Below are 46,352 nucleotides of genomic sequence, written 5' to 3'. Positions count from 1 at the left end.
AACCCCAGATCAACTCAAAGCAGAGAATTTTTCAACTCCCCTTCGCTACAAACGACAATTCACATTTGTGATGACTGTGCATTGCAGCGTGGGAGAAGTATACGTCGGGTTTTCCCTCAAAAAGCACTCCATGACACTTTTTTGTCGAGGTCGCTCTAAACAACCTTCGCAAGAGGGCGCTTCATAATTCTTCCATGGCATTGATTACTCTGATGAACGCCCAGCTGGCGTTCGGGCATGTAGCGCTGTTGGACCATGCCACGTTCGCGCTGGAATCCAATGAGCGCGTGGGACTGATTGGGCGCAATGGTGCGGGGAAGTCGTCACTTCTGAAAATTCTGGGCGGCTTGGCCCATGCAGATGACGGCACCCTGAGTGTCCAGCAGGGCCTGCGCATTACCTATGTGGCCCAAGAGCCTGATCTACAGCCTGAGGACACCGTCTTCCAATCCGCCGCCCGCGGGTTGGGCGAAGCGATCGCGCTGCGGGAACAATACCTGGGGGGCGCCACAGGCCTTGATTTGGATGCATTGCAGTCTCAGATCGAGGCTTATGACGCCTGGAACTGGGAGCAACGGGTAGAGGAAACTTTGCACCGCCTGCACCTTGCCCCGGAGGCCATCGTGGGCACCCTCTCGGGAGGGACACGCAAGCGAGTCGCGCTGGCGCAAGCCCTGGTGGCCCGCCCAGACGTGCTGCTGCTGGACGAGCCCACCAACCACCTAGACCTCGATTCCATAGAGTGGCTCGAAGAACTGCTACTCGACTTCAAGGGTGGCATCGTCACGATCACCCACGACCGTGCGTTCCTCGACCGGATCGCCACGCGCATCGTGGAGCTCGACCGAGGTCAGTTGCGCTCCTATCCCGGCAACTTTGCGCAGTACGTGGCGCAAAAGGAAGAGCAGTTGGCGCAAGAGGCCGTCATTAATGCACGGGCGGACAAGCTGCTGGCGCAGGAGGAGGTCTGGATCCGCAAGGGCGTGGAGGCGCGCCGCACGCGCAGCCAGAGCCGCATCAGTCGACTGGAGACCCTGCGCGCCAATCGCGCCGCGCGCCGTGACGCGGTTGGCAGCGTCAAGATGGACATCGCCTCGGGCAGCCAGAACAGCTACCAGGGGAAGATCATCGCCGAGCTGGCGCACGTAACCAAAACCTTTGGCGACAAAACCATCGTGCGGGACTTCAGCGCCACCATCCTGCGGGGCGACAAGGTGGGTTTGATCGGTCCCAACGGTGCGGGGAAAACCACCCTGCTCAAGCTCATCCTGGGTGAACTGGAGCCTGACAGCGGTACGGTACGCCGCGGCGCCAACCTGCAGGTCGCGTATTTCGACCAGATGCGCCACAGTATCGACATGGATGCCACGCTGGAGGACTTCATCAGTCCTGGCAGCGAGTGGATCGAGATCGGCACGCAGCGCAAGCATGTGAAGAGCTACCTCGGCGATTTCCTGTTCTCCCCCGCCCGGGCGAACTCCCCCGTGCGCTCCCTGTCCGGCGGCGAGCGCAACCGCCTGCTGCTGGCACGGCTGTTTGCGCGGCCCGCCAACGTGCTGGTGCTGGACGAGCCCACCAACGACCTGGACATTGACACCCTCGAGCTGCTGGAAGAGCTGCTACAGGATTACGACGGCACGGTGTTCGTGGTGAGCCACGACCGCACCTTCTTGGACAACGTGGTCACCAGCACCCTTGCGTTCGAGGGGAATGGCCTGTGGCGGGAGTATGAGGGCGGCGTGCAGGACTGGCTGGCCCAGTCGAACCGCAGCCGTTCACTCGCGGGCGGACCGGCGGTTCCTGAGAAAAATACGAGCAAAAACGAGCAAAAACGCCCGCCAGATAAGCGCGAGCAGCTACAAAAAAAGAAGCTTAGCTACAAGGAGCAGCGTGAACTGGAGCAGCTACCTGCCCAGATCGACGCACTGGAGGCCGAGCAAAGGGCGATCCGCGATGAATTGGCGGACGGCAGCCTGTACAGCCGAGACGGCGCGCGGGCGACGGCGCTGCATACGCGTGACGGAGAGATCGAAGATCTGTTAATGCAGGCGCTGGAGCGCTGGTCCGCGCTCTCGTCCTGACGAGGCCGGTCAGATGCGGTGGTGCAACCGGTCGGTGGAGCCGCGCAGGCGCGCAATCAGCGCCTGTGCGATCTGCGACAGCGGCAGCACCTCGTCGGCCGCCCCATGGGCGATGGCCTCGCGCGGCATGCCGAAGACGATGCAACTGGCTTCGTCCTGCACGTAGTTGTAGCTGCCTGCGTCGCGCATCTCACGCATGGCAGCAGCGCCATCCCCGCCCATGCCGGTGAGCATGATGCCGTAGGCATTGCGCCCCACCACGGCGGCTGCCGACTTGAACAGCACCTCCACCGAAGGCTTGTGCCGGTTGACCGGCGGGCTGTCATCCACCACCGCTACATAGTTGGCGCCGCTGCGTGCCAGGTAGAACTGCCGCCCCCCCGGCGCAATATAGACATGGCCGGGCAGAATCCGCTCGCCGTTCACCGCCTCTTTGACCGTGATCTGGCACAGGCTGTTGAGCCGCGCGGCAAAACTGGTGGTGAACCCTGGCGGCATATGCTGGGTGATCACGATGGCCGGAGAGTCGGCCGGCATATGGATCAGGACCTCGCGGATGGCCTCGGTGCCGCCGGTCGACGCGCCAATGCAAATCACCTTTTCGGTAGAGACGCGCCCCAGCAGCGCCGACGCCGCGGGAGCGGGAGCCGGCGCGGTAGCGGCACCTGCATCGGGGTGGACAATGGCGGCGGCGCTGCGCGCGGGGGCGCGCCGCACATGGGCCACGGCCGCAACGCGGATCTTGTCCACGATCTGAGCCGCCAATTCGTTCAGTCCGCTGGACAGCCCCACGCGCGGCTTGGCGACGAAATCCACGGCCCCCAGTTCGAGCGCCCGCATGGTCACTTCGGCGCCGCGCTCGGTCAGGGTCGAGATCATCACCACGGGCATCGGCCGCAGGCGCATCAAGCGCCCCAGGAAGTCGATGCCGTCCATGCGCGGCATCTCCACATCGAGCGTGATCACGTCGGGATTTTTCTCACGGATCATCTCGCGCGCGATCAGCGGGTCGTTGGCCGTGCCGATGCACTCCATGTCGCTCTGGCGGTTGATGATCTCCGACAGCAGGCTGCGCACCAATGCCGAATCGTCCACCACGATCACCCTGATCTTGCCGCTCATGCCTTTCAAATCCTTGCTGTGTTGTTAGTGCCGCCGATCAGAACAGATCCACGGAGCCTCCGCTGGTGGCGCGCGCCACGGTAGCCGCGTTGCCCCGCACCACTTCCTGCTCCAGCGTTTCTGGATGGGCATGCGCCAGGCGCTTGACCATCACCTTGCCCGTCACCGGAAAGAACACCACTTTGCGCGGATAGATGTCGAGCACGTCCTCCGACACCACCGGAATGCGCTCCGTGGCCAGATAGTCTTGCACAAAGCGGGTGTTGCGCTCGCCCACGTTGAGCGTGGTGAAGTTGTGCATCACCTGGGCACCGCCGAAGATCTTGGCCTGCAGCGTCTCGCGGCGAGCGCCCAGCTTCATCATCTCATTGATGAGCAGTTCCATGGCGTAGGAACCATACCGGCCCGACGCATCGGCGCTGTCCCCCTCGGGCAGCATGAAGTGGTTCATGCCTCCCACGCGCATGCGGCTGTCCCACAGGCAGGCGGCAATGCACGATCCCAGCACCGTCATGATGGCCAGGCTGTCGTGCGAGACAAAAAACTCGCCTGGCAAGACCTTCACCGCGTTGTGCTGGAAATGGTGATCGAAAAAGAAAAACGATGCCTCACCCGGCCTGCGCGGACAGGCCTTGAGCTCCTGCAGCGTCATGGCAGGCGCGGTGCCTGCCGGGGCATTCATAGGCAGAGGCGTGATGCGGGGCGTGCGCCGGCGCTCCAGCCCCCCGCCCGGCAAGGCAGAGGGCCGTGGATCAGCTCCGGGTGTGATGCTCATGGATTCGCCAGCGCCTCGCGGTAGGTCAAAAATGCCCGCATCAGATGCGTTCGTACACCGTCTTGCCTCGCAAGGCAAAAAGGTCGCGCGAATCGCTGAAGTTCTCGGCATGCCCCACGAACAGCATGCCGCCAGGCTTGAGCACACGGTAGATGCGCTCCAGCACCCGTCGCTGGGTGGGGCCGTCAAAATAAATCATCACGTTGCGGCAAAAGACTACGTCGAAGGGCTCGCGGAACGGCCAGTCGTCGCGGATCAGGTTCACGCTCAGGAACTCGATGGGTTTGCGCAACTCGGGGCGCACACGCGCCAGCCCGGCGTTGCCGCCCTTGCCGCGCAGAAAGAAGCGCTGCAGGCGCTCTTGGCTCAAGCCCTTCAGACCGTCGAGGCGATAGACCCCGCGGGCGGCCGTGGCCAGCACCCGCGAATCGATGTCGCTGGCCATCAGCTTGAAAGACGCGTTGTTGCCCAGGGTTTCCAGGACCGTCATCGCGATCGAGTAAGGTTCTTCGCCGGTCGATGCCGCATTGCACCAGATGTTCCATGGCCCGGCAGAGCGCATGCGCAGCAGCGACGCCAGGATCTCGAAATGGTGTTGCTCGCGAAAGAACGCCGTGAGGTTGGTGGTCAGGGCGTTCACAAACTCTTGCCACTCCGGCCCGTCGTGGCCTTCCAGCCAGCTCAGGTACTCATGAAAGCTGTCGTACCCGGTATCGCGCAAGCGGCGCGACAGGCGGCTGTACACCATGGCGTGCTTGCCATCATGCAGGCTGATGCCGGCGCGCTGGTAGATCAGGGACTGCACCCGCGCGAAGTCCTGATGGGTCCAGGCGAACTCGCGCCCTTCGCCACTCTCGGCCACGGGAGCAGCAGCCCCCGCAGCGGGGCGGGCCGGGCGCCGTGGCGCGGCGGTGGGGCTGGCGGTCAGGCTCATGGCGCGCTCGTCAACGTGTGTATAGCGGGAAGGCTGCGGCTCGCCGCATCAGTCCCCGGCCATGGCAAGGCCCATGTCCATGCCGGCCATGAGTTTTTCGATGTCCAGCAGGATGAGCATGCGGTCGCCCACCGAGCCAAGCCCGCGGATGCACTGCGCGTCGATGGAGCTCTCGATGTCCGGGGCCGTGCGAACCTGTTCGGGCGTCAGCTCCATCACGTCGCTCACGGAATCCACCACGATGCCCACCACCCGCTCGCGCAGGTTCAGGATGATGACGACCGTGAAGCTGTTGTACTCGGCCTGCGCACAGTTGAAGCGCAGCCGCATGTCCACGATCGGCACGATGGTGCCTCGCAGGTTGGTCACCCCTTTGATGAAAGCCGGCGCATGGGCGATGCGCGTGGGGTTTTCATAGCCGCGGATTTCCTGCACCTTGAGGATGTCGATGCCGTATTCCTCCTGGCCCAAGCGGAACGTCAGGTATTCCCTCGCGCCCGCAGCCGTGGTCTCTGCGCCCTTGTCCACCAGACTCATGCCCTCACTCCTCGTCGTTCAGCGTTTCGCAATTCAGTGGCGCGCACGGCGCACCAGGGCAGCCGTGTCCAGAATCAAGGCCACGGTGCCATCCCCCAGAATGGTGGCGCCCGACACGTTGGGCACCTTGCGGTAGTTGGTCTCCAGGTTCTTCACCACCACCTGATGCTGCCCCAGCAGTTCGTCAACCAGCACGGCCACGCGGCTGCCATCGGCCTCCACCACCACCATGATGCTGCTGGTGGAATTCGCGTCGGGGCGCGGCACCTGGAAGATCTTCTCCAGCGCCACCACGGGCATGTATTCGTCGCGCACCTTCACCAGCTGGGAGCCCTGGGCCACGGTGTTCACTTCGCCACCGTTGACCTGGAACGACTCCACCACTGACGACAGCGGCAGGATGTACACCTCGTCGCTCACGCCCACCGACATGCCGTCCATGATGGCCAGCGTCAGCGGCAGGCGCACGGACACACGCATGCCGTAGCCCTCAGCGGAATCAATCTCCACCGAACCGCCCAGCGCGGTGATGTTGCGCTTGACGACGTCCATGCCCACGCCGCGGCCCGAGACATCGGTCACCACATCCGCCGTCGAGAAGCCGGGCGCGAAGATCAGGTTCCAGACCTCGCTGTCGGGCATGGCGTCGGAAACATCCAGCCCACGCTCGCGCGCCTTCTTAAGGATCTTCTCGCGCGACATGCCCTTGCCGTCGTCGCGCACCTCGATCACGATGGAGCCCCCCTGGTGCGATGCCGACAGCGTGATGGTGCCGTGTTCTGGCTTGCCCGCAGCCAGGCGGTCGGCGGGCATCTCGATGCCGTGGTCGCAGCTGTTGCGCACCAGGTGGGTCAGCGGGTCGGTGATCTTCTCGACCAGGCTCTTGTCCAGTTCGGTCGCCTCGCCGTGGGTGACGAAATCCACCTTCTTGCCCAGCTTGCCCGCCAAGTCACGCAGCATGCGCGGGAATCGGTTGAACACGATCGACATGGGAATCATGCGGATCGACATCACGGATTCCTGCAGGTCGCGCGTGTTGCGGTCCAGGTCGGCCAGGCCTGCCAGCAGTTGCTGGTAGACGCCCGCATCCAGGCCACGGCTGTTCTGCGCCAGCATGGCCTGGGTGATGACCAGTTCGCCCACCAGGTTGATGAGCTGATCCACCTTGCTCACCGCCACGCGGATGGTGGACGATTCCATGGAGGCCTGCGCGCCGCCCTTGGCCTCGGCGGAGGCGGCACGCGCGGCGGGCCGCTCAGCAGCACTGGCCGGTGCGGCGGCAGGAGCGGCCTCGACAGGCACGCCCGGCGCGCCGGCAAAGAAGCCGTACGGCTCGGCCAGGGCCGCAGCGGATGGCTCCAGCGGCTCATGGGCCTCTTGCGCGGCAGGCGCCGCGGAGGTCGCCGCGTCGTGGATGGCCACCTGCTCCTTCGCCACATGGAATGCGAACAGGTCCAGCAGATCCTCGTCCGTGGACGTGGTCTGCACTGCGAACCGGCGCATGCCGGGGCGGTCTTCCGGCAGATCGTTGATGCTGCCCAAGCCCGGGATGTCGCGGAACAGGTCCTTGATGGCATCGGCCAATGTCACCTGGGCGAGTGGACCGATGTGGATCTCCAGCGAGCGAGCGCCGCCGGGGACCGCCGCAGCGGGCACCACCGGCGCCACCACGGGCGTTGGCGCAGGTGCCGCAGCAACCACAGGCGCTGGAGCGGGCACCGCTGCGGCGGGCGCTGCCGCAGGCACGGCGCCGGCCGCCAGTTCGCTGATGCGGCGCACGAGATCATGCGTGGAAACCGCCTCACCCTGCCCGCCCGCCTGATGGCGTGCCAGCAGGCTGCGCGAGGCGTCCGCCGACTCCAGCAGCACGTCCACCATCTGCGGGATCAGCTGGAGTTCGTGGCGGCGCAGCCGGTCCAGCAGCGATTCCATCTGATGCGTGAGTTCCGCCACATCCGAAAAACCGAAGGTGGCCGAGCCGCCCTTGATGGAATGCGCGCAGCGGAAGATGCCGTTCAGCTCTTCGTCGTTGGCGGCATCCACGTCCAGGTCCAGCAGCATCTGCTCCATCTGGTCCAGGTTCTCGCCGGCCTCTTCGAAGAAGATCTGATAGAACTGGCTGAGGTCAAAGTCCGCGCCTGCGCCCTCTTGGTAGGTATCCGCCATGGTCCCGAGTTCCTGTGTGCTACGTCGTAGGTGTTGGTGTGGCCGGCGCGATCAGCGGATGACCTTTTGGATCACTTCGATGAGGCGCGTGGGGTCGAACGGCTTGACCAGCCAGCCGGTGGCGCCCGCGCTGCGGCCGGCCTGCTTCATCTGGTCGCTGGATTCCGTCGTGAGGATGAGGATGGGAATGCTCTTGAAGCGCGGATGCTCGCGCAGCTTGCGCGTGAGGCCGATGCCGTCCAGGCGCGGCATGTTCTGGTCGGCCAGCACCAGATGGATGTCGTGGGTCTCGGCCTTTTCCAGCGCGTCCTGGCCATCCACCGCTTCCACCACGTGGTACCCCGCTCCGGTGAGCGTGAAGGAAACCATTTTCCGCATGGACGGAGAATCATCGACCGCAAGAATGGACTGCATGTAAAGCTCCAACGACTTTTGATTTGAATAAGGTTAATGGGTTGGGAGATACGGGAACCGCGCCTGGATCAGAACAGCTCGATCGAGCCGGCCTCCATCTCGCTTTGCGTGACAGGGTTGGGCCGATCGGGCACCACACCCTCCAGCGGCGCGGCGTCCTCCCCCTCTTCTTGTCCCATGGTCTCGGCCGCCAGGCGAAAGGCGCATCCCTGCAACACCTTGGTAGTGTGGATGATGAGCTGGGTCGCCATGTCGTGAAACTGCAACTCCGTCACTGCACTGCGCAAGGCGGTGCGCAAATCGGCCAACTCTGCCGACGCGCCGATGAGCTCATCCGTCAGCGAGGCGTTGGCCTCGCCGAAACGCGCGAGCAGGTTCTCGGTGGCGTGGTTGAGCAGCCCTTCCAGCCGGTGCAGGTCGTGCATGGCCATCAGCAGGGAATCCTGCAACTCGGCCGCCACCATGACGGGCACCTGCACGGCAGGCCCATCTGGCGTATTTAGCGTAGATTGCATCGTTTCTCCATAGCTGCTGGCGCACAGCCGGCGGCACCATCGTCCGGGGCCCAATCCTGTCGCCTGTGCTGCAGCATTACGGCATCCGTTGTACCGCGCCACAGGCTGGAATGACCGTTTCGGGCCCAATTTGTTCCAATATGTATCCTATGATACCCACTCCCACCGATCTTGAGGCCCCGAAAAGACCCGTGCGAGTGCTGCATCTCGAGGACTCAACCGCCGACCACGCGCTGGTGCGGCTGACGCTGCGGCGCGCCGGGCTGTCCCATGAGATCCACCAAGTGGACTCCCTGGAGGCCTTCACCGGGTGGCTGGAGCGGGAATCGTTCGACGTGATCCTGGCGGACTACCGCCTGCCCGGCTTCACGGCGCTGGATGCCTGGCGCATCGTGGACCAATGCCCGGGGCACCCGCCCTTCGTGCTGTTGTCCGGCGCGATCGGCGAGGCTGCGGCGGTGGACGCCATGCGGCTGGGCTTTGCCGACTACCTGCTCAAGGACGACATGGCGCGCCTGCCGCATGTGCTGGCGCGAGCGATGGAGGTCGCGCAGGCCCGCCGCGCGCGCGAGGAGGCCGCGGCCGAGTTGGCCGAGTCCCGGCAGCAGTTGGCCGACCTGGCCGAGCACCTGCAGACCTCCATCGAGGAAGAACGCGCCGCCATCGCGCGCGAGATCCATGACGACATCGGCGGCGCGCTGGCCGCGGTGAAATTCGACCTGGCCTGGATCGGCCGCCACGCCGGTGAGGACGGCCTGCGCGAACACGCCGGCACCGCCAGCGAGATGCTGCAGCACGCCATCGACGCGGCACAGCGCCTCATGATGAACCTGCGACCGCCCGTGCTGGACCAGGGCCTCGTGGCCGCCGTGCGCTGGCTGGCCGAGACCTTCGAGCGCCGCACGCGCATCCCCGTGCGCGTCACCGCCAGCCGCGAGGCGCTGGACGTGCCGCCCGCGCTGCAACTGGTGGCCTACCGCACCGCGCAAGAGGCGCTGACCAACGTGCAAAAGCACGCGCAGGCCGGCCAGGTGCGCATCGATCTGTCGGACCACGAGGACGTGCTGACGCTGGAGGTGACCGACGACGGCCGCGGCATGGCGCCCGAGATGCGCAAGAAGCCCCGCTCCTTCGGCCTGCAGGGCCTGCAGGAGCGCGCGCGGCGCGCGGGCGGCTGGATGGACATCAGCAGCCGGCCGGGCCATGGCACGTCGGTGATCATGACCGTGCCGCTAACATCGCCCGCAGGCGAAGCAGGAGATGTGCAGTGATCCAGGTGGTGCTATGCGATGACCATGCCGTGCTGCGGCGCGGCATACGCGACACGCTGACCGAGTCGCCCGATATCCACGTGACCGGCGAGGCCGGCAGTTATCCCGAGTTGCGCGAGGTGCTGCGCACGGCCGCCTGCGACGTGCTGCTGCTGGACCTGAACCTGCCCGGGCGCAGCGGCCTGGAGGTGATGGCCAGCGTAAAGGAGACGCACCCGGACATCAAGGTGCTGATCGTCTCGATGTATCCCGAGGACCAGTACGCGCTGCGCTGCCTGAAGGCCGGCGCGCACGGCTACGCCAACAAGGCGGGTGACCCGGTGCAGCTCATCGCCGCGGTGCAGACCATCGTGCAGGGGCGCAAGTACCTCACGCCCGAGGTGGCGCAGTTGCTGGCCGACAGCCTGGCGCAGCCCACGCTTGAGCTGCCGCATGAATCGCTGTCGGAGCGCGAGCTGCAGACGCTGGTGAAGATCGCCTCGGGCAAGCGCCTGTCGGACATCGCCGAGGAGCTGATGCTCAGCCCCAAGACCGTGAGCGTGTACCGCGCGCGGGTGCTGGAAAAGCTCAAGCTGGCCAACAACGCGGAGCTGACGGTGTACGCGATCCGCAATCGGTTGGTATGAAAACAATAGCTGCCACCGCTTGATGCACATGCATTTCAATATGTTTTGATATTGAGAATGGCTTGTAGCAAGCGCTGGCAGCTCTCTTTTTTGACCGGCTAACGCGGCGCGGCGAACAGGTCGATGGACTGCTGCAGCAGCGCCAGCATGGGCTGCTCCAGCATCGGCAGCGTGGCCGTGATGCCCAGCATGCCCACGGTGAGCGTGACCGGGAAGCCCACGGCATAGATGTTCATCTGCGGCGCCACGCGCGAGATGATGCCCAGGGTCAGGTTCACGAACAGCAGCAGCGCAATCATGGGCAACGCGATCCACAAAGCGCTGGAGAACAGCGACGCACCCAGCTCGTGCAGCCGCATCTGCCCGATGGCCTGCAGAAAGTTGCCGCCCACGGGGAAGCTGTCGAAACTCTTGACCACGGCCATCAACACCATCAGGTGGCCGTTGATCACCACGAACAGCAGCATGGAGATGTTGCCGAAGAAGCGCGCCACCGCGCTCACCTGCGCATTGCTCGCGGGGTCGAAGAAGGAAGCGAAGTTCAGGCCCATCTGCAGGCCGATGATTTCGCCGGCCAGCTCCACGGCCGCGAACACCAGACGCACAGCGAAGCCCATCGCCAGGCCAATCCCCACCTGCTGCACCACCGCGCCCGCAGCCTCGCGGCTGTTTAGGCTGATGACCGGCTGCTCGGGCAGCACTGCCTGCGCGCACACCGCCACCAAAAAGGCCAGCCCGATGCGCGTGCGCACCGGGATCACGCGCATCGAGAACACCGGCGCCGACGTGAACAGCGCCAGCACGCGCAGGAACGGCCACAGCACCGGCGACAGCCAGGCCATGATCTGCGCCTCGGTGAAGGTGATCAAGATGCCTACCCGACGACGGACGGAATGGCCTCGATCGTGCGGCGCAGGAAGTCCACCAGCGTGGTCAGCATCCACGGCCCGGCGATCGCGAACACCACCACGGCCGCGATCAGCTTGGGCACGAAGGCCAGCGTGGCCTCGTGGATCTGCGTCACGGCCTGGAAGATGCTCACCAGTAGGCCCACGGCCATCACCACGCCCAGCACCGGCATGGAGATCATCAGCAGCAGGGTGAGCGCGTCACGGCCCATGGTGAGCACGAACTGGGAGGTCATGCGGAATCCTTCACGTCGCGAAGCTCGCGGCCAGCGAGCCGATGAGCAGGTTCCAGCCATCGGCCAGCACGAACAGCATGAGCTTGAACGGCAGCGCCACCAGCACCGGCGACAGCATCATCATGCCCAGCGACATGAGCACGCTGGAGACCACCATGTCGATGATCAGGAACGGAATGAAGATCATGAAGCCGATCTGGAAGGCCGACTTCAGCTCGCTGGTCACGAAGGCCGGCACCAGCACGCGCAGCGGCGCAGTCTCGGCCGTCACGCCCTCGTCCAGCTTGGCCAGGCGTGCGAACAGCGCGAAGTCGGACTGCCGCGTCTGCTTGAGCATGAAGCCGCGCATGGGCGCCTCTGCCCTCTGGATGGCCTGCTCGAAGGTGATGGCGTTGGTGGTGTAGGGCACGTAGGCCTCCTGGTACACCTTGTCCAGCGTGGGCCCCATGACGAACAGCGTGAGGAACAGCGACAGGCCGATGATGACCTGGTTGGGCGGCGCGGACTGCGTGCCGATGGCCTGGCGCAGCAGCGACAGCACGATCACGATGCGCGTGAAGCCCGTCATCATGAGCAGCACGGCCGGCAGGAACGACAGCGCCGTGAAGAACAGCAGCGTCTGGATGGGCACCGAGTAGCTCGTGCCGCCCGGCCCCGAGCCGATCACCAGCGGCAGCGCGCCCGCGGGCTGCTGCTGCGCCCAGGCGGCGCCCGCCAGCAGCAGGCCTGCCGCACCGGCCGCAATGCCGCGCACGGCCTTATGCATGGCCGTCTCCGCCCGCATGCGCCGGCTGTACGGTCTGCGCGCGCGCGGCCGCCATCTCGGCGGCAAACGAAGGCGCTGGCGCCGACCCCGGCGCTGCAGCCGCCGGCAGTACATGCAGGCAGTTGATCTGCTGCGCGGTCACGCCCAGTACCAGCAGCGTGCGCTGCTGCGGCGGGCCGACCTCCACGGTCACCACGCGCTGCTGCGGCCCCACGGCCACCGCCGAAAGCACACGCGAGGCGCCTCCCGCATGGGCCTGCAAGCCGGCTTGGCGCTGCTGCAGCCGGCGAATCAGCCACGGCAAGGCCGCCAGCGCGCCGACGAACAGCACCACCAGCAGCAGCGTCTGCGTCATACCCACGCTATCCACGGCTGACGCGGCGCAGCCGCTCCGAAGGCGTGACCACGTCGGTCAGGCGGATACCGAACTTATCGTTCACCACCACCACTTCACCCTGGGCGATGAGGTAGCCGTTGACCAGCACGTCCATGGGCTCGCCGGCCAGCGCGTCCAGTTCGACCACCGACCCCTGGGCCAGCTGCAGGATGTATTTGATCGGCACCTTGGTGCGGCCCAGTTCCACCGACAGCTGCACCGGAATGTCCAGCACCATGTTGATGTCGTGCACCTGCGGCTCGCCACCGGCGGCATAGGGGCGCGCGGGCTCGCCCGACAACGGGCCTCCCTGCTCGGCATCGATGGTCTGCCCGTCGACGCGCTTTTGCTCTTCCAGCGCCTCGGCCCAGCCGGCAAACGGGTCGTCCGCAGCGGACCCGCCAGAGTTGTCGTTGTGGTCGGATTCAGTTGACATTCTTTTCTCCCATCCAGTGCGCTTCGGCACCGCGCAGGCATTCCTCGATGCGGATCGCGTACTTGGAGTTGTGTGTGCCGTACTGGCACTCGAAAACGGGCACCCCCTCGATGGAGGCGCGGATGCGCGGCTCGCGCTCCAGTTCGATGAAGTCGCCCGGCTTCATGGCCAGCAGTTGCTCCACCGTGGCGTCGGCGCGCGCCAGCTCGGCCACCAGCGTGACCTCGGCGGCCTGGATCTCGCGCGTGAGCACGCGCACCCAGCGCCGGTCCACCTCGATCGCGTCACCCTGCACCGACGAGTACAGCACGTCGCGGATGGGCTCCAGCGTGGCATACGGCATGCAGATGTGGATCGCGCCGGCCAGGTCGCCGATCTCCAGTTGGAAGGCGGTGGACACCACGATCTCGCTGGGCGTGGCGATGTTGGCGAACTGCGGCTGCATCTCCGAGCGCTGGTAGGCCAGCTCCAGGGGGTAGATGCCTTGCCAGGCCTTCTTGTATTCCGCGCAGATCACGTCCACCAGGCGGTTGATCACGCGCTGTTCGGTGGCCGAGAAGTCACGCCCTTCGATGCGGGTCTGGAACTTGCCCACGCCGCCGTACAGCGTGTCGATGATGCCGAACACGAGCGACGGTTCGCACACGACCAGGCCGCTGCCGCGCAGCGGACGAATGGCGACGATGTTGAAGTTGGTCGGCACCACTAGCTCGCGCAGGAAGGCGCTGTAGCGCTGCACCGACACGGTGCCCACGGAAATCTCGGGGCTGCGGCGGATGAAATTGAACAGGCCGATGCGGAAGTTGCGCGCAAACCGCTCGTTGACGATTTCCATCGTCGGCATGCGGCCGCGCACGATGCGCTCCTGGCTGGAGATGTCGTAGTTGCGGACGGCGCCGGCCTCGATCTCCTCCTTGACGGTCTTCTGGCTCTCGCCCGTCACGCCCTCCAGCAGGGCATCGACTTCTTCCTGGGACAGAAAGGACTCACTCATGGCTGCAACCTTTCCTCACTGGATGATGAAGCTGGAGAACAGCACCTGCCGCACCGGATTGGTGTCGGCGCGGGGACGGGGTTCTTCTTCTTCGACATCCTCGTCCAAGGGATCGCGGCTGGCCGAGCGCTTGCGCGGCTTGGGCACGCTGTAGCCCAGCGGGCGCGACACTTCGCGGCGGATGTCCACCGCCAGCTTCTCCTTGCCCTCGCGCGTCAGCAACTCGTCGGTTGTGCGCTGCGACAGCAGCAGCAATACGCCGCTGCGGATGGTGGGCATGTAGGCCTTCACCTGGTCCGCCGTCTTGCCGTCGGCCAGCTCCAGCGTGATGCCCACCTGGGCAAAGCGGTCGCCACCGGGGTCGGCCAGGTTGACCACCATGTTGTCCATGGGCAGGAAGGTGGGAGGTGTCTTGGGCGTGCCTGCCTGGGCGACCGCCCGGCCGCCGCCCTCCTCGTCCTCGGCCGCGTGGCGCTGGGACAGCATCATCCAGGCTGCGGCGCCGCCCGCCACCAGCACCAGGGCGAGAACGGCCAGGATGATGATCAGTTTCTTGCTTTTGGCCGGGGCAGCAGTGTTGTCGGACACGTTGGGGCTTTCTTGCGCAACAAGGGCAGGGGAAGTGGGCTGCGGGCGGCGGGCCGAAAGGCCCTTCCCCGCAGTGATGGCCGATTATTGAACGCCCCGGCACCCCGCGAAAGCCAGAATAAGCGCCCAAAACCCGGGTTTTCAGCCGCATGCGCCCCGATGCGCACCACTGCCGCCGGGGCGGCACAGGGGCCACCCCGGCGGTGCGTCAGACGAAAATATCCACCGAGCGCTCGGCCACGCCCCGTCCGACGCCGGGCTGCCCCGCAGGCGGGGCGGCCTGCACGGCGGCCTGGCGCGCGCCCGGGCGGCCCTCGTCCCGTCGGCCCTGCCGGTCGGCGGCACCGCCACCCGCCGTGTCCACCGTCACGCCGGCGAGCTGCAGCCCCTCGCGCTGCAGCATCTCCCGCAGCTGGGCCGTGCTGCCGTCCAGCCACTGGCGCGCATCGGCTTGGTCGCTGCGGAAGGTCACATGCGCCTCGTCGCCCGTGAGCGCCACCCTCACCTCCACGGGCCGGCCATCCTGGTCCAGCGTCAGTTCGGCATTCTGGGTCTTCTGGTGCACCCAGTAGGCCACCTGCTCGGCCAACTGATCCGCCAGGGCGTCCTCTGCCCCGGCCATGCCCGCCAGCGTGGCGTCGGCCGACTCCAGCCCGGCCCCCTCGGCAGGTGACCTGAAAGGTTCCGCGCCCGAAGTGCCCGCGGCAGCGTCCGCACCCCGCAGTCCCGCGGGGGTGGCGGCCCCGCCCGCGCCCGCCGCTGCGGAGCCAGGTGCGGCGCCCGAGATGCCCGCGGGGGCTGCCTGTGCAGCCATCCATTCGCCGGGCTGGGCCTGCAACGGTGTGCCAGCGACGGGCACGCCGTCGCGCCGCTGCGCGGTCGCATCCACGGCCTGGGACACCTGCGCCGCAAGGTGCGACACCGTGTCCGCGGCCTGCTGCAGGCCAGAGCGCGCCGCATGGGCACCGGCGCGCAAGGCATCCCCCGCGGCGACGGTGGCGTCCTGTGCCGCAGCCTGCAGTGCCATGCCTTGCGCGCGCCAGGCTGTGCCGCGGCCCGCGGCGCCGCCGGGCCCCGCCATGGAGGCCCCGCCCTGCAGAGCCGCCCGCTCCGCCGCGCCGTCCAGCAGGGCGGTCTGCCCCACCAGCGTATCCTGCCCCGCGCGCACCAGGCCCAGGCCCAGGCGGCCGGCCAGGGCATCCGCCTCGGCTGCGAGCGCCTCACCCGTCCGCTGCGCGAGCGCGGCTCCCGGCTGAAGACCCGCCGCCCAGGCCGCCAGCGCGCCCGCGTCCGGCAGCGCCTCGGGCGACTGCAATGCCTCGCCAGCCACCGACAGCGTGTCCAGCACCGTGGCCGCGCCCTCGCCGCCCAGAGCCGCCAGCAGCAGGGCAAAGCCGTCGCCCTGCGCTGCCGCCTGGTCGTCAGCGGCGGCGCCTGCCTTGGCGGAGGTGCCCCGGGCGCCGCGCGCCTCGTGCGCAGCCGGGGAAGGCGAGGAGGAAATACGGGTCTGTTCCATGGTCAATACTCCTGATCCTGCGGGAAGCGTGCCCCCCGCCCGGCGCGCAACGCGGCGCGCTCATCGGTTTGTTTCTGCTCACGGCGCTGCTGCTGTAAGGCCACCTCGGCGCGCCGCCGCTCCAGCACCTTGCGCAGGCTGGCCAGGCGCAGTTCGGCCTCCAGCAGCGCCTGCCGGGCCTTGTCCACATGCACGTCCTGCCCGCTCACCACGCCCGTCTGCAGGCCGATGGCATGGTCCAGCCGGCCCATGAATTGGTAGTGGTGGTACATCACCTCGGGTTGCATGGCGCTGTCCGCCTTCATGCCCCAGCGGCCCTGCGTTTCCGCGGCGTAACCCGTGAGCTGCTCCAGCTGGGCCTGCGCGGCATGGCGAGCATCCTGCACGTTCTTGAGCGCCTGGCGCGCAGCGTCGCGCCGGCGTTCGGCCAGCTCCACCGCCACCTCGAAGGCCTTCAGCGACGACATGCGGCGAGCCCTCCCATCGCCCTAGCCTCACGCGCCTTCCAGCGCCTGGCCCATGGCGGCGATGCTGTCGTCCATGGGGGCGGCCTCGAACATGCTCTGCTGCAAAAAGGCTGTCATGCCCGGCTGCAGGCGGATCGCCTCGTCCAGCTGCGGGTCGGATCCGCTCATGTATGCGCCGACCTGGATCAAATCACGGCTCTTCTGATAGCGCGAGTACACCGCGCGGAAGCCGCGCGCCAGCTCGAAGTGCGCGCGCGGCACGACGTTGTGCATCACGCGCGAGGCAGATTGCTCGATGTCGATGGCCGGGTAGTGCCCGCTTTCGGCCAGCGCGCGCGACAGCACGATGTGCCCGTCCAGGATCGCGCGGGCTGCGTCGGCGATCGGGTCCTGCTGGTCGTCGCCCTCGGACAGTACGGTGTAGAAGGCGGTAATGGAGCCCACGCCGTTCAGTCCGTTGCCGCTGCGCTCCACCAACGCCGGCAGCTTGGCGAAGCAGCTGGGCGGGTAGCCCTTGGTGGCCGGGGGTTCACCGATCGCCAGGGCGATCTCGCGCTGCGCCATGGCGTAGCGCGTGAGCGAGTCCATGAGCAGCAGCACATGCTGGCCCTTGTCGCGGAAGTGCTCGGCAATCGCCGTGGCATAGGCCGCGCCCTGCATGCGCAGGAGCGGCGGTGCATCGGCCGGTGCGGCCACCACCACGGCGCGGCCGCGGTCCTGCACGCCCAGGATGTCTTCGACGAATTCCTTGACCTCGCGCCCGCGCTCACCGATCAGGCCGACCACGATCACGTCGGCCTGGGTGTAGCGGGCCATCATGCCCAGCAGGACGCTCTTGCCCACGCCCGAGCCGGCGAACAGGCCCAGCCGCTGGCCACGGCCCACGGTGAGCAGGGCATTGATGGCGCGCACGCCGGTGTCCAGCGGCTCGCGCACCGGGTCGCGCTCCATGGCATTGATGGGGCTGCGGTCCATGGGCTGGGCCGTCACCTGCGCCAGGGGTCCCGCATGGTCCAGGGGGTTGCCCTGCGAATCCACCACACGGCCCAGCAGGCCGTCACCCATCGGCAGAAGCAGTGCGCCCACGCCCGCGCCGGCTTCCTCCACCGGCGCCGCGCCCAGGTGCAACGCCGGCACGTAGGCGGGAGCCGGCATCACGCTGGCGCCGCTGGACAGGCCATGGATGTCTCCCGCGGGCATCAGGTAGGCCGTGTCGCCCGCGAACCCCACCACCTCGGCCAGCACTGGCTCCTGGCCGTTCATCTGCACCTGGCACTGCGACCCCACGGGCACGCGGATGCCGGTGGCTTCGAGTACCAGGCCGGTCAGGCGGGTGAGCGTGCCGCGCGTTTCCAGCGGCTGCTCCGGCGCCAGGCGCGCGCGCGCCTGTGCCATGAAATCATCCCAGGCGCGGGCCGGCTCAATCGCCATGGTCCACGTCCTTCCAGGCCGCGGTCAGGCCCAGCGCGGCAATGGCACGGCGCCAGCGCTTGTCCAGCGACCCGTCCACCACCATGCCGCCCGACTCCACCTGGCAGTCGCCAGGCTCCACGGCTGCGTCGGCCAGCCACTGGATACGCCCGGCGGGAAACTCCTCGCGCAGTGGCTGCTCCAGCGCGGCCCAGTCGCCCGGGTTCAGGCGCACGGTGGCGGGCCGCGCCTCGCTGACCAGCATGCCCAGCGCCTCGCGCACCACGGGCAGTACCGCCTGGGAATTGCCCGCGACCTCCTGGCGCACCACCTGGCGCGCGATGTCGCAGGCCAGTTGCAATACCTCCTGCGCCATGCCCTGCTGCATGCCGGTGAAGCTTTCTTCCAGCGCCTGGGCGAGCCGGGCCAGCCGCTCGGCGCCTTCGCGCCCCTGGCCGGCCACGTAGTCGTCCATGCGCTGCTGCCACTGCAGCCGCGTCTGCTCCTGGCCTTCGGCCAGGCCCTGGGCATAGCCCTCCTCGCGCGCCTGCTGCACCAGGGCCTGGTGCTGCGCCTCGTCGATGCCAGGCTCCACGGGCGCCGCCTCGGGCTCCAGCACCGGCGGCTCGGGCGCCAGCGGCTGGCTGCCCAGGGGAAACTCCACGTCACCGAACTCCCAACGGGTGACGTCGCCCACCTCTTCGCGCGGAATGAAGCGGGTGTAATAACGCAGGGACCGGGTCATTGATCAGTCCTACACAAAGGCGTCGTCGCCGCCGCTGGCCAGCGCGATCTGGCCCTCGTCGGCCAGGCGCCGCACCGTCTTGAGGATTTCCTTTTGCTGCGCCTCCACCTCGGACAGGCGCATCGGGCCGCGCGACTCCAGGTCTTCGCGCAGCGCTTCTGCGGCGCGCGAGGACATGTTGGACAGAATCTTGTCGCGCACCTCGGGCTGCGCGCCCTTGAGCGCAACCACCAGGGTCTCGGAAGCCACTTCGCGCAGCACGGTCTGGATGGCGCGGTTGTCGAGCTTGACGATGTCGTCGAACACGAACATCTTGTCCATGATCTTCTGGGCCAGGTCCATGTCATAGCCGCGAATGGACTCCAGCACCGCCGCATCCATGCCCGAGCCCAGCAGGTTGATGATCTCGGCCGCCGCCTTGATGCCGCCCAGCGAGCTCTTGCGCACCTTGTCGCCGCCGGCCAGCACCTTGAACAGCACCTCGTTCAGGTCCTTCAAGGCCGTGGGCTGTATGCCCTCCAGCGTGGCGATGCGCAGCATCACTTCGCTGCGCTGGCGCTCGGTCAGGTGCATCAGGATGGCCGAGGATTGCTCCGCGTCCAGGTGCACCAGGATGGCCGCGACGATCTGCGGATGCTCGTTGCGCAGCAGCTCGGCCACCGACAGCGGGTCCATCCACTTCAGGCTTTCGATGCCCGACACATCGCCGCCCTGCAGGATGCGGTCGATCAGCAACGCGGCCTTGTCGTCGCCCAGGGCGCGCTTGAGCACGGCACGCACGTAGTTGCTGGTATCGGACACCAGCAGGCTTTGCGCGGCCGCGTCGCTGGTGAAACGGTTGAGCACCTCGTCCACCTTCTCGCGGGAGACGGTGCGCATGCGCGCGATGGTCTCGCCCAGCTTCTGCACTTCCTTGGGCGACAGGTGCTTGAAGACCTCGGCGGCCTCTTCCTCGCCCAGGGACATCAGCATGATGGCGGCGTCGTTCAGGCCTTGCTCGTCCATGACAGTCTCGTGATTCGGTGCGGGCCGGCGGCGTCAGTCGCCATTGACCCAGGTTTTGAGGATGCTGGCCACCGCGACGGGGTTGTCGCGGGCCAGTTGGCGCGCCTCTTCCAGGCGCAGTTGCTCCGCCGTGGGCTGCAGCTCTTCGGGTTGCGCGGGTGCCGGCAGGCCGGGGCGCTGCAGTTCTTCGGAGGCGATGGCACTCAGCTGGGCCCCCGCCGGCTGCTGCGCCGCCATCTGCACGGCGCGGGCGCGGGCCTTGAGCGCCGGGCGCAGCAGCCCCAGCAGCAGGATGGCCGCGGCCAGCGAGATGCCCAGCGGCCAGCCCAGCGTCTTGGCCAACTCGATCGTTTCGGGCTGCTTCCACAGCGGCAGTTCGCCCGGGGGGACCTCCTCCACCAGAAAGGGGGCATTCATGAGGTTTACGGAATCGCCGCGCTCCTTATTGAAGCCGATCGTCTCGCGCACCAGCGCCGTCATCTGCTCCAGCTGTTCAGGCGTCAGCGCCTTGTTCACCGCGGGCTTGCCCGGCCCTTCGCTCACGGGCTGGTAGTTCACCACCACGGCTGCGTTCACACGCTTGATGGCGCCGGCGCCGCCACGCGTCACCTGGGTGGTCTTGTCCACCTCATAGTTGGTGATGGATTCGCGCTTGGCCTGGCCCGCAGCGCCGCTGCCCGGCGCGCCACCGGCCGCCGTGGGCGCGGGGTTGGCGCCGTTGATGGGAGCCGCAGAGGCCTGCGGCGGCTGGTTGGTCACAGCACCAGGTACGCCCGTGGGTGGCTGCGCGCCGGGCGTGCCGCCGCTTTCCACCACCTGCTGGCTGCGTACGGCGCTGGCATCGGGCGCCAGGTTGGGCTTGTGCTGCTCGACGGTGGACTCGGTCTGGTTGAAGTCCACTTCGGCGGTCACCTGGGCCTTCACGTTGTTCTTGCCCACGACGGGCTCCAGCAGGTCCAGGATGCGGCGCGCGTACTGCTGCTCGATCTGCTGCACATAGGCCAGTTGCTGCGCGTCCACGCCGGCGCCGGCCATGTCGGGCGTCTGCGACAGCAGCTTGCCGGTATCGTCCAGCACGCTCACGGCTGAGGGAGCGAGTTCCGGCACGCTGGAGGCCACCAGGTGCACGATGCCTGCGAGCTGTGCGCGGTCCAGGAAGCGCCCGGGGTACAGGCTGAGCAACACCGAGGCGGAGGGCTTTTGCTGCTCGCGGAAGAAACCGTTTTGCTGTGGCAGCGCCAGGTGCACGCGTGCGCTTTGCACCGAGGCCAGCGCCTGGATCGAGCGCGTGAGCTCCCCCTCCAGCCCGCGCTGGAAGTTCAGGCGCTCCTGGAACTGGGTGACACCGAAGCGGTTGGTCTCCATCAGCTCGAACCCGGTCACCGATCCCTTGGGCAGGCCCTGCGTGGCCAGGCGCAGGCGCACGTCGTGCACGCGCTCGGCCGGCACGAGGATGGCACCGCCCCCTTCGGTGTACTTGTAAGGCACATTCATCTGCGACAGCTGCGCCACGATGGCGCCGCCGTCCTTGTCGTTCAGGCCGGAGAACAGCACCCGATAGTCGGGCTGGCGGCTGTAGAAGAACGCGGCCAACAGCGCCGCGACCAGCAGCGCTGCCACCACCCCCAGGCGCAGGCGTGCGGGACGGTCGAGCGAGGCCAGCCGCTGCGGCCAGCCAGGGCTGGCGACGGGAGGCGGAGCGACGGGAACTTCGGCAACTGCAGACATCGGGTTTTCCACAAAAAGACGGGCGCCAGGCGAGGCTCTGGCGTGCGGCGATTATGGAATCCGCCCCGTCCGCCGTTCAGCCGATAAAGCGCGGCTTTGGCCATCATTTCCCGCCTCTGCGCGCCCCACAGCGCCCTACGATTGCGCCATTCCTGACATTTCCCGATCCCACCATGGACCTGCGCATCAACAGCACCCAGTTTCCCCTCACCGGCACCCAGGTGGCGCGCCGCGTCACCGCGCCGCAGGAAGGCGTGCAGGAGGCCGGCTTTTCCTCGGCGTTCAAGAACGCGCTGCAGTCCGTGAGCGCCGCGCAGGACCAGGCCAGCGGCCTGCAGCGCGAAGTGCAACTGGAAAACCCCAACGTCAGCATCGAGGAAACCATGGTCGCCATGCAGAAAGCACAGATCGGCTTCCAGGCCACGCTGCATGTGCGCAACCGCATGGTGCAGGCCTACACCGACATCATGAACATGCAGGTGTAAGGCGCGCATCGACGCGACTTTAGCTCATGATTTGATAGCTGCTAGCGCTTGCCAGATAAGCGCTAGAGGCATATTTCGCATATAAAAAAGCCGGCCACCTTGCGGTGCCGGCTTTTTGCATTGCCCCTGCAGCCCCCGCGCGGCGCCACCACGCCGCAGCCAGGGAAGGAAAGCACAACGTCAGTGCATCATCTGCGGCTGCCCGTCGAACAGGTGCTCGAACTGCGCCAGCCAGGGCTCGGCCAGGCAGCGGATCTGGGCATCGTTGCGCAGGATGCGCTGCATGATGCGGGCCTTCTCCTTGCGGTGCTCAGGCGCCAGTTCCTGCTGCTGCGACTGGTAGCGCAACTGCTCGATGAGCACCGCGCAGGTGCCCTCGTAGCGCACCACGCCGTCCCAGTCCTTGAGCTTGGCCGCCTCCAGCATCTTGGCGCTGCTGTCCTCGATGGCCTTGTAGTAGTCAATCAGCATGTCGGGCATTCTTCAGGCCTCCGCCAGCGCGGGCTGCGCCACGTCGTTGGCCGCCTCGGTACTCTTCTTCATCTCTTTCCAGGCCAGCGCGATCGGCTCGATCAGGCGGGCCACCTCCTGCAGCTTTGCGTCGTCATTGCCGGCGTTCGCCTCAATGAGCCGGCGCAGCGCGTAGTCGTACACCGCCTCCAGGTTCGCCGCCACCTCGCCGCCCGACTCGCGGTCCAGCGCGGTCATCAGGCCCTCTTCCAGGATGCGCACGGCCTTGGAGATGCTGTTGCACTTGGTCAGCACGTCGCTGCGCGCCAGCGCGCCACGGGCGGTGGCCACGGCACTCAGCACGCCATCCAGCAGCAGGCTGACCAACTGGTGCTGGTCGATCGTGTGCATGCTGGTTTCGACATTGATCCGCTGGTAGGCGGACGCTGCGCGGGGGTTGAGGGCACTGAACATGGCGGTAATCCTTGAGCTGGCTGCTATTCAATTTATCGGCATTGCGCCGTCAAACTGAAGCGCTTTCAGCCCGAGGACTTGTTCCAGGTGGTGACCTGCTGGGCGATGTAAGCGTTCAGCGCATTGAGCGACGCCATCTTCGTGTCCAGCGCCGTGTAGCGTTGCGTCAGGCTCTTTTCCAGGCGGTCGGCGCGGTCGGTGATGCGCTCGATCTCCTTGGCGTTGAGTTTGAGTGCACTCTCGTACAGCTTGGTCTTGGAGGCAAAGAACCCGTCCGTGTCGAGCAGCTGGGACGTCATGGCCTTGAACTTGCCGGCAAAGCCGTCTTCCACGCGCCCGCCCTCGGGCCCGCGGAAGAATTCCTTCACGGCGTCGGGATCTTCCATCGCCTTGTTGAATTTCGTGGCGTTGAGCTCCAGAGAGCCGTCCGGCGAAACGTTGCCCAGCCCCAGCCCGCCCGCGGACACCACGCCGACGGCCGACAGGTTGCGCAACGCACCCGAGCTGTTGACGGACTGCAACGCCATGCGCAGCGTGTTCTGCAGGGCCAGCACGGTGGAGTCCCCCTGCAGCAGGCCGGCGGTCTGCGTCTCCTTGTCGTACTTGGTGCTTTCATTGAGCGCGCTGTTGACGGCGTTGTACGCGGCAACGAAAGCCTCGATGTTCTTCTTGACCGCCGAAGTGTCCTTCTCCACGGTCAACGTCACGGCCTCCGTGGTGACCTTGTTGGCCGTGAAGGTCACGCCCGCCACGGTGTCGGCGAACGCATTGGTCGCGGAACTGACGGCGATGCCGTTCACCGTGGCGTTGGCATTGCGTGCGTATTCCGTGGTCATTCCGGTGGACAAGCGCGACAGGCCGGCGCCGTCGGCCAGGTTGCCGTCCGCGTCGGACACGCTCAGCTGGAACCCGGCCGCCTCGCCGGTGGTTTTGCTGCGCAGCAGCAGCCGTTCGCCCGACGCGTCGTTCAGCACCGTGGCGGTCACCCCGGCCTTGGACCCGTTGATCTTGCTGGCCACGTCGGCCAGCGTGTCGGTGGCGCTGATCTCGAGGTTGACCGCCTCGCCGCTACCCGCGGTGAATGCCTTGGGATCGCCCGCCCAGGTTCCCGTGGCCAGCGTCAGCGTGCCCGCACCCACCGGCTGCTTGGTGGGCTGCAACGCGGCCGACATGGACGACTGGGCCATCGCCAGGTTCTGCACCTGCACGCTGAAGGACGTGACCGCTGCGCCGCCCACCGCGCTGACGGATACCGCGTCGGCATTGGAGGAAGTGGCCTTGACGCCATTCCACCCGGTGACGCTGGTGAGTTTGCTGGCCGCGTCCGCCAGCGTGGACACCAGCGACTTGAATTGGCCGAAGGTAGACACCTTGGCACTGGTGAGCGCCGCCTGCTGTTGCAGGCCGTTGGTCTTCGTGATGGGCAGCTTGACGGCATCTACCGACGCCTTGATCAGCCCATTGACGTCCACATTGCCGCCCAGGCCGATACCGATCGAGGAAAAACTTGCCATGACCATCTCCGTATGCATGCAAACCGGCATGTGTGCCGGTAACGCCAGAAATTATCAAGCCGAAGGGCCCTGTGCGTCTCGTTGAATAGGACGGAAGAATCCCGCCAATCCCGCACGTCACGCTCGCCATGCCGCCCCACAAGCGGGAAAGCGCGGCCGTGAGAATCTCACTGCCGCGCTCGGGGAGAGATGCGGGAACGAATCCCGCGTCTCACCTGAAGGCTGCCGTATCAGCGCAGCAGGGCCAGCACGCCCTGGGGCAGCTGGTTGGCCTGGGCCACCATGGCGGTGCCGGCCTGCTGCAGGATCTGGGTGCGCGACAGGTTGGCCGTTTCGGCCGCGAAGTCGGCGTCCTGGATACGGCCGCGCGAGGCAGACATGTTCTCGGCCGAGGTCTGCAGGTTGTTCACGGCAGTCTCGAAGCGGGACTGCAGGGCACCGAAGCTGGCGCGCTGGCCGTTCACGGCAGCCAGGGCCGAGTCGATGATCTTCAGGGCCTTGGTGGAGCCTTCCACGGTGGACACGTCGATGGTGTTCACTGCCTTCAGGGACGACGCGGCTGTGGTGGACGCCAGTGCAGACGTACCGGTGATCGAGTAGCCCTTGTCGGACGAGAACTCCAGCGTGCCGCGAGAAATTGCATCGCCCCCGGCAGCAGCAGCGGCGAATGCTGCGCCAAAAGTCGGCGTGGTCGTCGCTTCAGCATTTTGTGCCGCAAGCGTGATGCCAACCGTTGCGCTGTTGTTCTTCAGGTTGATATCGGCGCCTGCCTCGTTGGTGAGGATGATGCCATCCGCCGCGGCATTGAGCTTGGCGGTGACGCCGGTCTGCGAGGACACGTCGTTGAACGCCTTGACTGCCTCGGCCAAGCCGGCAGCCGTATTGCCCGACACGTTGAACGTGACGTTAGCAGCGGTGGAGTTATCACCCTTCACTGCCAGGGACACGGCACCCGTGGCGGCAAACTTCAGTTCCGACACGTTGCGTGCAGATGCGGTCACGCCAGTGGCGTCAGACAGTGCATTGATAGCAGCAGCAGCGGTAGCGGCAGTGTCCGAGGCCCCAAGGGTAGCCGTCTTGGTCTGCAGGCCGGCGATCACCACCGTGCCGGTCAAGGCGGTGGCCGTCGCCGCGGCTTCCACCAGCTTGCTGTTGTTGATCTGTGCACCGTAGGTGGTGGTGCGGAAGTTACCCGTGGTGGCGGTGATGGTCTGGTTGGCATTCGCGCCCACCTGGAAGGTGGCGGAGCCGAACGAGCCGTCCAGCAGCTTCTGGCCGTTGAACTCGGTGGTCACGGAGATGCGGTCCAGCTCGGACAGCAGCTGGCCCACTTCAGCCTGGATGGCCTTGCGGTCGGAGGCGCTGTTGGTGGCGTTGGCCGACTGCACGGACAGTTCGCGCACACGCTGCAGGATGTCGCCGGACGCCTTCAGTGCGCCTTCAGCCGTCTGGGCCAGCGAGATGCCGTCGTTGGCGTTGCGCACGGCCTGGTTCAGGCCGCGGATCTGGCTGGTGAAGCGCTCGGAGATGGCCAGGCCGGCGGCGTCGTCCTTGGCGCTGTTGATGCGCAGGCCCGACGACAGGCGCTGGATGGAGGTGTTGAGGGAGGCCTGGCTCATGCCCAGGTTGCGCTGGGCGGTCAACGAGGCGACGTTGGTATTGATGGTCGATGCCATTGCAAATCTCCTGAAAGAACTGACTGAATAAGGCGTTACCGCCATCTGGGCCCAGAACCGTCTGGCCTCAGGGTTCACAGGGCCCCCATGGGCGCCTTGTTGAACGGCGGGTCGTCACTTCTTGTTTCAAACGGCCCGTTGAATGTGTTTTCGGGCTGTGGCTGGAAAACTTTAGGGACAAACGCACGGACTGGACGGTTTTTGCGCCGCTTATCGCAGCAACGCCCCCACGCCGGCTCTCCACAATCTGCCCATCGTTCCCGCACAGTCCGCCGGAGGGGCCACGCTTAAGCCGGCAGAAATCATCGTTTCCAGCCACGCAGGAGTTCCGCCATGGCAGCTACCATCAATACCAACGTCGCCTCGTTGACCGCCCAGCGCAATCTGGGGGTCAGCCAGGGTTCGCTCAACACTTCCATCCAGCGCCTGTCGTCGGGCCTGCGCATCAACAGCGCCAAGGACGACGCCGCCGGCCTGGCCATCTCCGAGCGCTTCACCAGCCAGATCCGCGGCCTGAACCAGGCGGCACGCAACGCCAACGACGGTATCTCGCTGGCGCAGGTGGCCGAAAGCGCCCTGGCGGGAGCGGGCAACATCCTGCAGCGCGTGCGCGAACTGTCCGTGCAGTCGGCCAACGCCACCAACAGCGCCTCCGACCGCAAGGCCCTGCAGGCCGAAGTGGGCCAGCTGCTGTCCGAGCTGGACCGCCTGGCCGTGACCACCGAGTTCAACGGCCAGAAGCTGCTGGACGGCTCGTTCGGCTCCGCCACCTTCCAGGTGGGCGCGAATGCCAACCAGACCATCACCGCCACCACGGGCAACTTCCGTACTGCCACCTACGGAGCGCAGTTGAAGCAGTCCGCGCCAGTGGTGGTCACCGCCACCAACACCCCCACGCCGCTGACCGGCACGTTCGACGTGGCGGGGCTTCAGACCAAGACGATCAACCTCACCGCTACGGACACCCTGGCGACGGCTGCAGCCAAGATCAATGCGGCGTCGGAAGCCACCGGGGTGACGGCCTCCGCACGCAACCAGGTCGAGCTGACGACCTTTGTGGCCGGTGGTTCCTATTCCCTCGCCGTGGTGGGCGACAACGCCACCGCGGCAAACGTCACCTTCAGCGTCAGCACCGCAGGCGCCACCGCGGCGGGCCTGGCCGAGGGCATCAAGGCCTTCAATGACGTGTCCTCCCAGACGGGCATCACCGCCAAGCTGAATGCGGACGGGGACGGCATCATCCTGATCAACGAGTCGGGGGCCGACATCCAGATCCAGAACAATTCCGCGGCCGGCAACACGCTCGCCGTCGGCGCCTACGATGCCGTGACGTCTGCCAGCTCGGGAACCCCGACTTTCGTGACCGGCGTGGCCGCCACGCCCGCGGGAGGGTACGCGACGGCCCGCGGTTACCTGGAAATGAACTCCGACAAGGGCTTTTCCATCGGGAACCTGACCGGCACGCCTCCCGTCACGGCAACGCCTTCCACGCTGAACTCCGTCAATACCATTGACGTGTCCACCGTGGACGGCTCCACCAAAGCGCTGAAGATCATCGATTCCGCCCTGGCGGCCGTGAACGGCCAGCGCGCCAGCTTCGGCGCCTTGCAGGCCCGCTTCGAGACGACGATCGCGAACCTGAACACATCTTCGGAGAACATGTCCGCCTCGCGTGGCCGCATCCAGGACGCCGACTTCGCCGCCGAAACGGCCAACCTGTCGCGCACCCAGATCCTGCAGCAGGCCGGCACCGCCATGGTGGCCCAGGCCAACCAGATCCCGCAGGGCGTGCTGGCGTTGCTGAAATAAGGCGGTCCGTTACTGCTTCCAAAATAAGAGCTGCCAGCGCCCTGACCGTGGGCACTACAGCTCTTTTTTATGGGAATCACCGACCGTTGACAAGGGAACCCGGTCAAGCCGGCTTCATTTTTCTCGCGACAATCCGATACAAAAGTCATTCCCTTATGCAAGGCTGCGGGGCTCCCATGCCCGCTTTGCCCGTTTAGAACCCCAGCATGCTCGTCATCCTCGGCTACATCATCACCTTCGGCTGCGTCTTCGGCGTGTTCGTCGCCCATGGCGGCAACGTTCAGGTGCTGCTGACGGCCCTGCCCTTTGAAATGATCACCATCGGCGGGGCCGCGCTGGGCTCATTCATCGTGACCAACCAGCCCAAGGTGCTCAAGGCCACCATGGCCACCCTGCCCCAGGTGTTCAAAGGCAACAAGTACACCAAGGCGCGCTACATGGAGCTGATGGCCATGCTCTACGAGATCCTGCAGAAGGCCCGCAAGGAAGGGCTGATGTCGATCGAGCAGGACGTGGAGTCGCCCAAGGAATCAGAGCTGTTCAAGAAATTCCCTACCGTGGGCAGCGACCCGCACGTGATCGAATTCACCACCGACTACCTGCGCATGATGGTCTCGGGCAACCTGAACGCCCACGAGATCGAGGCGCTGATGGACAGCGAGATCGAGACCCACCACGCCGAGGCGCACGCCCCCGTGGCAGCGCTCACGCGACTGGCCGGCGCCCTGCCGGCCTTCGGTATCGTGGCCGCGGTGCTCGGGGTGGTGAACACCATGGGCTCGGTGGGCCAGCCGCCCGCCGTGCTGGGGGGCATGATTGCCTCGGCGCTGGTCGGCACCTTCCTGGGCATTCTGCTGGCCTACGGCGCGGTGGAGCCGCTGGCCGGGCTGCTGGAGCAAAAGGCCGCCGACGCCGCCAAGGAATACGAGTGCATCAAGTCCACCCTGCTGGCCAGCATGCAGGGCTACAACCCCGCCACCTCCATCGAGTTCGGCCGCAAGGTGCTGTTCTCCGGGGACCGCCCAGGCTTCGTCGAGCTGGAAGCCCACGTCAAGGGCAAGAAGTGACGCGCCACGCCTGAACCGCCTTTGCCATGGCCGAAAAGAAGCTCCAGCCCATCATCATCAAGCGCGCCAAGAAGCGCCCCCATGCGCCGCACGGCGGCGCATGGAAGATCGCCTACGCCGACTTCGTGACGGCCATGATGGCCTTCTTCCTGCTGATGTGGCTGCTGGGCTCCACCGCCAAGGGCGAGCTGCAGGGCATTGCGGCCTACTTCTCGTCGCCGCTCAAGGTGGCGATGCAGGGCGGCGACGGGGCGGGCAACAGCTCCAGCGTGATCCCGGGCGGCGGCAACGACCTGTCCAAGGTGCACGGGCAGGTGCGCCGCTCCAATTCCGACAGCTCCACCAACATGCGCTCCAGCGTGGAGGCCTTGCGCGCCGAGCGTGCCCGGCAGGACGCCCAGCGCATCAAGGCGCTGCAGACCAAGATCGAGGCGATGATCACCGAGAGCCCTCGCCTGAACGAATACCGTTCGCAGATCCGGCTGGACCTGACGCCCGACGGCCTGCAGATCCAGATCGTGGACGATCAGAACCGCCCGATGTTCGACAGCGGCAGCGCGCTGGTCAAACCCTACATGCGCGACATCCTGCACCAGATTGGTGCAGCTTTGGGCGGGGTAGAAAACCGCATCAGCCTGTCCGGCCACACGGATGCCGTGCCTTATGGCAATGGCGACCGCGGCTACAGCAACTGGGAGCTGTCGGCCGACCGCGCCAACGCCTCGCGTCGCGAACTGGTGGCCGCGGGCATGCCCGACGCCAAGCTGGGCCGCGTGGTGGGCATGGCTGCGAGCGATCTGCTGGAGCCCGAGAACCCCCGCGCCGCCGTGAACCGGCGCATCACCATCACCGTACTCACCCATGAAGCCGAAGAGCGGCTCATGGGTAAAAAGAACATGGTATTTCCGTTACCGTCGCCCGTGGCAGAAAAGCAGGACAATCCAGCTTCCTCATCGCCGAATCAGTAACAACTTGTCACGTTGCTGATGACTTACGACAATAGCCCCATATTCACCGAAAGGGTCCTTTGTGTCCTCCGCCCTTCGCTTTCTGATCGTTGACGACTTTTCCACCATGCGGCGCATCGTCCGCAACCTGCTCAAGGAAAGCGGTTTCGCTGATGCCGACGAGGCCGAAGACGGCGTGGCGGCACTGAACAAGCTGCGCAACGGCAAGTTCGACTTCGTGGTCACCGACATCAACATGCCGAACATGAACGGCTTCCAGTTGCTGGGCGAGATCAAGAAGGACGACAAGCTCAAGCACCTGCCCGTGCTGATGGTGACGGCCGAGGCGCGCAAGGAAGACATCGTCGCCGCCGCCCAGGGCGGCGCCGCCGGCTACATCGTCAAGCCCTTCACCAAGGCCACGCTGGAAGAGAAGGTCAACCTGATCCTCAAGAAAATGGGGCTGTGAGCATGACGGCGGCAGAAAACGGCGCGCCAGCCGACGGGACAGACGACGTCCACCACAAGATAGGCCTGCTCACGCGGCAGCTGCATTCCGCCCTGAACGAGCTCGGCTACGCGGACCAGTTGCGCGGCACCATGGGTGAGCTGCCCGATGCGCAAAGCCGCCTGTCCTACATCGCCCGCTTGACGGGCGAGGCGGCCGAGAAGGTGCTGGGCCGGGTGGAGCAGGCCAAGTCGCTGCACGACCACGTGGCCTCGGAAACGCGCCGCGTGGTCAACTCGCTGGTGGCCGACCCCGTGGCCGCGGTGGCCAAGGGCGAGATCTACAACTTCCTGACCGATGTGGAGCGCGCCACGCAGGAGGCCGACAGCCACCTGACCGAGATCATGATGGCGCAGGACTTCCACGATCTCACCGGCCAGGTGATCGCGCGCGTGGTCAACCTGGCGGCGACGATCGAGCAGCAGCTGGTGCAGTTGCTGATCCAGACCGCGCCGCCGCAGGCGCAAACACCCATCGCGCCCGAGCCGCGGCGCGACCAACTGCAGGGGCCCGTGGTCAATCCCGAGTCCGCACCCGACGTGGTGACCAGCCAGTCGCAGGTGGACGACCTGCTGGCCAGTCTGGGGTTCTGACGCGGCCGGGCCCAGGCAGGAGCCCGGTGCATGACATAAACCTCAGCCAAATCAGGTCCTAACGCCCACTGGACAAGCGCAAAAAGCTATTATTTTAATAGCACGCTAATCATCAGCGCACCCGCCGCCACCGCCGCGAATAACGCCGGCGCAACCCCTTTATTCGGGCTTTAGCTTTCGCCCGGGCTCCCGACAATGGCGTGACCCAGCAGTCACGCCGCCATGAGCTCGAGCCAAGACAAAAACCTTCCAGCAACCGAGCGCAAGCTCCAGAAAGCGCGCAGCGACGGCCAGGCCGCGCGCTCGCGGGACCTGTCGCACCTGGCCATCCTGGGCATGGGCGCGCTGGCGCTGCTGGTGCTCGCGCCCTGGTTCGTGGAATACCTGCAGCGCGCGATGCGCCAGCAGCTCGCATTCAACGCGGCCACTGTGCAGGCGCCCGGCCACATGCTGGAGCGCCTGCAGACCATGGCGGGCGTGGGCCTGCTGGCCAGCGCCAGCTTCGCCGCGCTCACCGGCGGCGCGGCGCTGCTGAGCGCCGTGGGCGCTGGCGGCTGGGTGTTCAGCTTCAAGCCCATCACGCCGCAGTTCAACCGGCTCAACCCGCTGACCGGCTTCACCAACCTGTTTTCCAAGCAGCAGCTCGCCAACGTGAGCAAGATGGTGCTCATGACCGGCATCCTGTCGTTCGTGGCCTGGAACTTCATGGGCCAGAGCATCGAGAAGATGGCCGCGCTGGTGCTGCAGCCTTCGCCCCTGTCGCTGCGCCACGTGGGCGACTGGATCGTCTCGGGCACCAGCCTGCTGCTGCTGGTGGTGTTCCTGTTCGCCGTGGTGGACGTGCCGCTGCAGGCGTTCTTCTTCAAGTCGCGCCTGAAGATGTCGCACGAGGAAGTCAAGCAGGAGCACAAGGAATCCGACGGCAACCCGCAGCTCAAGGGCCGCCAGCGCCAGCGCGCGCGCGAGATCGCCGACGGCGCCAGCATCACCGCCGTGCCCAAGGCCGACTTCGTGGTCATGAACCCCACGCACTACGCCGTGGCCCTGAAGTACGACGACGCCACCATGGGCGCACCCCAGGTCGTCTCCAAGGGCACCGACCTGCTGGCCTTCAAGATCCGCGAAGTGGCCCAGGCGCATGGCGTGCCCGTGCTGCAGTCGCCCATGCTGGCGCGCGCGCTGTATGCGCACGCCGAGCTGGAGCAACCGATTCCCGCACAGCTGTACACCGCCGTGGCCCAGGTGCTGGCCTACGTGTATCGCCTGAAGGCCGCGCTGCGCGGCGATGGCCGCATGCCCGAGGCCCAGCCCGATCCCTACGTGCCGCCCGAGCTCGACCCCCACAGCGCCCACCACACCCTGCGCCCCGCACCCGCCACAGGTAACGCAAGATGACGTCCCCCTCGATCCATTCCGTCCGGCAATGGGCCGGCAACCACGGCCCGGCACTGCAGGGGCTGTCGGCCCCGCTGCTGGTAGTGGCCATCCTGGCGCTGATGGTGCTGCCCGTGCCGCCCTGGATGCTGGACACCTTCTTCACCCTCAACATCGCCGTGGCGCTGATGGTGATGATGGTGGCCGCGTACATGATCAAGCCGCTGGACTTCGCGGCCTTCCCGTCGGTGCTGCTGCTCACCACGCTGATGCGCCTGTCGCTGAACGTGGCGTCCACCCGCGTGGTGCTGCTGGAAGGCCACACCGGCCCGGGCGCCGCCGGCGCGGTGATCGAGGCCTTCGGCCACTTCTTGATCGGCGGCAACTTCGCCGTGGGCCTGATCGTGTTCGCGATCTTGGTGGTGATCAACTTCGTGGTGGTGACCAAGGGCGCGGAGCGCATCGCCGAGGTGTCGGCCCGCTTCACGCTGGACGCCATGCCCGGCAAGCAGATGGCCGTGGACGCCGACCTGAACGCCGGCCTGATCGACGAGAAGGAAGCCAAGCGCCGCCGCGCCGAGGTGCAGGAAGAGGCCAACTTCTTCGGCTCCATGGACGGCGCGAGCAAGTTCGTGCGCGGCGATGCCGTCGCCGGCATCCTGATCCTGATCATCAACATCGTGGGCGGCTTCGCCATCGGCATGCTGCAGCATGGCCTGTCGGCCAACGACGCCGCCAACAGCTACATCCTGCTGGCCGTGGGCGATGCGCTGGTGGCCCAGATCCCCGGCCTGCTGATTTCCGTCGCGGCCGCGATGGTGATCTCGCGCGTGGGCAAGGACTCCGACATGGGCCAGCAGATCGTGCAGCAGTTGCTCATGTCGCCACGCGTGCTGGGCGTGACCGCGGGCGTGCTGATCCTGCTGGGCCTCATCCCCGGCATGCCGCACACCGTGTTCCTGGTCATGGGCAGTCTCCTCGGCTACGGCGCCTGGGTGCTGCTGCAGCGCCAGCGCCGCCCCGCCCCGGTGGAAGAAGCCCCCGCGCCTGTGAGCGACGGCGAGGCCAGCTGGGACGACCTGCAGCCCGTGGACCTGCTGGGCCTGGAGCTGGGCTACCGCCTGATCGCCTTGGTGGACAAGAGCCGCCAGGGCGACCTGCTCACGCGCATCAAGGGCGTGCGCCGCAAGTTTGCGCAGGAGGTGGGCTTCCTGCCGCCGGCCGTGCATGTGCGCGACAACCTGGAGCTCAAGCCCAGCGCCTACCGCATCACACTGCGCGGTGTGGTGGTGGGCGAAGGCGAGGCCTTCCCCGGCATGTACCTGGCCATCAACCCCGGCGGCATCTCCACGCCGCTGATCGGCACTCCCACCACCGACCCCGCCTTCGGCCTGCCCGCGCACTGGATCGACGCCGCGCAGAAGGAAGCGGCACAAATGGCGGGCTTTACCGTGGTTGATTCGGAAACCGTGATGGCGACCCATTTGTCACACTTGATGCAAGTGCACGCCGCCAAGCTCCTGAGCCGCACCGAGACGCAGCAGCTCGTGGAGCATGTGACCCGGCTGGCACCCAAACTCATCGAAGAAGTCGTGCCCAAGATGGTGTCCATCACAACATTCCAGAAAGTGCTGCAGCTGTTGCTGGAGGAGTCCGTGCACATCCGCGACATCCGCACCATCATCGAGACGCTGGCGGAACACGCCGGCAGCACGCAAGACCCGGTGGAACTGGCGCGCCGCGTGCGCATCGCCCTGTCCCCCGCCATCGTGCAGCAGATCTACGGCCCCACGCGCGAGCTCAGCGTCATCGCCATCGAGCCCGGGCTGGAGCGCCTGCTGATGCAGGCCCTGGGCAATGCCAGCGGCCCGGCGCTGGACCCCGGCGTGGCCGACCTGCTCACCCACAAGGCCGCCGAAGTCGCCCTGCAGCAGGAAGAGCTGGGCATGCCCGCCTGCCTGCTGGTGCCCGACCAGATCCGCAACGCCATCGCCCGCCTGGTGCGGCGCGTGGCTCCCCGCTTGCAGGTGCTCGCCCACAGCGAGATTCCTGAGACCCACACCATCCGCATCGGCCCGATCCTCAAAGGTGCATCCGCATGAACATCAAACGCTTTACCGCTCCCACCGCACGGGAGGCCCTGGCCAAGGCGCGCATGGCCTTCGGTGAAGGCACGCTGATCCTGTCCAACCGCCCCACGGCGGGCGGCGTCGAGGTGGTGGCCACGGCCGAGGACGCGCTGTCGTCCCTGCACGGCGGTGCCGAGCCGGCACCCAACCGTCTGCAGGAGCGCGCCGACGACCTGGCCGCGAGCCAGCCGGTGCGCATGTCCCAGACGCAGCCCCATGCAGCCCCTGTCCCGCAGCCCGCACGCCAGCCGGAGCCCGCGGCACGCAGCACCGTGGCGCACGACACCGAGCAACTGGCCATGAGCACGCTGTCGTTCCAGGACTATGTGCGCGAGCGCATGCTGCGCCGTCGCCACGAGGCCTTGCACGGCACAAGCGCCCCCGCGCCCCTGAACGAGCGCGCCGCGCTGGAGCGCGGTCTGCCCGAGCCACGCTTCGAACCCCGCGCTGAGCGCCTGCCCGAGCCACCCGCGCCACAGCCCGTGAATGCCCCGGTGGCACGCCACAACCCATTGCGGCCCATGCATGCCGCCCTGGGCGCCGAGCAGCTCACGCCGCGCCGCGCCGAGGCGCCCGCCACAGCCGCGCCCACGCTGGCGGCCGGCCTGGGACAGCAGAACCTCATGAAGGAACTGCAGTCCATGAAGGAGCTGATCGAGGACCGCTTCAACACCCTGGCCTGGCTGGGCCAGGCCCGCCAGAACCCGATCCAGTCCACGCTGATGCTCAAGCTCATCCGTGCGGGCTATTCGCCCGCCCTCTCGCGCGCGGTGCTGGAACACCTGCCCGAGCATCTGGGCGCCCAGGACGCCGTGCGCTGGCTCATGGAAGTGCTGGAGCGCAACCTGCGCACCGACGCGCAGACGCTGCCGCTGTACGAGGAAGGCGGCATCTTCGCCATGGTGGGCGCCACCGGCGTGGGCAAGACCACCACCACCGCCAAGCTGGCCGCCTTGTGCGCGCGCATCCACGGCCCCGCCAGCGTGGGCCTGATCACGCTGGACACCTACCGCGTGGGCGCGCACGAGCAGTTGCGCTCCTACGGCCGCATGCTGGGCGTGGTGGCGCACCTGGCGCACGACCGCGCGGCGCTGCAGGACCTGCTGGGCCTGCTGTCGTCCAAGAAGATGGTGCTCATCGACACCACGGGGGTGGCCCCGCGCGACCCGCGCAAGCGCGACCTGCTGGACGTGCTGGCGCTGCCCGGTGTCAAGCGCCTGCTGGTGCTCAACGCCAGCAGCCACGGCGATACGCTGGACGACGTGCTCACCGGCTTCAAGACCACCGGCTCGCAGCAGGCCATCCTGTCCAAGGTGGACGAGGCCGTGAAGCTGGGCCCCGCCATTGATGCGCTGATCCGCCACCAGATGGTGCTGCGCGGCGTGACCAACGGCCAGCGCGTGCCCGAGGACTGGGAAGCGGCCGACGCCCGCAAGCTCGTGAGCGCCTCCATGCGCACGAGCGTGAAGTCGGCCTTCGACCCCAAGGCCGCCGAGTTGAACTTCTTCTTCTCGCACGCCACGGAAACGGCCGATGAGCGGGGGATGGCCGATGTTGCTTGATACCGCTTTGCACCAGGCCGCCGGGCTGCACAGCTACACGCCGCAGCAGGACCTGCGCCTGCTGGCCGTGCTGAGCCAGCCGGGCAGCGGCCCGTGGCTGGAGATGCTGTGGCAGCTGTGCTCCAGCCTGCAGCGCCTGGGCTACCCCGTCGTGGTGCTGGACGGCACGGCGCTGGAGAGCCCGCACATGCCCGGCCTGGACCAGCTGCTGCACCCGGCTCCCTGGAACGGCGCGCAGACGCTGGCCTCCGCCACCGGCGCGTCGCTGGCCGTGGTGCCCGCGGCCCGCGGGCTGGCCCGCCTCGCGCAGCAGTCCGAACACCATGGCGCCACCGTGCTGCAGCGCCTGCAGCCCTTGTTTCGCGCCTACGCGCTGGTGGTGCTGCATGCTCCGCCCGAGCAACTGGCGCCGCTGCTGCGCGGCAGCGCCAGCGTACCGCTGATCATGACCGGCCCCGGCGCGCAAGGCATGGTGCGCAGCTACCGCCAGCTCAAGCACATGGCGCTGCACGCCGGCGTGCGCTGCACGGTGGCGTCCATCCTCGCGCCACAGGAGCCTGTGCAGCACCGCCAGACCGCCGAGGCGCTGGACACGCTGCAGCGCAGCGCGCGCACCCACCTGGGCCTGCAGGTCCACACCACCACCGTGGCCGCGGCGCGCGCGCAGGACATCCAGCGGCTGGCCTTGCAACTGCTGGAAAACGCATGCACCATTGACGCTGCCATGCCCCTGCTGCCCCCGCACAGCCTGTGCGCCTCCCTCTCGCCCCTGGACCGGAGCCACTGACCCGATGTACACCGCGAAAGGCCAGCTCGACCGGGACGCGCTGTTCCACCAGCACGTGCCCCTGGTGCGGCGCATCGCCCACCACATGATCGCCAAGCTCCCGCCCAACGTGGAGCTGGACGACCTGATCCAGGTCGGCATGATCGGTCTGAACGACGCGCTCTCGCGCTACGAAGTCGCGCAGGGCGTGCAGTTCGAGACCTTTGCCAGCCAGCGCATCCGCGGCGCCATGCTCGACGAGCTGCGCGAGGGCGACTGGATGAGCCGCAGCTCGCGCAAGAGCCAGAAGGACATCGAGCATGCCCTGCACCGCGTGGAGCAGCGCCTGGGCCGCAGCCCCATCGAGTCCGAGATCGCCGCCGAACTGGGCATGAGCCTGGAGGACTACCAGGCCCTGCTGAGCAAGGTGCGCGGCACGCAGCTGGTGTACCTGGAAGACTTTCACCACGATGACGAGGACGAGGGCTTCCTGGACCGCCACGTGGCCGACGAGGGCGCCGATCCCATGGCCGTGCTGCGCGACCAGCGCCTACGCGCCTCGCTGGTCGAGGCCATCAAGGCCCTGCCTGAGCGCGAGCAGTACATCATGGGCATGTACTACGAGCACGACATGAACCTGAAGGAAATCGCCGCCGTCCTGGGCGTGACCGAATCGCGCGTGTGTCAGCTGCACAGCCAGGCGATTGCGCGGTTGCGGACGAAGATGCGGGGGCACTGATTTTTTGGATGAAATAGCTGTTTTGCGCTTGCTGGACAAGCGCGGGCAGCTATTTTTCTGAGCTTGTGGTGCGGCTTTTCATGGCGCGGGCCGGGATATGCGCCCGCCGGGGCGGGTCCCGGTCAACAGCATCAAGCCCCAAGAACCCATCAAAAAAGATAGCTGCCAGCGCTTACCCCATAAGCCTCAGGCGGCAATTCGGGCTAAAAGTCACCCCGGTGCCCGGTAAATCCGTGCCCCCGCAGCGCCGGACGAAGGCCCGTAAGTCACCCCCTCCACGGGCGGCAGCAGCGACGCCGCCTGTCGCTCGGTCAGCGCCATCACCCGGGCCAGTTGGTCGCGCACCAGCGTCAATTGCCGGCCGATGGCCTGCACCCTTTGCGCGGCGGCGGGCTCCAGCGCGCCCGCCACAGGCGCCAGGGCCTGGGCCAGCGCCATGGCAGCGCCGCGCAGCTGCACCGCAGTGTCTTCAAAAGTCTGGAGGTTGGAAGCAAGAAGCGCAGCCTGCATGTCCTGCAGCTGCGCTTCGATGGAGGTGAGGGTGTCGTCGAGTGACATGGGGTGCAAGTCTAGAGCCTGTCACCCCGGCGGGCCAGCCGGCCCAGGAGGGCGGGTCAGCCCCGCGAGTGGGACAGGGTTTCGTAGGCGTTGGCCAGCAGCTTGTCGGCCACGGCTTCGGCGTCCACGCGGAAGGTGCCTTTTTCGATGGCAGCCTTGATCGCCTTGACCTTGGCAGTGTCGAAGTCGGCCGTGGACTTGGTGGCGTCCACCCCGCGGGCGGCGGCCGACAGCGTGACGGGCACGCCTGCGGCGGCGCGCGTCGCGCCCTGGGCCGCTTCTTCAGCGGCCGGCGCAGGTGCGGCGGCCTTGGCCTGCTGCTTGTTGGCAGCGGCCTTTGACAGCGCAGTCGCAGTATCCGGGTTGTGTCCAATCTTCATCGCACTCTCCACCACCCCTGTGAGATGTGGGGCCAGTAGCCATGTTTTCGGCCGGCAGGGAGCAGACTTTAGCGCTTTGTGGTGCCTCGCGGCTCACAAAGTGGCTTCTATTGTCCCATCCTCAAGCACAGTACCCCCAATAATGCGCCCATTGGCCATGCGAACGCGCACACTCTGTCCTTGAGCGCCCGCGCTCATGGCCTGGCCCGAGGAGGTGACCGCATAACCCGGCCCCTGCACCACCACGCGCACCGCAGAGCCGGCCTTGAACAGGTCGGGGGCGCGCACCATGTTCTGGCGCAGCGCCTGGCCGGCGGACAGCGGACGGGTGGCGGTCTGCCCCACCCAGTCCTTGGGGTTGGCCACGATGGCCGCGGGTTCTGCGGCCCAGTCCACCTCGGCCTCGATGGCATCTTGCTCGCTCAGCACTGCGCCGGTGCCCACATTGCCGGCCAGCACCCAAGCGGGGCCGAAGGCCTTGACCGTGATGGGCAGGAACACGTTCCAGCGGGTGGGGCCGTCCACGCAGCGCAGGCCCAGGCGGGTGCGCCCCCACAGGCGGGCACCAGCGGGCAGATAGGGTTCCACGCGCGCGCAGGGCGCCAGGCGCAGGCGCGAATCCAGCGTGCCCACACTGACTTCCATGCGCAGCGGCAGCCCCCCGGCCTGCGCCTGGGCCAGCGCATCGTCCAGCCAGTGCTGGGTGATCGAGCCCAGCTCGGCGGTCTGATCGCCTCCCTGCTGGGCATGGGCGGGCAGCGCCAGGGCAGAGCCCAGCGCCAGCGCGCCGCCCATCAGGAAGCGAAGGCAGGCAAGGCGGGATGAGCGCAGGATAGGAAGCGGCATGACGGGACTCCAACGGGTCTGACGGCGGTCCGGCACAACGGGCCCCGGACGCCTTTTCACACCTGCCACTGTAGGCTGGCCACCGCATGCGCCAAGCGCGGAACAACGGGCCAATCCCATCGCTCTTCGCGCTTTAGAAAAACGGGGCGATTTCCATAATCGACGCACGCCACAAGCCCCCTGGGCCATGGCGGCCGAACCCCTTTTTTACACGCCGAGGCCCACATGCTCGACAAGATGACCAACCGCCTGGACTTTCACGGAAGCGCCTTGCTGCTGCGCTCGGAGCGCCAGCGTGCCATCGCGAGCAACATCGCCAACGCGGACACGCCCGGCTACGTGGCGCGCGACTTCAAGTTTGCCGATGCCATGCGTGCCGTGAACGAAGCTCAGAACCCCAGCCCCCTGCGCAGCCAGAGCGTGAGCGACCCGCGCCACATCCCGCTTCCGGCAGCCGCCAGTGGCAGCTCGGACAGCACGCTGGGCTATGCCCTGCAGACCCAGCCGAGCCTGGACAACAACACCGTGGACATGGACCGCGAGCGCGCCGCGTTCGTGGACAACGCCGTGCGCTACGAGGCCACGCTGCGCTTCATCAACGGCCAGTCCAAGACCATGCTCAGCGCCATCCAGGGCCAGTAATCCCGAAAGAGAGCACCCGCCATGTCCATGTTCTCCATCTTCAACGTCTCGGGCAGCGCCATCAGCGCACAGTCGCAGCGGCTGAACGTCGTGGCCAGCAACCTGGCCAACGTGGACGCCGTGGCCGGCCCCGACGGCCAGGCGTACAAGGCGCGCCAGGTGGTCTTCCAGACCGCGCCCATGGGGCCTGAGAGCGCCGCGGGCGTGCGCGTGTCGTCCATCCAGGAGAGCGACCAGCCCGGCCGCCGCGTGCACGACCCGGCCAACCCCATGGCCGACGCCGAAGGCTACGTGACCCACTCCAACGTGAACGCCGTGGAGGAGATGGTCAACATGATCTCGGCCTCGCGCTCGTACCAGAACAACGTGGAGGTCATGAACACGGCCAAGACGCTGCTGCTCAAGACCCTGCAGATGGGCCAGTAAACCGCCCTCCGAAAGCACGCCATGATCCTCAACCCCATCGGCACCACCGCCACGACCAACACCGGCGCTTCGGCCAACGCGACCAACGACCCCGCGGCCATGCAAGACCGCTTCCTCAAGCTGCTGGTCGCGCAGTTGAACAACCAGGACCCGATGAACCCCCTGGACAACGCGCAGATGACCACGCAGATGGCGCAGATCAACACCGTCACCGGCATCCAGACGCTCAACCTCACCATGCAAACCATGGCCGAGGAGTTCTCGACCATGCAGCAGATCCAGGGCATCTCGCTCATCGGCCGCTCGGTGCTGACCGAGGGCGACCGCCTGAGCGTCAGCGACGGCAAGGGCAAGGGCTACTTCAACCTGGACAACACCGCCACCGACGTGCAGGTGGACATCGTCACGCCCGGCGGCGTGGTGGTGGACACCGTGGACCTCGGCGCACAGGACAAGGGCCGCCGCTCTTTCGAGTGGGACGCCGCCGGCTACAGCGGCAACGCTGCCGACCTGCGGTTCCGCGTGCGGGCCACGTCGGGCGAGACCGCGGTCACCGCGACAGGGCTGTCCGAGGCGCAGGTGGTCGCCACGGGCTCCAACGCCGGTGCGCTGACGCTCACGCTGGACAACGGCGACATCGTCAACTACTTCCGCATTCACAGCGTGCTCTGAGAGCCGCGCTTTCCTCCAGGAGAACACCATGGGTTTCCAGCAAGGCCTCTCGGGCCTGAACGCGTCGGCCAAGAACCTCGATGTGATCGGCCACAACATCGCCAACGCCAACACCACGGGCTTCAAGGCCTCGCGCACCGAATTCGCGGCCATGATCGCCTCGGCCATCGGCGCGTCCAGCGGCACCAACTCCGGCATTGGCGTGGAGGTGTCGGCCATTGCGCAGCAGTTCAACCAGGGCAACCTCACCGTCACGGGCAACAGCCTGGACGTGGCCATCAACGGCAACGGTTTTTTCACGCTGCAGATGCCGGATGGCTCGCGTGCCTACACGCGCGCTGGCAACTTCAAGCTGGACAACGTGGGCAACGTGGTCACCAATGACGGCGCCCAGGTCATGGGCTACCCCATCGACCCCGTGACCGGCCTGCGCACCTCCAGCACGGCCGTGCCGTTGACCTTCCCCACCACGGCGCCCATCCCGGCCCGGCAGACCACGGCCATCAAGACGGCCTTCAACCTGGATGCCCGCACGCCCAACGCCAAGGGCGACCCGGGCGCCACCCCACCCGTGGCGGCTACGCCGCGCACGACCTACGGCACCTCGCTCAACGTGTACGACAGCCAGGGCGTGGCCACGCCGCTGTCCTTCTACTTCGAGAAGAACGGCGCGAACACCTGGGACATCTACAACCAACTGGACGACCTGACCACCACGCCGCCGACGGTCCCCGCCATCACCGGCCGCCTGATCGCCGACAAGAACGGTGCCGTGGCCGCCACGCTGGAGCCCGTGGCCACCTCGGTCGCCAACGCGGACCCGGCGTTGACGCAAAAGGACGATTTCCCCACGTCCTTCACCTACCGTTTCTACGGCCCGGACGACCAGGGCGTGTATGCCATCCGCGAGACCACGCTGAGCTTCACCAACCCCGAAGACGCCTGGGACTTCACCTATTCGGACGCGCCCACCAACAGCCTCGTGGCCTCCGCCCGCCTGAAGGACAACCTGGTGGACTACGCGGGCGGCACGTCGCCCGCCGGCGGCACCTTCGGGGTGGCCGACCTGACCGATGCGCCCGCGGCCGCCAAGCAGTCGTTCGAGCTGGCGCTCATGGTCAACCCCAGCCCGGCCAACCCCAACAGCCCCACGGCGCCGGGCAGCAACCCCGCGCCAGGCTCCTACCCTGTCACGCTGGACCTGAACAATGTCACCCAGTTCGGCACCAAGTTCGCCGTCTCCGAGCTCTCGCAGGACGGCTACACCTCGGGCGAGCTCACGGGCATCAATGTCGAGAACAACGGCATGATCATGACCCGCTACTCCAACGGCGTGACGCGTGCCGAGGGCCAGATCGCGCTGGCGAGCTTTCGCAACACGCAGGGCCTGGCGGCCGTGGGCGGCAACAACTGGGTGGAGACCTACGAATCGGGCCAGCCCGTGCTGGGTGCGCCCACGGATGGCAACTTCGGCGCGCTGCGCGCCGGCGCCCTGGAAGACTCCAACGTGGACCTGACGGCCGAGCTGGTCAACATGATGACCGCCCAGCGCGCCTACCAGGCCAACGCCCAGACCATCAAGACGCAGGACCAGGTGATGTCCACCCTCGTCAACCTGCGCTGATAACCCACTGACGCCGAGGCCACTCCATGGACCGCATCATCTACACCTCCATGACCGGCGCGAATGCCGCCGCGCACCGGCAGGCGGTGCTGGCCAACAACCTGGCCAACGCCTCCACCACCGGCTTTCGCGCCGAGATGTCCAACTTCCGCTCGGTGCCGCTGCAAGGCGGCGGCTCCACGACGCGCGTGTTCGCGCTGGAGGCCACCTCGGGCCATGTGGACACACCCGGCCCCGCGCAGACCACGGGCCGTCCGCTGGACGCCATGGCCGTGGGCAATGCCTGGTTCGCCGTGCAGGGGCTGGACGGCGTGGAAACCTACACGCGCGCCGGGTCCTTTCAGGTCACTGCCGCCGGACAGCTGGTCACCAGCACCGGCATGGCCGTGCTCTCGGACGGCGGCGCACCCATCGACGTGCCCCCTAATGCCGAAGTGACGCTGGGCGCCGACGGCACCATCACCGCCCGCCTGGCGGGCGAAGTACCCCAGCCCGTGGCCCGCCTGAAACTGGCCACGCCCGCGGCGGACAACCCGCTCAAGCGCGGCGACGACGGGCTGTTCCGCACGGCCGGCGGCGACCCGCTGCCCGCCGACCCCAACGCGCGCCTGCGCTCGGGCGTGCTGGAGGGATCCAACGTGAACCCGGTGGAATGCATGGTCGGCATGATCGCCGCCGCCCGCCAGTTCGAACAACAAATGCGCCTGCTGCAGACCGCCGAGAGCGACGACAAGAGCGCAGGCCAGCTGCTGAGCCTCAACGGCTAACCCTGAAGGACTACCGCCATGATGAATTCGCTGTGGATCGCCAAGACCGGCATGACCGCCCAGCAGACCCAGCTGGACGTGATCTCGCACAACCTCGCCAACGTGTCCACCACGGGCTTCAAGCGCAACAACGCGGTGTTCGAGGACCTGATCTACCAAAACCTGCGCCAGGTCGGCAGCCAAACCACCGAGGAGAACCAGTTGCCCACGGGCCTGCACCTGGGCCTGGGCGTGAACGTGGTCGCCACCAGCCGCAACTTCACGCAGGGCAGCCTGCAGCAGTCGGGCAACAGCCTGGACGTGGCCATCGACGGCAACGGCTTCTTTGAGGTCCAGTTGCCCGACGGCACCACCGGCTACACGCGCGACGGCGCGTTCAAGCTCGACTCGCAGGGCCGCGTGGTCACCTCCAGCGGCCTGCCCGTGGCGCCCGGCATCACCGTGCCGGCGGACGCCAAGAGCATCAGCATCAGCGAGCGCGGCATGGTAAGCGTGACCGTGGCGGGCAACCCCAACCCCCAGCAGATCGGCCAGCTGGGCATGTCCAGCTTCATCAACTCCGCGGGCCTGGAGCCCGTGGGACAGAACCTGTACCGCGAGTCCGCCGCCTCCGGCGCGCCGCAGCAGGCCGAGCCGGGCACCAACGGCCTGGGCATCATCAAGCAGGGCTTCCTGGAGAACTCCAACGTCAACGTGGTGGAGGAACTGGTCACCATGATCCAGACCCAGCGCGCCTACGAAATGAATTCCAAGGCTATCCAGACGTCCGACCAGATGCTGGCCAAGCTGTCGCAGCTGTGAGCCGCATGACAAGGAACCCTGCCATGACCACCTCCCTCCTGCGCCTTCTGGCAGCGGCCACCGCTGCCGCGCTGGCCGCCGGCTGCGCCAGCATCAACCCGCCCCCGCCGGTGGACGTGCTGCCCACCACACCGCCCCCGATCGCCGCCCTGCCGCGCCCCGCCGGCCCGGCCTCGGGAAGCCTGTTCCATGCCGCCAGCTACCGGCCTGCTTTCGAGGATCAACGCGCGCGCCTGGTGGGCGACATGGTCACCATCGAGATCCTGGAGAGCATCGACGCCAAGCAGGACACCAAGTCCAACGTCAACCGCAACGGCGACACCAAGGGCAGCATCACGGCGCTGCCGCTGCTGGCCCCCTCCACGGTGGGCAAGCTGGCCGCGCGATCGGGCCTGGGCGCAGGCTACGAGAACACCTTCAACGGCAGCGGCAACACCGCCAGCAAGAACGAGTTCAAGAGCAACATCACCACCCTCGTCACCGAAGTGCTGCCCAACGGCCACCTGGTCATCACCGGCGAGAAGCAGGTGGGCGTGAACCGCAGCGTGGATGTGCTGCGCTTCTCGGGCATCGTCGACCCCCGCCACCTGCGCCGCGGCCAGCCCGGCCATCCGGGCAGCGTGATCGACTCGCGCTACGTGGCCAATGTGCGCGTGATCTCGCGCGGCCTGGGCGAGCAGGCCGAGGCCCAGGCCATGGGCTGGCTGGCGCGCGCGTTCAACACCATCAGCCCGTTCTAAATGACGCTGCAACGCTTGTGGGCAGGTGCCCTGCGCGCGGCCGCGCTGGTGGCGGCACTGGCCTGCGCGCCGGCGGGCGCGCAGGACTTCCGCGACCCGGTGGACCAGCCCTTCACCGTGTGGCCCAACATCCCGGTGATCCGCGCCTCCGACCTGGGGGACTACGGCCAGGACCGCCAGATCATTGCCGACCTGCATGCCGACAAGACCGACCCCGCCAAGGTGGCCGCCGCGCTGCAAGCGGTGGACGGCCTGCAGGCCCACCACGAGCGCGCGGCCCTGGCCGAGCTGGGGCGCAGCCTCAACGTACAGCTGATCGCCGAGCTGGACCGGCAAGCACGGCGCATCAACACGCGCAACCCCAAACTGCGCTTCGACTTCGCCGACATCACCCCCGAGCAGCTGCAGCGCCCCTCCGCACGGGACGACCTTCCCAGCCGCGTGGGCCGCATCACGCTGGCCGCCTACATCACCTACACGCGGCTGGACGGCGCGCTGGTGCAGGCCACGGCCACGCTGGTCAAGCTGCGCAGCGGTGCGTCGCAGAGCTTCACCGCCACGGCGCCCGCGCCGCTATTGGCCGAGGCGCTGGCGCGCGACCTGTTCGACTACTTCCAGGGCACGCGTTTCACGGCCCACCAGAACCCGCTGGGCAGCGCGCAGTGGCTCACGGCCGCGCCGGGCCATGCCGACCGGCTGGTGTCGCGCGATGCGGCCTTGCGCTACTGCCAGTCGCAGAACGCCGCCCTGCCCACGGCGGCAGAACTGGAAACCGCCGAGGCCGCGGGCTTCTACGGCGGCGGCGTGGCCCTGCAGCCGGCCGGCGTGTACCACGTGCAGGCGGGCCTGTACGACACGGCGCTTGCGCACGACGGCGCGGGCCGCGCGCGGCCCAACCACCTGGCCAGCGTGCCCAACGGCTACTACTACTGCATCCGCCATGCCGCAGCGCCCGCCAGGGCCGCGCGCACGCGCAAGTAAACTATTACTTTTATAGCTACTAGCGCTTGATGGTAAAGCGCTGGAGGCCAATTTTGCTATCAGCGCTGCGCCACCGGCAAGCCACGCCACACCCGCCGCCCCAGCGCCGATAAACGCCCCAAAAGCCCCCGCTTTTCCGCGCATTGCCCAAAGGCCCGGCTGCCCACAATCGGGGGCATGAAAGCCTTGCCCTACTCCCGCATCGT

At 67.1% G+C, this 46,352-nt stretch carries 50 protein-coding genes (1 of these 50 only partly in view); 23 read left to right on the top strand and 27 right to left on the bottom strand.

Features of this window, described 5'->3' with window-relative positions:
- Nucleotides 1–194 precede the first annotated feature (194 nt).
- On the top strand, nt 195–2,081 hold the full coding sequence (gene abc-f, locus MRB47_RS03645) for a ribosomal protection-like ABC-F family protein (protein ID WP_252101924.1): 1,887 nt from the start codon (nt 195–197) through the stop codon (nt 2,079–2,081).
- A 9-nt stretch (nt 2,082–2,090) separates the two neighbouring features.
- Here abc-f and MRB47_RS03640 read toward each other — a convergent pair whose 3' ends face one another.
- The 7 genes from MRB47_RS03640 to MRB47_RS03610 form a co-directional block, all read right to left on the bottom strand.
- On the bottom strand, nt 2,091–3,203 hold the full coding sequence (locus MRB47_RS03640; protein WP_252101923.1) for a chemotaxis response regulator protein-glutamate methylesterase: 1,113 nt from the start codon (nt 3,201–3,203) through the stop codon (nt 2,091–2,093).
- A 37-nt stretch (nt 3,204–3,240) separates the two neighbouring features.
- Nucleotides 3,241–3,978: a chemoreceptor glutamine deamidase CheD gene (gene cheD / locus MRB47_RS03635; protein ID WP_123676764.1), complete on the bottom strand. Its 738-nt coding sequence runs from the start codon at nt 3,976–3,978 to the stop codon at nt 3,241–3,243.
- 40 nt (nt 3,979–4,018) lie between these two features.
- A complete protein-coding gene (locus MRB47_RS03630) occupies nt 4,019–4,912 on the bottom strand; it encodes a CheR family methyltransferase (protein ID WP_252101922.1) in 894 nt (297 codons plus the stop codon).
- 48 nt (nt 4,913–4,960) lie between these two features.
- Nucleotides 4,961–5,449 carry a chemotaxis protein CheW gene (locus tag MRB47_RS03625; RefSeq protein ID WP_011806876.1) on the bottom strand — a complete coding sequence of 163 codons (489 nt, stop codon included), beginning with the start codon at nt 5,447–5,449 and terminating at the stop codon, nt 4,961–4,963.
- Nucleotides 5,450–5,482: 33 nt separating this feature from the next.
- Complete coding sequence (locus MRB47_RS03620; protein ID WP_252101921.1) at nt 5,483–7,615, bottom strand: chemotaxis protein CheA; 2,133 nt, start codon at nt 7,613–7,615, stop codon at nt 5,483–5,485.
- Nucleotides 7,616–7,666: 51 nt separating this feature from the next.
- The gene (locus MRB47_RS03615) at nt 7,667–8,029 is read right to left on the bottom strand and encodes a response regulator (protein WP_011806878.1); all 363 of its coding nucleotides are present in this window, start codon (nt 8,027–8,029) and stop codon (nt 7,667–7,669) included.
- Nucleotides 8,030–8,097: 68 nt separating this feature from the next.
- Nucleotides 8,098–8,544 (bottom strand): hypothetical protein, encoded by a 447-nt coding sequence (locus MRB47_RS03610; protein WP_015914337.1) that lies wholly within the window; start codon nt 8,542–8,544, stop codon nt 8,098–8,100.
- Nucleotides 8,545–8,693: 149 nt separating this feature from the next.
- Between MRB47_RS03610 and MRB47_RS03605 the strand changes: the two genes are divergently transcribed.
- Both MRB47_RS03605 and MRB47_RS03600 read left to right on the top strand, forming a co-directional pair.
- Nucleotides 8,694–9,815: an ATP-binding protein gene (locus MRB47_RS03605; protein WP_252101920.1), complete on the top strand. Its 1,122-nt coding sequence runs from the start codon at nt 8,694–8,696 to the stop codon at nt 9,813–9,815.
- A complete protein-coding gene (locus MRB47_RS03600; protein ID WP_252101919.1) occupies nt 9,812–10,441 on the top strand; it encodes a response regulator transcription factor in 630 nt (209 codons plus the stop codon). The genes MRB47_RS03605 and MRB47_RS03600 overlap by 4 nt, the downstream gene beginning before the upstream one ends.
- Nucleotides 10,442–10,539: 98 nt before the next feature.
- Here MRB47_RS03600 and fliR read toward each other — a convergent pair whose 3' ends face one another.
- The 13 genes from fliR to fliF all read right to left on the bottom strand — a co-directional run bounded on the left by fliR (nt 10,540) and on the right by fliF (nt 21,616).
- Nucleotides 10,540–11,310, bottom strand: a complete 771-nt coding sequence (fliR, locus tag MRB47_RS03595; protein WP_011806882.1) for a flagellar biosynthetic protein FliR — start codon at nt 11,308–11,310, stop codon at nt 10,540–10,542.
- Nucleotides 11,311–11,315: 5 nt separating this feature from the next.
- The gene (gene fliQ / locus MRB47_RS03590; RefSeq protein WP_015914340.1) at nt 11,316–11,585 is read right to left on the bottom strand and encodes a flagellar biosynthesis protein FliQ; all 270 of its coding nucleotides are present in this window, start codon (nt 11,583–11,585) and stop codon (nt 11,316–11,318) included.
- Between the two features lie 10 nt (nt 11,586–11,595).
- Entirely contained in the window at nt 11,596–12,351 is a 756-nt protein-coding gene (fliP, locus tag MRB47_RS03585; RefSeq protein ID WP_015914341.1) for a flagellar type III secretion system pore protein FliP, read from the bottom strand.
- A complete protein-coding gene (locus MRB47_RS03580) occupies nt 12,344–12,706 on the bottom strand; it encodes a FliO/MopB family protein (protein WP_015914342.1) in 363 nt (120 codons plus the stop codon). The genes fliP and MRB47_RS03580 overlap by 8 nt, the downstream gene beginning before the upstream one ends.
- A gap of 7 nt (nt 12,707–12,713) precedes the next feature.
- Entirely contained in the window at nt 12,714–13,163 is a 450-nt protein-coding gene (gene fliN, locus MRB47_RS03575; RefSeq protein WP_011806886.1) for a flagellar motor switch protein FliN, read from the bottom strand.
- Entirely contained in the window at nt 13,153–14,157 is a 1,005-nt protein-coding gene (fliM, locus tag MRB47_RS03570) for a flagellar motor switch protein FliM (protein ID WP_011806887.1), read from the bottom strand. Before fliM ends, fliN begins: the two co-directional genes overlap by 11 nt.
- A 15-nt stretch (nt 14,158–14,172) precedes the next feature.
- On the bottom strand, nt 14,173–14,745 hold the full coding sequence (fliL, locus tag MRB47_RS03565; protein ID WP_088888282.1) for a flagellar basal body-associated protein FliL: 573 nt from the start codon (nt 14,743–14,745) through the stop codon (nt 14,173–14,175).
- Between the two features lie 208 nt (nt 14,746–14,953).
- A complete protein-coding gene (locus tag MRB47_RS03560; protein WP_252101918.1) occupies nt 14,954–16,261 on the bottom strand; it encodes a flagellar hook-length control protein FliK in 1,308 nt (435 codons plus the stop codon).
- A 2-nt stretch (nt 16,262–16,263) separates the two neighbouring features.
- Nucleotides 16,264–16,728, bottom strand: coding sequence for a flagellar export protein FliJ (gene fliJ / locus MRB47_RS03555; protein WP_252101917.1), 465 nt, complete (start codon nt 16,726–16,728; stop codon nt 16,264–16,266).
- A gap of 27 nt (nt 16,729–16,755) precedes the next feature.
- On the bottom strand, nt 16,756–18,159 hold the full coding sequence (gene fliI, locus MRB47_RS03550; protein WP_287740232.1) for a flagellar protein export ATPase FliI: 1,404 nt from the start codon (nt 18,157–18,159) through the stop codon (nt 16,756–16,758).
- Nucleotides 18,149–18,883, bottom strand: a complete 735-nt coding sequence (locus MRB47_RS03545) for a FliH/SctL family protein (RefSeq protein ID WP_252101916.1) — start codon at nt 18,881–18,883, stop codon at nt 18,149–18,151. The genes fliI and MRB47_RS03545 overlap by 11 nt, the downstream gene beginning before the upstream one ends.
- A gap of 9 nt (nt 18,884–18,892) precedes the next feature.
- A complete protein-coding gene (fliG, locus tag MRB47_RS03540) occupies nt 18,893–19,888 on the bottom strand; it encodes a flagellar motor switch protein FliG (RefSeq protein ID WP_011806893.1) in 996 nt (331 codons plus the stop codon).
- A 33-nt stretch (nt 19,889–19,921) separates the two neighbouring features.
- Nucleotides 19,922–21,616 (bottom strand): flagellar basal-body MS-ring/collar protein FliF, encoded by a 1,695-nt coding sequence (gene fliF, locus MRB47_RS03535; protein ID WP_011806894.1) that lies wholly within the window; start codon nt 21,614–21,616, stop codon nt 19,922–19,924.
- Between the two features lie 173 nt (nt 21,617–21,789).
- Here fliF and fliE point away from each other — a divergent pair, with 173 nt between their 5' ends.
- The gene (fliE, locus tag MRB47_RS03530) at nt 21,790–22,101 is read left to right on the top strand and encodes a flagellar hook-basal body complex protein FliE (RefSeq protein ID WP_015914350.1); all 312 of its coding nucleotides are present in this window, start codon (nt 21,790–21,792) and stop codon (nt 22,099–22,101) included.
- A 180-nt stretch (nt 22,102–22,281) separates the two neighbouring features.
- On the opposite strand, the gene MRB47_RS03525 is transcribed toward fliE, so the two are convergent.
- From MRB47_RS03525 to MRB47_RS03510, 4 genes are all read right to left on the bottom strand, one after another.
- Entirely contained in the window at nt 22,282–22,581 is a 300-nt protein-coding gene (locus MRB47_RS03525; protein WP_015914351.1) for a flagellar protein FliT, read from the bottom strand.
- 3 nt (nt 22,582–22,584) lie between these two features.
- Nucleotides 22,585–23,025, bottom strand: a complete 441-nt coding sequence (gene fliS, locus MRB47_RS03520) for a flagellar export chaperone FliS (RefSeq protein ID WP_088888278.1) — start codon at nt 23,023–23,025, stop codon at nt 22,585–22,587.
- A gap of 65 nt (nt 23,026–23,090) precedes the next feature.
- On the bottom strand, nt 23,091–24,539 hold the full coding sequence (fliD, locus tag MRB47_RS03515; protein WP_252101915.1) for a flagellar filament capping protein FliD: 1,449 nt from the start codon (nt 24,537–24,539) through the stop codon (nt 23,091–23,093).
- A 230-nt stretch (nt 24,540–24,769) separates the two neighbouring features.
- Nucleotides 24,770–26,215: a flagellin gene (locus tag MRB47_RS03510; RefSeq protein ID WP_252101914.1), complete on the bottom strand. Its 1,446-nt coding sequence runs from the start codon at nt 26,213–26,215 to the stop codon at nt 24,770–24,772.
- 333 nt (nt 26,216–26,548) lie between these two features.
- Between MRB47_RS03510 and MRB47_RS03505 the strand changes: the two genes are divergently transcribed.
- The 10 genes from MRB47_RS03505 (at nt 26,549) to MRB47_RS03460 (ending at nt 37,709) form a co-directional block, all read left to right on the top strand.
- Nucleotides 26,549–28,024, top strand: coding sequence for a flagellin (locus MRB47_RS03505; RefSeq protein ID WP_252101913.1), 1,476 nt, complete (start codon nt 26,549–26,551; stop codon nt 28,022–28,024).
- A gap of 206 nt (nt 28,025–28,230) precedes the next feature.
- The gene (gene motA / locus MRB47_RS03500) at nt 28,231–29,091 is read left to right on the top strand and encodes a flagellar motor stator protein MotA (protein WP_015914356.1); all 861 of its coding nucleotides are present in this window, start codon (nt 28,231–28,233) and stop codon (nt 29,089–29,091) included.
- A gap of 26 nt (nt 29,092–29,117) precedes the next feature.
- Complete coding sequence (gene motB / locus MRB47_RS03495; protein WP_252101912.1) at nt 29,118–30,059, top strand: flagellar motor protein MotB; 942 nt, start codon at nt 29,118–29,120, stop codon at nt 30,057–30,059.
- A 61-nt stretch (nt 30,060–30,120) separates the two neighbouring features.
- Nucleotides 30,121–30,507 (top strand): chemotaxis response regulator CheY, encoded by a 387-nt coding sequence (cheY, locus tag MRB47_RS03490; protein WP_011806904.1) that lies wholly within the window; start codon nt 30,121–30,123, stop codon nt 30,505–30,507.
- A 2-nt stretch (nt 30,508–30,509) separates the two neighbouring features.
- Nucleotides 30,510–31,139, top strand: a complete 630-nt coding sequence (locus MRB47_RS03485; protein WP_252101911.1) for a protein phosphatase CheZ — start codon at nt 30,510–30,512, stop codon at nt 31,137–31,139.
- A gap of 222 nt (nt 31,140–31,361) precedes the next feature.
- Entirely contained in the window at nt 31,362–32,534 is a 1,173-nt protein-coding gene (locus tag MRB47_RS03480) for a flagellar biosynthesis protein FlhB (protein WP_015914359.1), read from the top strand.
- Nucleotides 32,531–34,615 carry a flagellar biosynthesis protein FlhA gene (gene flhA / locus MRB47_RS03475; RefSeq protein WP_015914360.1) on the top strand — a complete coding sequence of 695 codons (2,085 nt, stop codon included), beginning with the start codon at nt 32,531–32,533 and terminating at the stop codon, nt 34,613–34,615. Before MRB47_RS03480 ends, flhA begins: the two co-directional genes overlap by 4 nt.
- Entirely contained in the window at nt 34,612–36,204 is a 1,593-nt protein-coding gene (gene flhF / locus MRB47_RS03470; protein ID WP_015914361.1) for a flagellar biosynthesis protein FlhF, read from the top strand. The genes flhA and flhF overlap by 4 nt, the downstream gene beginning before the upstream one ends.
- Nucleotides 36,194–36,991 carry a hypothetical protein gene (locus tag MRB47_RS03465; protein WP_015914362.1) on the top strand — a complete coding sequence of 266 codons (798 nt, stop codon included), beginning with the start codon at nt 36,194–36,196 and terminating at the stop codon, nt 36,989–36,991. The genes flhF and MRB47_RS03465 overlap by 11 nt, the downstream gene beginning before the upstream one ends.
- A 4-nt stretch (nt 36,992–36,995) precedes the next feature.
- Nucleotides 36,996–37,709: an RNA polymerase sigma factor FliA gene (locus MRB47_RS03460; RefSeq protein WP_011806910.1), complete on the top strand. Its 714-nt coding sequence runs from the start codon at nt 36,996–36,998 to the stop codon at nt 37,707–37,709.
- A 210-nt stretch (nt 37,710–37,919) separates the two neighbouring features.
- Here the strand turns inward: MRB47_RS03460 and MRB47_RS03455 are convergent, their stop codons facing one another.
- The 3 genes from MRB47_RS03455 to flgA form a co-directional block, all read right to left on the bottom strand.
- Nucleotides 37,920–38,267, bottom strand: a complete 348-nt coding sequence (locus MRB47_RS03455) for a hypothetical protein (protein WP_015914363.1) — start codon at nt 38,265–38,267, stop codon at nt 37,920–37,922.
- A 56-nt stretch (nt 38,268–38,323) separates the two neighbouring features.
- Nucleotides 38,324–38,647, bottom strand: a complete 324-nt coding sequence (gene flgM, locus MRB47_RS03450) for a flagellar biosynthesis anti-sigma factor FlgM (protein ID WP_011806912.1) — start codon at nt 38,645–38,647, stop codon at nt 38,324–38,326.
- A gap of 93 nt (nt 38,648–38,740) precedes the next feature.
- Nucleotides 38,741–39,493 (bottom strand): flagellar basal body P-ring formation chaperone FlgA, encoded by a 753-nt coding sequence (flgA, locus tag MRB47_RS03445; protein ID WP_011806913.1) that lies wholly within the window; start codon nt 39,491–39,493, stop codon nt 38,741–38,743.
- Between the two features lie 225 nt (nt 39,494–39,718).
- Here flgA and flgB point away from each other — a divergent pair, with 225 nt between their 5' ends.
- The 9 genes from flgB to MRB47_RS03400 form a co-directional block, all read left to right on the top strand.
- Nucleotides 39,719–40,135, top strand: coding sequence for a flagellar basal body rod protein FlgB (flgB, locus tag MRB47_RS03440; protein ID WP_088888269.1), 417 nt, complete (start codon nt 39,719–39,721; stop codon nt 40,133–40,135).
- Nucleotides 40,136–40,156: 21 nt separating this feature from the next.
- Nucleotides 40,157–40,561: a flagellar basal body rod protein FlgC gene (flgC, locus tag MRB47_RS03435; protein WP_011806915.1), complete on the top strand. Its 405-nt coding sequence runs from the start codon at nt 40,157–40,159 to the stop codon at nt 40,559–40,561.
- A gap of 21 nt (nt 40,562–40,582) precedes the next feature.
- Nucleotides 40,583–41,233 (top strand): flagellar hook assembly protein FlgD, encoded by a 651-nt coding sequence (locus MRB47_RS03430; protein WP_015914365.1) that lies wholly within the window; start codon nt 40,583–40,585, stop codon nt 41,231–41,233.
- A 28-nt stretch (nt 41,234–41,261) separates the two neighbouring features.
- Nucleotides 41,262–42,857 (top strand): flagellar hook protein FlgE, encoded by a 1,596-nt coding sequence (locus MRB47_RS03425; protein ID WP_088888268.1) that lies wholly within the window; start codon nt 41,262–41,264, stop codon nt 42,855–42,857.
- A 26-nt stretch (nt 42,858–42,883) separates the two neighbouring features.
- The gene (locus MRB47_RS03420; RefSeq protein ID WP_011806918.1) at nt 42,884–43,624 is read left to right on the top strand and encodes a flagellar basal body rod protein FlgF; all 741 of its coding nucleotides are present in this window, start codon (nt 42,884–42,886) and stop codon (nt 43,622–43,624) included.
- An 18-nt stretch (nt 43,625–43,642) separates the two neighbouring features.
- On the top strand, nt 43,643–44,425 hold the full coding sequence (gene flgG / locus MRB47_RS03415; protein WP_011806919.1) for a flagellar basal-body rod protein FlgG: 783 nt from the start codon (nt 43,643–43,645) through the stop codon (nt 44,423–44,425).
- Nucleotides 44,426–44,448: 23 nt separating this feature from the next.
- A complete protein-coding gene (locus MRB47_RS03410; protein WP_015914367.1) occupies nt 44,449–45,165 on the top strand; it encodes a flagellar basal body L-ring protein FlgH in 717 nt (238 codons plus the stop codon).
- On the top strand, nt 45,166–46,146 hold the full coding sequence (locus MRB47_RS03405) for a hypothetical protein (RefSeq protein WP_015914368.1): 981 nt from the start codon (nt 45,166–45,168) through the stop codon (nt 46,144–46,146).
- A gap of 177 nt (nt 46,147–46,323) precedes the next feature.
- A protein-coding gene (locus MRB47_RS03400) for a flagellar basal body P-ring protein FlgI (protein ID WP_015914369.1) crosses the window boundary here: on the top strand, nt 46,324–46,352 show its 5' portion. 1,096 nt of this gene lie beyond the right edge of the window; the window shows 29 of its 1,125 coding nt (coding positions 1–29); the start codon lies at nt 46,324–46,326; its stop codon lies off the right edge, out of view.

Source organism: Diaphorobacter sp. LI3 (assembly GCF_022807955.1).
Lineage (GTDB): Bacteria > Pseudomonadota > Gammaproteobacteria > Burkholderiales > Burkholderiaceae_C > Diaphorobacter > Diaphorobacter nitroreducens.
The sequence above is the reverse complement of the archived record's forward strand: the minus strand, read 5'-3'. Positions and strand labels throughout refer to the sequence as shown.

What these genes read in the sequence shown, in the direction of transcription:
- MRB47_RS03640 (WP_252101923.1), bottom strand. Translation starts at nt 3,203, where the DNA reads ATGAGCGGCAAGATCAGGGTGATCGTGGTGGACGATTCGGCATTGGTG.
- fliN (WP_011806886.1), bottom strand. Translation starts at nt 13,163, where the DNA reads ATGTCAACTGAATCCGACCACAACGACAACTCTGGCGGGTCCGCTGCG.
- motA (WP_015914356.1), top strand. Translation starts at nt 28,231, where the DNA reads ATGCTCGTCATCCTCGGCTACATCATCACCTTCGGCTGCGTCTTCGGC.
- flgB (WP_088888269.1), top strand. Translation starts at nt 39,719, where the DNA reads ATGCTCGACAAGATGACCAACCGCCTGGACTTTCACGGAAGCGCCTTG.
- fliG (WP_011806893.1), bottom strand. Translation starts at nt 19,888, where the DNA reads ATGGACGAGCAAGGCCTGAACGACGCCGCCATCATGCTGATGTCCCTG.
- flgA (WP_011806913.1), bottom strand. Translation starts at nt 39,493, where the DNA reads ATGCCGCTTCCTATCCTGCGCTCATCCCGCCTTGCCTGCCTTCGCTTC.
- MRB47_RS03630 (WP_252101922.1), bottom strand. Translation starts at nt 4,912, where the DNA reads ATGAGCCTGACCGCCAGCCCCACCGCCGCGCCACGGCGCCCGGCCCGC.
- MRB47_RS03465 (WP_015914362.1), top strand. Translation starts at nt 36,194, where the DNA reads ATGTTGCTTGATACCGCTTTGCACCAGGCCGCCGGGCTGCACAGCTAC.
- flgG (WP_011806919.1), top strand. Translation starts at nt 43,643, where the DNA reads ATGATGAATTCGCTGTGGATCGCCAAGACCGGCATGACCGCCCAGCAG.
- fliP (WP_015914341.1), bottom strand. Translation starts at nt 12,351, where the DNA reads ATGCATAAGGCCGTGCGCGGCATTGCGGCCGGTGCGGCAGGCCTGCTG.
- MRB47_RS03545 (WP_252101916.1), bottom strand. Translation starts at nt 18,883, where the DNA reads ATGACCCGGTCCCTGCGTTATTACACCCGCTTCATTCCGCGCGAAGAG.
- fliM (WP_011806887.1), bottom strand. Translation starts at nt 14,157, where the DNA reads ATGAGTGAGTCCTTTCTGTCCCAGGAAGAAGTCGATGCCCTGCTGGAG.
- MRB47_RS03460 (WP_011806910.1), top strand. Translation starts at nt 36,996, where the DNA reads ATGTACACCGCGAAAGGCCAGCTCGACCGGGACGCGCTGTTCCACCAG.
- MRB47_RS03410 (WP_015914367.1), top strand. Translation starts at nt 44,449, where the DNA reads ATGACCACCTCCCTCCTGCGCCTTCTGGCAGCGGCCACCGCTGCCGCG.
- MRB47_RS03455 (WP_015914363.1), bottom strand. Translation starts at nt 38,267, where the DNA reads ATGTCACTCGACGACACCCTCACCTCCATCGAAGCGCAGCTGCAGGAC.
- motB (WP_252101912.1), top strand. Translation starts at nt 29,118, where the DNA reads ATGGCCGAAAAGAAGCTCCAGCCCATCATCATCAAGCGCGCCAAGAAG.
- MRB47_RS03480 (WP_015914359.1), top strand. Translation starts at nt 31,362, where the DNA reads ATGAGCTCGAGCCAAGACAAAAACCTTCCAGCAACCGAGCGCAAGCTC.
- fliE (WP_015914350.1), top strand. Translation starts at nt 21,790, where the DNA reads ATGGACCTGCGCATCAACAGCACCCAGTTTCCCCTCACCGGCACCCAG.
- fliF (WP_011806894.1), bottom strand. Translation starts at nt 21,616, where the DNA reads ATGTCTGCAGTTGCCGAAGTTCCCGTCGCTCCGCCTCCCGTCGCCAGC.
- fliJ (WP_252101917.1), bottom strand. Translation starts at nt 16,728, where the DNA reads ATGTCGTCGCTGAAGGCCTTCGAGGTGGCGGTGGAGCTGGCCGAACGC.
- fliI (WP_287740232.1), bottom strand. Translation starts at nt 18,159, where the DNA reads ATGGCGATTGAGCCGGCCCGCGCCTGGGATGATTTCATGGCACAGGCG.
- MRB47_RS03580 (WP_015914342.1), bottom strand. Translation starts at nt 12,706, where the DNA reads ATGACGCAGACGCTGCTGCTGGTGGTGCTGTTCGTCGGCGCGCTGGCG.
- MRB47_RS03430 (WP_015914365.1), top strand. Translation starts at nt 40,583, where the DNA reads ATGATCCTCAACCCCATCGGCACCACCGCCACGACCAACACCGGCGCT.
- MRB47_RS03405 (WP_015914368.1), top strand. Translation starts at nt 45,166, where the DNA reads ATGACGCTGCAACGCTTGTGGGCAGGTGCCCTGCGCGCGGCCGCGCTG.
- MRB47_RS03505 (WP_252101913.1), top strand. Translation starts at nt 26,549, where the DNA reads ATGGCAGCTACCATCAATACCAACGTCGCCTCGTTGACCGCCCAGCGC.
- fliQ (WP_015914340.1), bottom strand. Translation starts at nt 11,585, where the DNA reads ATGACCTCCCAGTTCGTGCTCACCATGGGCCGTGACGCGCTCACCCTG.
- MRB47_RS03560 (WP_252101918.1), bottom strand. Translation starts at nt 16,261, where the DNA reads ATGGAACAGACCCGTATTTCCTCCTCGCCTTCCCCGGCTGCGCACGAG.
- MRB47_RS03615 (WP_011806878.1), bottom strand. Translation starts at nt 8,029, where the DNA reads ATGCAGTCCATTCTTGCGGTCGATGATTCTCCGTCCATGCGGAAAATG.
- cheD (WP_123676764.1), bottom strand. Translation starts at nt 3,978, where the DNA reads ATGAGCATCACACCCGGAGCTGATCCACGGCCCTCTGCCTTGCCGGGC.
- abc-f (WP_252101924.1), top strand. Translation starts at nt 195, where the DNA reads ATGGCATTGATTACTCTGATGAACGCCCAGCTGGCGTTCGGGCATGTA.
- fliS (WP_088888278.1), bottom strand. Translation starts at nt 23,025, where the DNA reads ATGTTCAGTGCCCTCAACCCCCGCGCAGCGTCCGCCTACCAGCGGATC.
- flgM (WP_011806912.1), bottom strand. Translation starts at nt 38,647, where the DNA reads ATGAAGATTGGACACAACCCGGATACTGCGACTGCGCTGTCAAAGGCC.
- MRB47_RS03625 (WP_011806876.1), bottom strand. Translation starts at nt 5,449, where the DNA reads ATGAGTCTGGTGGACAAGGGCGCAGAGACCACGGCTGCGGGCGCGAGG.
- MRB47_RS03620 (WP_252101921.1), bottom strand. Translation starts at nt 7,615, where the DNA reads ATGGCGGATACCTACCAAGAGGGCGCAGGCGCGGACTTTGACCTCAGC.
- flhF (WP_015914361.1), top strand. Translation starts at nt 34,612, where the DNA reads ATGAACATCAAACGCTTTACCGCTCCCACCGCACGGGAGGCCCTGGCC.
- MRB47_RS03605 (WP_252101920.1), top strand. Translation starts at nt 8,694, where the DNA reads ATGATACCCACTCCCACCGATCTTGAGGCCCCGAAAAGACCCGTGCGA.
- MRB47_RS03510 (WP_252101914.1), bottom strand. Translation starts at nt 26,215, where the DNA reads ATGGCATCGACCATCAATACCAACGTCGCCTCGTTGACCGCCCAGCGC.
- MRB47_RS03420 (WP_011806918.1), top strand. Translation starts at nt 42,884, where the DNA reads ATGGACCGCATCATCTACACCTCCATGACCGGCGCGAATGCCGCCGCG.
- MRB47_RS03525 (WP_015914351.1), bottom strand. Translation starts at nt 22,581, where the DNA reads ATGCCCGACATGCTGATTGACTACTACAAGGCCATCGAGGACAGCAGC.
- MRB47_RS03425 (WP_088888268.1), top strand. Translation starts at nt 41,262, where the DNA reads ATGGGTTTCCAGCAAGGCCTCTCGGGCCTGAACGCGTCGGCCAAGAAC.
- flgC (WP_011806915.1), top strand. Translation starts at nt 40,157, where the DNA reads ATGTCCATGTTCTCCATCTTCAACGTCTCGGGCAGCGCCATCAGCGCA.
- flhA (WP_015914360.1), top strand. Translation starts at nt 32,531, where the DNA reads ATGACGTCCCCCTCGATCCATTCCGTCCGGCAATGGGCCGGCAACCAC.
- MRB47_RS03610 (WP_015914337.1), bottom strand. Translation starts at nt 8,544, where the DNA reads ATGCAATCTACGCTAAATACGCCAGATGGGCCTGCCGTGCAGGTGCCC.
- fliD (WP_252101915.1), bottom strand. Translation starts at nt 24,539, where the DNA reads ATGGCAAGTTTTTCCTCGATCGGTATCGGCCTGGGCGGCAATGTGGAC.
- MRB47_RS03485 (WP_252101911.1), top strand. Translation starts at nt 30,510, where the DNA reads ATGACGGCGGCAGAAAACGGCGCGCCAGCCGACGGGACAGACGACGTC.